The organism is Phycisphaerae bacterium (genome assembly GCA_035275405.1).
In the GTDB taxonomy this organism is placed as follows: domain Bacteria; phylum Planctomycetota; class Phycisphaerae; order UBA1845; family UTPLA1; genus DATEMU01.
Map to the genome: position 1 here is coordinate 57,672 of DATEMU010000001.1, position 57,671 is coordinate 115,342.

A 57,671-nucleotide genomic window follows, 5' to 3' on the forward strand; every position below is an offset into this window, starting at 1 on the left:
ACCGGGACGCTCAACTCCTGGGGCCTTTCGGTCCAGGATTGGGAAGGCGGCGACATTGGCTGTCTGGGCAACTTCGATTCCCTGGATAACAACATCGACCTGTCCGTGGAGCCGTACTCAGGAAATCAGCATCTGGATCTCAGCCTGACTATCCCCTCAGCCACACCGGGAAGCTCCGACGGGACAGGGATTCCGGCGGCGTTCGGCGGCGCGGCCAACGCCCTCGCCACGCAAAATAACCACACCTGCTTCGGCAATGCGACGACGTCATTGCCCGGCACGCTGCCCGGCTCGGAAATGGACCAACTCCGCATCACCAACACCAACTCGCGGCTGAAGGTCGCCGTCACAGGCAACCTGGAGAACAATGGCAATGCCTTTGTCTTGATGCTCGATACGGATAACACCAATACGAGCGCCGCCGCACTTCCCGTCCTATCTACGCCGCCACCGGTTTGCGGCGGCCTCGATGGCCTGAAGCTCGACGCCGGGTTTACCCCTGATTATGCCATCGTCGTCGGGCGGGACCCGACCGCCGGTGTGCCCAATGATGACTACAATGTCTTCCTGAAGAAACTGATTGCGGGCCCGGCGTCGACAACGTCCTACGCGCTCGGGCGACTTACAAGAAATCTCACCAGCGGCCCCCTCGACGACGCGATCCCCAACCAAAACGGGAGCGAGTTGGATCAGTTATTCATCCAGAACGACGCGAACCGTCTCTACATCGGCCTCACCGGCAACCTCGAAGCCAACAACAACACCTTCATTGTTTTCATTCAAACGACGCCGACGGGGTTCAATTCGAACGAACTCGACACAACACCCAATACGTCCGGTTGGCCGCCCGCCCTGATAGCGCTCGATTGCGATCGAATGGACCTCAACTTCAAGCCGGACTTCGCGTTGGTAATGAACCGTAACGGCGGGACATACGACGCCGACTTGGTGGACTTGCTCGATCGTGTGCCGGGAATCACGGTCACGAATCTCACCTTTACGGACGTGTTGGGGAACAATACGTTCATCGGTGACAACACGAATGCCGTCGGCGTGAGCAGCACGGTCGCCGACGACACCACGGCCGGCGTGAATCCTCCTCTGACGGTCCAGGAAGAAAACGCCATGACGGCGACGCGCGGCGTGCAATTCGCCATTGATCGCAGCTTTTTGGGCCATCCGATCGACGACACCGGCGGCGCCGGGACATCCCTGCCGCCCGCCGATGGCGCGACCATCAAAGTCAGCGCCGTCCTCGTCTCCTCGACCGGTTATTGGAGCAACCAGATTTTGCCGGGCCTTGGTGGCGGCAAAAACAACCTCGCCGGCACTAGCGCGTGTGCGACCGTTATCAATCTAGATGCCGAAGCGACGGCCCCCGGGTTGCAGTACCTCGACTACGTCCTTCGCGATGGCAACGTGGGCACCGAATACACGTCGCCATCAACGTTTACGGGTGCGGACATTCCGACGGCGATGGGCCCCGCCCTTGCCACCCAGGACAACTACACACAGTTTGGAAATGCCGCACTCGTCAACCCTGGTAATCCGAACTGCACGCAAATCGCCATCAACAACAACAACATCGGCGGCGTGACCGTTTCGAGCGCGGATCCCAACGCGGATCCCGAGTGCGATAGCGAGGAAATCGCCGATTCCGCCTGTCCCAGCACCGGCATGGAATTCGACATCGACTTCGCCGATATCGGCCTGGCCGACTTGACCGACCCCGGCGGTCCGTTCCCGACAATTCGGGTGATGGCGGTCCTCACGGGTTCCAGCGGCTATTTCTCCAATCAGTTCCTGCCGCCCTTAGGCGTGGGTAACGCCGGCAACAAGGGCGACATTCCTGCTAACTGGGACGGCGACCTGACCAACGTGACCAACGCCCCCGGGAATCAGTTCCTGTCCTACACCCTCAGTTATCAATGCGGACTCGAGCCCGCGGATATCAACGGCGACAACAACGTGACGTCCGCAGACATCGATGCGCTGGTCGGCGTGCTGCTGGGACTGAATACCAATCCGTGCGATGTGGCCAATGCCGACGTGGACAACAGCGGCAGCGCCAACGGCCGCGACGTCTCGGCGTTCGTCCCGGCCTACTTGAACCCGTAGGGAATGCACGGGCCAGTGAAAACGGCCGTTGAGCCGGTCTGTGCGGAGCAGTCAATGAGGGACGCGATCAGGACCAGTGTACTCGCGGTACTTGTGGTGGCGTTCGGTGTGACCCCGCGCCCCGCTTCCGCACAGACTCGTCCCTATACGATGCTCCAGTACTTCGAGGCGTCGTGGAGCACCATGCGCTATCGCATGCCCGACGTCTTCATGGCCGGCTACGACAGTACCTGGCTTCCACCTCCCCAGCGGGGCGGCGGCCCCACCAATACTACGGATGTCGGATACGCGGTGTTTGATCGGTTCGACCTCGGCAATCCCACCACGCCGACGCGCTATGGCACCGAATCTGAATTCCGTCAGATGATCGACGCCTATCATCGGGCCAACTGCTACGTCTTCGTCGACTGGATCATGAACCACAATGGCACGAGCGACAACGACACGCCCAATTTCGAGGCGCAGGGGGGCTATCCCGGTTTCGTCCTTTCCTACGGCGGCGATCCGTACGGCGACTTCCATACCAAGGGCACGCAATCGGAAAATCCGGGCGGCCCGAATTACAACCTTTATGACGGACGCCTCCTCGGCCTGATCGATATCGCCCAGGAAAAAGTCCACAGCATGATTCGGCATCCCGTCGCCGCCGGAAACCCCGACAATATCCCCGCCGGCACGTTGCGCAATCTGCCCAATGCCAACAACGTCAAGTTCTACCCCGATCTTGCACTGACGCCGGAATCCGACAACAACCCCGGCACGAGCCGAAACCCCGGCCCGCCGCAATACACCTTTTATCCGTTCAATCCCGCCAACCCGATGGCCGGTGACGCCGTCGAGGAAAGCGCGGCGTTCCTGCTGCTCCGCACGACGCAGTACTATCTCGAAGTGCTCAAGGTGGACGGCTTCCGCCTCGACGCCGCCAAGCACATCCCCACATGGTTCTGGGACAATTTGTGGGACGCCTCCGTGTACCAGCGCTGGGTCGATTTCGACGGTCTGGTCAAGACGCCCTACTCCTTCGTCGAGGCCGTCGAAAGTAATTCCAACATCGCCAACTGGGTTCGCAAGCCCGGCGAGCCCGGCAGCGGCTGGCCCGCATCCGGCTACGATTACGGCAATCGCGACGCCCTTGAGATCAACGAATCCGGCGCCCTGCGCGACCTGGTCAACAACGATGGCACGAGTTCGTGGGACACGGTCATGGGCGCCTCCGTCGATAATGTGGATGGCTTCAACAACGGCACAATCGGCGTCCATCACGTCAACAGCCACGACAACGCCATTGCCACCGGCGAAGCGGATGCCGTCGCCCAGGCCTACGTTCTCATGCGCACCGGCCCCGCCATTGTGTACCACCATGCCGGACAGAACGGCGCGACCGGTTTCCCCCAGATGAACGGCCGTGCCGACGCACTGGGCCTCGGATCGTCACAAATCACGACCTTGCTCAAGATTCGCAATCAATACGCACGCGGATGGTTCATCCCACTTTCCACCGGCAATACCGACGTTCTCGTCTTCAGCCGCCGAACGCCCAGCAGCGTCGACAACGTCCTGATCGGCCTGAACGACTCAGAAAACAACGGCTCCGATGCGCGCACGGTGACGACGACCTTCCCCCAGGGCACCCGCCTCCACGAACTGACCGGCAACGCCGCCGATCCGATCGTCGATCCGAATTCCGCGTACCCGGAACTCCTCACGGTCGGCGCGGGCGGAAGCGTCACCTTCAGTATTCCACGGAACAAAAACGCGAATGGTGTCTTCCACGGCAAGGGGTATGTGATTTATGGCCCCGCCGTCCCGACGGGGACGCTCAGCATCGTGAACGCCTCGACGGTCATCGCCGGGCCGGACGTCCCGGGAACGCCGGATTACCGCGAGCGGGTCAACTCCGTCGTGATGGTGAACTCTGCGACCTTCGACATTCAGCTACAAACGATCCACACCGACCCGACCGATCCGGACAGCGACGATCACGCCGTATTCCGAATCGACCAGGGATTCAAGGACTACAACAACAACGGCTCAACCTACAACGCGCTTCCGAATTCCGATCTGAATCCCGGAAATACGCCATCCACCAGCCCCAGCTACGGTTTTGAGAACTTCCTGACAGAATACTCGCCGCGGTACACGGGCGGCACGGGCACTTATCGCCAGACCATCGACGCAGCCGCGCTCGGCGAGGGTTATCACTACATCACCGTCCGCGCCTATCGCCATCGCACCGTTGGGGATCCGCTCTTCGGCGAGTTTCGGCTGGTCATCTACGTGGACATCGAAAATCCGGACTTCGAGCTGATCCAACCGACCAACACCTGCAACAACGACGTGCCTTCAGTCCCCTACGATTTCGTCGTGAAGGGCGTGGATAACACCGTGGACAAGGTCTACATGTTCTTCGACCTCAAGGAGAGCACCGATTTCATTGGCCTCTCCACCGGCACCAGCAACCTCGCCAGCCAGTACATGGACACCTTCACGCGGAACCGCGCCACGTATGTCAGCGGCAACCACCGCCTCGACGTCGTGGCCTTTGAAACCCTGCCCACCGGCCTCACCAAGGTCCGGCACAAGACTTTTGTGGGAATCCAGTCCCAGACCGGCGCCGGTCTCGGGGCCGGCGATGTCAACGCCGACGGCACCCGCAACGCCCGCGATATCCAATCCTTCGTATGGTTCCTGACCGGCTTCAACCCCAACTACGGGCCGGCCGCCGACATGAATTGCGACGGCCTGAACGACGAGGACGACATCCCCGTCCTGGTCGATCAACTGCTTCAATAGTGGGTTTGGCGGTCGGTTTCTCAAGATTATTCCAAACGTCGCCATCCATCGCGGTTCGTTCGGACCGGACGCGCGCGATTGGTTTCATGAAGATTTTGTAAAAACTCTTGTAATCAGAAAACGATGTGTTTAGGATGCGGAGCCGGTTTTGAGGGTTGCAGTTCTTGTCCACCAACCCGCGGATTCAGACCGGAGGTCCCAGCATGTCGAGTGCCGTTTTTCATGATTCGGATGTTGTTCGTACGCGCCCCGCGAGCCTATGCACTAAGCTGCTTGTCCTGACGCTCGGGGTCGTCCTCGGCGCAAACCGCAGCGTGGCTCAGCCACCGCCCGGTTACTACGATTCGGTCGACGCGACGAACGCAGCAACGCTGCGGGCGACGCTGCATCCGGTTATCGACGATCATACGCGCTTCCCTTACACGTCGACAGCGACCGATACGTGGAACATCCTCGAACAGGCTGACGAAGACCCCAACAACGCCTCCAATATTCTCGACATCTACAAGAACGCCAGCTACGTCAAAGTGGGAGCGGGAAACAGCTTCTACGAGCGCGAACACACCTGGCCGAACTCCTACGGGTTCCCTAACGACAATTCCTCCAACTACCCCTATACCGATTGCCATGCGCTAATGCTCTGCGATGGGAGCTACAACTCTTCGCGCAGCAACAAACCCTATCGTTTCTGCGATGCCGCCTGCACCGAAAAAGTCACCGACGCCAACAACGGACAGGGCGGCGGCAGCGGCGTTTATCCTGGAAATTCCAACTGGACCAGCGGGTCCTTTACCGCGGGCACCTGGGAGACGTGGAACGGTCGCCGCGGCGATGTCGCCCGGGCGATCCTCTACATGGACCTTCGCTATGAGGGCGGGACCCACGGCATCACCGGTATCCCGGAGCCCGACCTGATCGTCACGGATAATGAGGCCCTGATCGACGCCTCCAATACCGGGGCCAACGAATCCGTCGCCTACATGGGAATGCTGGCCGCCTTGCTGGTTTGGCACACGCAGGATCCCGTCGATGCCGTAGAGCAGGCCCGCAACGACGTCGTTTTCAGCTACCAGGGCAATCGCAACCCGTTCATCGATCATCCCGAATGGGTCGACTGTATTTGGAATGCCAACTGCGGGGGAGACACGACGCCTCCGGCTGCGCCGACCGGTCTCATCGCCACGGCCGGAAACGGTGTCGTCGATCTGGACTGGGCCGACAACGGCGAACCGGATCTCACCGGATACAACGTCTATCGGGGCACGGCGAGCGGCGGACCCTATTCACAGATCAATGGGGCCCTCGTAACCAACAGCGTCTACAGCGACGCGACGGTCAGCAATGGCACGACGTATTACTACGTCGTCCGGGCAGTTGATACCTCCAGCAATGAGTCCGGCAACAGCAACGAGGCCGGCGCCACGCCTTCAGGGCCGGCGACTCCCTGGATCAACGAGTTTCACTACGACAACAACGGCACCGACACCGGCGAATTCGTGGAAGTGGCCGGCCCGGCGGGGACGAGCCTGAGCGGTTGGAGGTTGATTGGCTACAACGGCAGCGGCGGGGCGACGTACGCCACGGTTAGTCTCTCGGGAACGATTCCTGACCAACAGGATTGCCTCGGAACACTGGGTTTCGCCTTCACCGGCCTCCAAAATGGATCACCGGATGGAATCGCGTTGGTCGATGCGGCCAACGCCGTCGTTCAGTTCCTCAGTTACGAAGGTTCATTTACAGCGACCGATGGTCCGGCCTCCGGAATGCTCTCGGTGGACGTGGGTGTCAGTGAAAGCAGCACGTCGACGGTAGGGCATTCGCTCCAGCTCGCCGGTACCGGAAAGCAGTATGCGGACTTCACCTGGCAGCCGTCGCAGGCAAACACTCAGGGTCAACCCAATACCGGGCAGACCTTCAGCGATCCTGCCTGCGTGGACACGACGCCTCCGGCCTCGCCGACCGGCCTGACGGCCACCGGCGGCAACGCCGTCGTCAACCTCAATTGGAATGACAATTCGGAGCCCGATCTGGCGGGATACAATGTCTATCGATCCACCACCAGCGGCGGGCCCTATTCTCCAGTCAACGGCGCCCTTGTCACGGCCAGCGCCTTTTCGGATTTCACGGTGAGCAACGGCGTCACCTATTATTACGTTGTTCGAGCGATGGATGGCTCGAACAACGAGAGCGGCAACAGCAGCCAGGCGTCAGCAACCCCCCAGGCCGGGCCGACCACTATGCATGTCAGTTCCATCGTCCTCTCCACTGTCAACGCGGGCGGGGGAAAGGTAAAGGGACGTGCGACGGTCACGATCGTCAACAACTTGGGCAACCCGGTCTCCGGGGTGAGTGTGAACGGGACATTTACGGGTTCGTATTCTCAGACGCTCAGCGCGACCACAAACTCCAACGGCGTTGCAACCCTTACTACAAGCTCCAAGATCACACCACCGGTCACGTTCACGTTTTGCGTGAACAACGTTACGGGTGGCAGCCTGACGTATGCTCCGGGTGAGAACCTGGAAACCTGCGATTCATATTAGCCGGGAAGTGTCGACTTACCGTTCCAAGAAAGGTATATTATCCACTATACCCAAGATACCCAATTTTACCAGATGGTATATATGGAATACTTGTGGGCTTATGGGGGGTTATGCCCTTCGCCAAGTGCCAGGACACGATTGTGTATGCAGGGTCTTGAAATGCGATCCCAAATCTGGTAAATTGTTTTTCCAGAGTCAGCTAGGGGGAGAATTGCGGGAAAGCGCTACCCCTGAAGCGTAATATAGTAATCATGACGCGCGGGCTTTCCGTGCTGTCAGAGGAAAAAGAAGCAACTCGCCAGCTAGAACAGGAGTGATGGAAATGAAGAAGTTGTTAGCAGCATTAGTCATCGGCCTCTGCGTTCAGAGCGCCCAAGCCACCCTGTACAACGACAACACCGGAGACACCTTCACCGGTGCCGGCGGTGGTATTCTTGACATCGTTTCCCTCGAAGTCACAGACGACGGGACCGACATTTCCTTCAAGTTCACGCTCGTGGGTGACACCGAGGCGACGGACTGGGGCAAATACATGGTCATCATCGACAGCGTCGCCGGCGGTGACACGGGCGGCAACGGTTGGGCCCGCCCGATCAGCATGCCCAGCGGCGCGGATTACTGGATCGGCTCCTGGGTCGATTCGGGCGACGGTGCCGAGCTGTACAACTACGGCGGTTCCTGGACCTTGACCCAGGCGACCTACAATCCCCCGCCCCTCGACATCACGATTTCTAATTCCACGACGATGGTCACCATCACGACGCAGCTTGCCGCGATGGGCCTCGGCCCGAATCAGACGATTCTATTGGACGCCTTCACCAGCGGTGGCGGTGGCGGAGACGGCGCGGTCGACTCGCTCGGCAACCCGGGCCAACAAATCGGTGACTGGGGCAATGCTTCGGAGGCCCATCCCGTTGAATACACAACGACCCCTGAACCCACGACGCTCGGACTCCTCGCCCTCGGCGGTTTGATGCTCGTCCGACGCCGACGCTGATTTTCGACTCCTGTTCTTTAGATGACGAAGCGGTCGGTCTCCCAGTGGGACCGGCCGCTTTTTTTGCGCCGACTTGTCCCTCGATTAGACTGCCGCTATTACGATGCCCAGACGCCAGCCCAATGCCGAGACGCAGGTTGCCGACACGAATGTTCCGCCTCCCGGCCGATCCGTGCTCTCGCGCCGCAAACGGCGTATCTACGTCGCCCTCGCGCTGTTGATCCCGGTTGTTTTCCTGGGAATACTCGAAGCCGGCCTTCGGTTCGCAAAGTACGGCGGCTACCCACCCACCATCCTCCGCGTCGGCCCGATGTCCGGCGGAACGTTGTGTATCACGGATAATCCCGGCCCGGCATCCTATTTTTTCGCCAACAAGAGCCGCCCTGGCACGCTTGACACGTATTCTTTTTTGGCCCCCAAACCGAAAGGCACCATTCGCGTCGTCATCGGCGGCGAGTCCGCAGCCAAAGGGTTTCCCCAGCCGATGTGCTTTGCGCCTTCCGCCTTTCTCGAGGCCATGCTTCACGACCTGTGGCTCGATCGAAAGGTCGAGGTCATCAACCTCGGTACGACCGCCGTCGCGAGCTTTCCCGTGCTGGGAATGTTGACGGAGGCGCTCGACTACGAGCCGGACCTGGTCATCGTCCACTGCGGCAACAACGAGTTCTTTGGCGCCTACGGCGTCGCCTCGCTGCATCGCGCCGGCAACACGCCCACGGCAATGGCCCTGCACCGTACGCTGCGCAGTCTGGCGTTGGTTCAGTTCATTGATTCGTTCGCCCGTCCCGCAGAGCCCGCCGGCCATCAACGCACACTGATGGAGACCATGGTCGGTCAATCGTTTACCGCGCCGGACGATCCCCTGCGAGGCGCCGCTGCGTACAACCTCAAGACACATGTGGGGAAGATCATCGAACGCTGCAAGGCCCGCGGTGTACCGGTCATCGTCTGCACGATGGCTGCCAACGAGCGCGATCTCGCGCCTCTCGGAGATTCCGACGCGTCGGTCCTTTCGCCGGAGGACCAGGCAAAGCTGCACGCCGCACTGGAAGCCGCTGAAAAGCTCATGGATCGCGAATCGGGATCGGCGATCGTCCAACTGAAATCGGCGACAGCGCTCTTGCCGACTCATGCCCGCGCGCAATATCTCCTGGGCCGGGCACAATATGCCCAGAAAGACTATTCCAGCGCGATCGCTTCGTTCCAAAAGGCAATCGATCTGGATCCGATGCCCTGGCGATGTCCGGGGCCGAGCAATCAGGCGATTCGCGAAGCCGCCGCGCAATCCGGCGCCGTCCTTTGCGATCTGCAAAAGGCCTTCCGAGACGCCAGCGAGGGCGGCTGTGTCGGATGGGAGCTGATGGATGACCACGTCCATCCCAGCCTGCTCGGCCAGGCGCTGACCGCGCGGGCTATCGTCTCGGCGATGACGGCCCTGACGGGCGAAATGACGGTCCGTCCCGAAGCCCTCGCAAACTTGCCGGGCGATGGGGAATATCTCCGGCGACTGGGCGACAATCCGTACGACCGCTATGGGGTTGCGCATACCGTCCGCGTGCTTTGCGATGTCCCTTTCATTCGACGGACGAACCCACAAGCCTATGAGCGATTTGACGCGATCTGCAGGGACATTGAGCGAGATGTGCCTCCCGAAGTGGTGACCGTCGCGCGCAAATGGCAGGACCCCATGACGCATCCGGGCGCAAAACGGCCGATCACCGGAATGGTGGGGCGGGTCATGATCCGGATGGGAAACTATGACGAGGCCGAACGCCTCTACGAGGTCGCCCGGCGCAGCGTCGCGCACTATTCCTCGTGGAACCTTGAATACAACTACTTTCGATTGGTGTGCCGCGAACGCCTCCACAAGAAGCTGAGCGATGAGGATCGCGCGCTCGCGCTGGAGTGCATCGAGCGCGGAAATTTCCTTCTTTCCCACGGCCGCAGTGAATCGGGCATGGCCGAACGCTACTGCGGACGCCTCCATCAACTGCGCGGCGAATGGAACGAGGCGATTCCGTTCCTCCTGGCAGCGCGCCCCAAGGTCAGCGGTTCGGACTTGGTTGCCGTGGATCAGGCACTCGTCGTGTCGTACATGTCGGTGGGACGGCGCGTCGATGCGCTCCGTTTGATTGACGACGGGATTGACAATAGCGGCGAGTTTGCCTCGCTGTACCGCCAGATGCGGAAGGGCTTGGCGAGCGTTCCGAGTGGAGATGCTTCCACTCAACCCACCAGCGACGAGTCCGCAGGTCGGCCCATGTAACACACTAACTGTATATTTCACAATTAGTTACAAAATATCAGTAGGATGACTTGCTTTCCATTAACCACTGTGGTATTGTGTTAGTTGAATGTTCAACTAATAACGGATGGACGTTGAGTGGTAGCGACGGAGCCAACCCGAGAACGCATCGTGATGACCGCCAGACGCCTGTTTCATGAGCAGGGTTACGCCGCAACGGGTATGGCGGAGATTCTGAAGGCCGCGAAGGCGAACAGCGGCAGTCTGTATTACTACTTTAAGTCGAAAGAAGAACTGTTGCTGGCCGTCCTCGACTGGTATCTCGAAAACCTCATGCCCGAGGTCATGGATCCGGCTCTGGGCGCGACGTCGGACCCGATCGAGCGGATCTTCGCGGTTCTCGCCGGTTATCACGAAATGCTGGAGCAGACGGCCTGCACGTTGGGCTGTCCGATCGGGAATCTCGCGCTGGAGCTGGGCGATTCCCGGCCGCTCGTTCGCGAGAAGATCGCCCTCAACTTCAGCAACTGGTGTGCAGTGATACGCCGCTGTCTGGATGACGCCGCCGATCGGCTTCCGCCGGGCGTGGATCGAGAACGCCTGTCTCGTTTTGTTTTAACCGTCCTGGAGGGCGGGATCATGCAGGCCCGGGGCCACCGGGACGTGAGACCCTACGACGAAGCCGTGGCCCAGCTTCGGGATTATTTTGACCGATTGCTCGCGGAGGGAACGCGGGCGGCTGACCGGAACAAGGGTTCCGGCGAGATGAATTGAACATGGCGCTGAAGAGGAAGAGGTGAGTTCGATGAGAGCAAATCAGATCATTCAGGCAACGATGGTGGCGGGCTTCTGCGCTGCTGCGGCGCTCGCCGAACCGGCGCCGTCCAGAAAACTGAAGTCCGATGCGACCGAGCGAATCCTGCGTAAGGAAGTCATCGTGTCGGCCACTCTGGACGACGTGTGGAAATGTTGGACGACCGAGGAGGGCATCGCCACGTTTTTTTCTCCCGAGTCAAAGATCGAACTCAAGCTCGGCGGGGCGTTTGATATTTATTTCAAAGGACCTGCGGATGAGACGGGGAAGCGAGGAGCGGAAGGCGCGAAGATCCTCAGCTATATACCGAATGAATTCCTGGCCTTCGATTGGGGGTTTCCCCCCAAGGTCCCCGGCCTTCGTCGAACCGGGGCCAAGACCCAGGTCATGATTCGGTTCGAAGACGTTGGCGACGGAAAGGTGAAGGTCAAGTTCGCCCAACTGGGATGGAAAAAGGGCAGGGAATGGGACGAGGGTTTCGCCTATTTCGACCAGGCCTGGAGCTATGTTCTTAACAACCTTAAGGAGCATTTTGAAAAAACACCTTCGAAGCGAGCCACCGAGGAACCCGAGACGGGTTTAAAGACCCGGACGTGGATGGACAAACACGTGAAAGTGACGGCCGTCGATGTTCCGCTTAAGCGCCAGGATTTCGAGATGGAGATACCGGTCTCCATCAATCGCGTTTGGAGCATTTTGGCGACCACCGACGGGTTCAAGCGTCTGGGCGCGAAGGAGCCGTTGGTCGAATTGAAGCCCGGTGGCTCGTATTGCTTTTGGCCGGGCGCGCCGACGCGCGTCCTGGCATTTGTGCCGCAGGAGATTCTGTCGGTAACGGGAAGCGCTCCGCCTGAGTACCCCAATGTTCGGGCGGGGGGGTTGTGGGGCGCCTATTACTTTACGAAGCTCGATCCAGCAAAGACGAAGTTGCGCCTCTCCGTAATAGGCTGGCGTCCCGGCGACAAGGAATGGGACGCCGCGTACGACTACTTTTTGAAAAACAATCCGATCTTCCTCAACAACGTTTACAACGCGCTCGTGAAAGACAATGCCAGCGCGTCGACGGGCGACGTACTAAAGCACGAGGCGGTCGTCGACGCGCCCGTCGCCGACGTCTGGGAAGCCTTTACTACCAGGAAAGGAGTGGAGTCCTGGATGGTCGCGCACGGCGAAGTGGACCTGCGCATAGGCGGGAAGATGCGCACCCATTACGACCCCAAGGGCGTTCTGGGCGACGAGAACACGATCGAAAACACGATTCTCAGCTTTGAACCGATGCGGATGCTCTCCATCAAGGCGACCAAGTGCCCGGCGAATTTCCCGTTCAAGGCCGCGATCGACAACATGTGGACGGTGCTCTATCTGGAGTCCCTCGGACCGGAAAAGACTCGGGTGACCTGCGTCGGGATGGGTTATGGCGACGACGAGGAATCGCAGAAGCTCCGGCAGCACTTCGATCGAGGCAACGCCTATACGCTGAAGAAGCTCCAGGAACACTTCGCCACGACGACGGCAAACGAGCCCAGTCCGGCGGCCGAAAAAAAAACGACAGAAAAACCGGCCGAAAGCAACGCCACCAATAGCGAACCGGGGCACGCCAGTGAGTTCGAGTCCTATCTCGCCCATATCGCAGCCGCCAGCGCCTCCCTGGCATTGAACGAGACCGACGAGGCGCGGCGCTGGCTTGATCGCGCTCCCGAATCCCATCGGAACTGGGAATGGAAGTACTTTTCCGCCAACCTGGACCAGAGCGTTCGCTCGTGGTCGGATCAAGGCGAAGTGGTGATGTCCGTGGCCTATAGCCCCGATGGCCGGCTCATGGGTCAAGCCCTGGCCAACGGTGAGGCGATTTTGCGCGACGCCGAATCCGGCGACGTCCTGCGCACCCTTAAGGAGAACGACAAGGCACTGTGGCACCTGGCGTTCAGCGCGGATGGAAAGAAACTGGCCACATCGAGTTCAGACGGCGCGGCGAGAGTCTGGGATGCCGAATCCGGCAGGCTCCTGCTGACATTGAAACACGAAAAGACCCAGGTGTACTCCTCATCGTTCAGCCCGGATGGAAAGTACATCGCCACGTCCATGCTGAGCTACGTCAAACTGTGGGATGCTCAAACCGGCGAGGAACTCAGAACCTTCAAAGGCCACGTGGAAAAGCCGCCGGTTACGCGAGTGACGTTTAGCCCGGATGGCAAGTGGCTGGCGTCCGCTTCTTGGGACAACCATGTGATCGTGTGGGACGTTGAGAAAGGCAAACAGGTCCACAAGCTCGGTCCCGGCTACGGCGGCGAAGAATACAGCCCGTTCAACGCGGTCGTCTTCAGCCCGGATGGAATGCGCCTGGCCGCCAGCACTGGCACGAATGCGATCTGGCTTTGGAACGCCGACTCGGGCGACCTGATTCGCAAATGGGCGGCGCATGACAAGACCGCCTACGGCCTGGCCTTCAGCCCGGACGGGAAGCGCCTGGCGAGCACTTCCGTGGATCAAAGCGTCCGCATTTGGGATGCGAACAAGGGTGAACTTATCGAAAAACTCAATGGTCATAGCGGGACCGTATGGTCGGTTGCTTTTTCGCCCGACGGCGCGCGCTTGGCGACCGGCGGAGAGGACCAATGCGTGAAGCTCTGGCAGGTCGGCGATGCGGCCACGCCGCTTGTCCTGAGGTGCGAAAAGGGCGTATGGGCCGCGCCATTCAGTCCGGATGGAAAACGGCTGGCGACGGCATCTTCGGATCGAAGCGTGAAGATTTGGGATTCCCAGAGCGGAAAACTCCTGGCTGCATTCGCCGACCTTCCGGAGCAAGCAGCATGTGTGGCGTTTAGTCCGGACAGTTCTCGAGTGGCCGCCGGGACCAATGACCCGGTGGTACATGTCTGGGATGTGACCAATCAGCGCCTGCTTCACCAACTGAAGGGACACAAGGGCGGCGTGCCAAGTCTGGAATTCACCCCGGACGCTAAGCGCCTCGTTACGTCCTCCTATGACCGGTCGATCAAGATTTGGGACGCCGACGCGGGAACCGAACTGAAGTCCATCGATCGCAAAGACGGCTATGCCTACTCCATCGCCATCAGGCCCGACGGCAAGTCGTTCGCCTCGGCCGACTACGATGGAAAAGTTCGGCTGTGGGATCTTGAAAGCGGGGAAGAAAGACGGGCGCTCGAAGGTCACACTTCGCGTCTGATGAAGGTCGTGTTCAGCGCGGACGGCCGCCTCGTCGCGTCAGCCGGCTATGACCGCTCAATCCGGGTGTGGGATGTACAAACCGGGAAGGCATTCCCCCCGATGACCGGTCACGATCGCGAGATCACGGGGTTGGCATTTTCACCGGACAGAACGCGCCTGGCTTCCGCATCGTCCGATCTGACCGTCAAGCTCTGGGACGTGAATGCGAGCGCCAATGTGGCGACACTCCTACGGAGCAAGGAATCGGCCTACTTTGTCGGATTCAGCCCCGACGGCGCCCGGCTTTCGGTTTCATTTTTTGACGGGACAGTGCGCATTCTTGACACGATACCCCTTGCGGAGCGGGTCGTCCGGGGCGACCGGGTGGCCGCCACCTTCCGCTAGGAAAACTCGAAGCAATCAAGGAGAAAACCATGCAAAGTGCGACTACAGCTGTGGATACCAAGAACTCGGCACAAGAATTGGCGAAATGGACGGCCATAGGGACCGTTTTCCAGGTTGCGATGGTGGTCGCCGGGCATTACAACGAATTCGTCAAGAACAATGTGTTCGCCATCGGGGGCATGACGATTTCGCTGGTCATCGGCGCGCTGTACGCGCGTGCCGCTGCCCGCTCAAAAAGCGGGGCCGCTTTAGGCGGTTTGATGGTGGGTGGGGCGTGTGCCCTGTTCGGAATCGCCGTCTCGGTCCTTTTGAGGGACGTCCCCGTGGCGGTGCTCGGTTTCGGAACCGCCGGCTCCGCGCTAGCCGGAACGATCGGTGGCTGGGTAATATACCTGCTCCAGGGGGCAAAGAAACGATAGGCTCTCCCGGTCGGTCGGGTGGAGTCAGAAGAGGCCTAACAAATCGGAGGATTATCGATGGCAGGCAAAGTCAAGCCCGTACCCGAAGGATTCCACACCGTCACTCCCCACTTGATCATTCGCGGCGCCGCCAAGGCGATTGAGTTTTACAAAAAGGCGTTCGGCGCCGAGGAGATCATGCGGATGCCGGGCCCGGACGGTCAATCCATCATGCATGCCGAGATTCGCATCGGTGATTGCCCCATCATGCTCAACGACGAGTTCCCGGATTGGGGCAAGGTCTCGCCGCAGGCCCTGAATGGTTCGCCCGTAACCATCCACTTGTACGTCAACGACGCCGACGCGACTTTCAACAAGGCTGTTCAGGCCGGCGCCAAGGCCGTCATGCCCGTGGCCGATATGTTCTGGGGCGATCGATATGGCTGTTTGCAGGACCCGTTCGGACACCACTGGTCCGTGGCGACGCACATCGCCGACTATTCGCCGGAAGAGTGCATGAAGCGCTGCCAGGAGGCAATGGGCGGGGCGTGCAAGCCAAGCTAGACTTTATTTTCGTCGCGAGATAACAGCTCCGTTCCGGTGTCGGCCGCCGATACCGGGTACGGAGTTCTTTTTTTCATTTCCCGCCGACTTTCGTGTGCGATAACAACCACGCCCCTCAAATTTTTCGCAAATTATCCGGTGGATTTCGGCCGTCAGGCGATGACGGCCGACACCCGATAATGGTATAATCACGTGCGGTCAGAATCCAAGTGGCCGAATCCGTCAATTCGGCCCGCTGGGGTCGTTGAATCCAAGGAAGCAACATGTTCACAAAGCGATTTCTACCGTGGGGAATGTGTTCCCTGTGCGTGATTCTGGCAAGCGTCCGCGTCGCGACCGCCGCGTCACCAACGCCGCTGACGACGGTGCGCGTATCGTCCGGTCTCTCCTTGCCGCTCTTTGTGACCGCCCCCCCCGGCGACACCAGCCGGATCTTCATCGTGGAGCAGCGCTCCGGTAACATCGGTCGGATCCGCATCCTGAATATTCCCGCGAACACGCTTAACGCCACCCCCTTCCTGTCGATCACGGGCGTCACCACGTCCGACGAGCAAGGCCTCCTCGGCCTGGCCTTCGATCCGGATTACGCCACGAACGGATTTTTCTACGTGAACTATACGACCACGGGTGGCGGCGCGGCGGGCCATACCGTCATTGCCCGTTACACGGTCTCCGCCAATCCTGATATTGCGGACGCGGCGAGCGCAGTGATCCTTAAGACGATCAACCAGCCGGAGTCCAATCACAACGGCGGCTGCCTTCAGTTCGGCCCCGACGGGATGCTGTACGCTAGCTCGGGCGATGGCGGCGGCGGCGGCGATGCACACGGAACGATTGGCAACGGCCAAAGCCTGACAACCCTGTTGGGCAAGATCCTGCGGCTCGACGTAGACAACCCCCCAACATACATCCCCGCCGATAATCCGAACATCGGAGGCAGCGGTGTCAACGAAAAGTGGGCCTATGGCACGCGCAATCCCTGGCGCATGAGCTTCGATCGATTGAACGGCGATTTTTACATGGCCGACGTCGGGCAAGGTTCAGTGGAAGAAGTCAACTACTCAACTTTCGCCACGGCGGCGGGTCGCAACTATGCCTGGCGGTGCATGGAGGGCAATGCCTGTTTCAACTCGCCGAGCGGACCGAACTGCACGTGCGATATCACGCCGCCGCTCGATCCGACGTTGACCTACCCGGTCCACACGTACAGTAGCGCTGCGTTCCAACCGTGTTCGGTCACCGGGGGGTACGTTTACCGCGGTCCGATTATTCCCGACTTGCAGGGAACCTATTTCTTTGCGGATTACTTCTGCTCGACCACAGCGCAGGCGCCGATCTGGTCGTTCATCATCTCCGGCGGCTTGGTCACCAATTTCACGACACGTACAACGGAGCTGGCGCCGGGCGGCGGCTTGGTCATCAGCAGCATCACCTCCTTCGGTGAGGACGCCGACGGCGAGCTGTACATCTGCGACAGGGGCTCGGGAGCAAATGGCGAGGTCTACAAGATTATCGTGAACTGCGCCGGCAGTTCGCTGACTTTTTCGACGCAACCGGCCAGTCAGAATGCCACGACCGGCCAGACGGTGAACTTCACGGTTGCCATGACGGCCGTCCGCGGTCTGACGACCTACACGTGGCGCAAGAACGGCAACATCGTCGGCACGAACAGCCCCACGCTGACGCTGACAAACGTCACCTGTCACGACAACGGCACCTACAACTGCACGGTCCAGGACCAGTGCAACACCGCGGTCAGCGACGATGCCACGCTCGAGGTGACGCCGGTCCCCCTGGGCGATATCGAAGGCGACTGCGATTGTGACATGGTGGACCTGGATACGCTGGTCAACGTCCTGTTGGAAATCGACCTTGATCCCGGCCACATCGATCGTGCCGATGTCAACGGCGACAACGTCGAGGACGGCTTGGATATCCAGGCGTTTATCGATACGATCCCGCAGTGGCCGTGCTAAGCGCCAGCGTCGTCCCTTCGGAAAAAAACTCAGCCACGTCGCGCCGTGATCTCGGGCAAGTTTTCACGCCCGCACCCGTCGCCGAGTGGATGGTCCGTTGGGCTTTGAGTGATCAACCCCGGCGTATTCTCGATCCCGCAGTCGGCCCCGGCGTCTTTATCGAGGCGATCCAAAAGCAATTCTTTCGGCAAGGAAAACCAAAAATACCGCAGATCGACGCCTATGACATCGATGGGCGGATGATCCGCGTGGTGGGAGGGCGGGGCGGCGCGGTCGCCGTGCGACTTCACCAGCGAGATTTTGTCACGAGCACGATTCGCGAATCCTACGATGCCGTCGTCGCCAATCCGCCCTATGTCCGTCATCACGGTTTCGAGTATCCGGAAACCCTCTGGCGGCGCTATGATCGACTCTGCGGCCGGCGCCTGAGTCGGCTCACCAATCTGTATGGGCTTTTTCTGCTCAGAATCTGGGCGTCGCTGAGCCCCCGCGGCCGTGCGGCGGTCATCCTGCCCGCCGAGTGGCTCAACGCGGACTTCGGCGTCCCCGTCAAGGCCCACCTGTTGGAAGAAAATGCGCTCGACACGATCGTCCATTTTGATCCCGCCGCAGGAATCTTCGATGGCGCCCTCACGACGTCTGCGATTGTCCTCTTGCGATCGGGGCGTCCGAAGTACGAACCGGTTCGCTTGTGTCAGGTCGCGAACGTCAGCGCACTGTCGCGGTTGGACTTGAGCCGCGGAGAGAAGTGGCGGCGAGCCGATCTCGATCCCGCCGCGAAATGGTCGCGACTCTTTGCGAGTCACCGGCGGCCATCGCATCCGGCGGCGAGATTAGGAGAGGTCGCGTCCTGCGTGCGGGGGATTGCCACGGGAGCAAACCAATTTTTTACCGTGTCAGAATCCGTTCGACGGCTTCGCCGAATCGACCGGCGGGATGTCGTCCCCTGCGTAACGAAAGCGCGGCAACTTCAGGCGGCGGTCGCGACGCCGGGAGTCCTTCGGCGACTCGTGAAGGCTGACGACCGCGTTTTTCTCTTGTCCCCGCGACAGCCCTTGTCCCGCGAGGTGCGCGCGTACCTGCGCGAGGGGAGGCGGCTAGGCGTTCACCACCGTTATTTGTGCGCGCATCGCCCGACTTGGTACCTTCCCGAGCGGCGGCGGCCTGCGCCGATCCTCGTGTCGGTCTTCGCCCGCGAGCGGTTTCGGTTTGTTCTGAACCGCGCCGGTGTGCTCAACCTGACGGCGTTTCACGGCATCTTCCCCCGGACGAATGGTCCGCGTGCCGTCCGCTTGTTGTTTGATTACCTGGCAAGTGACGCGGGCCAGGAGGAATTGCGGCGCCACTGCCGGGTTTATGGAGACGGCCTGCTGAAGGTCGAGCCTCGCGACGTGGAAGCCATGGCGATTCCGGCGGCGCTGGCCGCGATATTTCAGGGCAGCGTTCAACGTTCAAAGCGAACGGAAAGGAAATCATGATCGACCCCGCCCCATCGGCTGACGCCCGCTTGGGTTGGCGCTTCCCCGCCACTTTCTGGTTCGCCAACGTCGCCGAACTCTTCGAGCGCGCCGCGTTCTACGGCATGTTCATCACGCTTCGAGACTACCTGGGCCAGAACATCGGTTTTGGCGATGTGTACGCGGGCGTCGTCGCCGGTGGCTTCTCGTTGTTGCTGTATACCTTGCCCGCTTTCCTCGGGCCGCTCGCCGACAAGCTCGGCTTTCGCGCCGCCCTCATGCTCGCCTTTGCTCTGCTCACCGCGGGCTACGCGCTATTGGGCGCCTTCACATTGAAGTCGACGGCGATCATGTCGCTCCTACTGATCGTAGGCGGTGGGGCGATCGTAAAACCCGTGATTTCCGGCACGGCGTCCAAATGCTCCGATGCCGTGAATCGCGCCCGCGCGTTCTCCATCTTCTATTTGATGGTGAACATCGGGGCCTTCTCCGGAAAGACATTTGCGCCGTTCATCCGCCAGGGACTCGGAATGCGCTACATCAACTTCTACGCGGCGGCGCTGGCGTTCGCGGGGCTGCTTCTCGTCGCCCTCGCCTATCGCAACCCGGACTCCCAGGGCATGGGTAAGTCCTTCGGCGATGTCGCTCGGGCATTCGGCAAAGTCATCTGCAACTGGCGCTTCATGGCGCTGATTGTGATCGTGTCCGGATTCTGGACGATTCAAGGGCAGCTTTATGCCGCCATGCCGGCCTACATATTTCGTCTGCGCGGCGCAGACGCGAGGCCCGAATGGCTGGCGAACATCAACCCGCTCATCGTGATGACTTGCGTCGTATGGGTAACGCACCTTGTGCGCAATTTTCGGCCCGAAAACTCGATCGCGATCGCGCTCTTCATCATCCCCTTTTCCGCGCTCGCCCCCACCTTCGCGCCGGCCCTGGAGCGGGCCTACGGACAATCAATTTCGATTCTTGGGCTATTCAGCCTGCATCCCATTACCCTGATGGTCATCGTCGGCATCGCCTTTCAGGGCTTTGGAGAGTGCTTTTTGTCACCGAAGTTCATGGAGTATGCCTCCAAGCAGGCGCCGCCGGGTGAGGAGGGCCTCTACATGGGCTTCCAGCACCTCCATTCCAGCATCGCCTGGCTAGTCGCCTTTGTTCTTTCCGGTCACCTTCTCGATCGTTACTGTCCCGACCCTCTCAAGCTTCAGAAGTCCGCGCCGGAGGTGTACCGGCAGTGGGAGGCCGCCATCGCCGGGACCGCGCCGTTCCCGGACGCTTACGCCAGCGCCCATTATCTTTGGTACGTGTACGCGGCCATCGGCGTCGGCGCGTTTTTCGCACTCCTCGTCTTCAAATACATCACGATGCGAATCGACCGGCGATCCGCCCGCCTCGCGGCGGCGATTCCAGGAAGCCCGGTGGGCTGATTCCTTTGGGGCGGCCCATTATCGTATACTTGTGCGGGCTGTTACCTATCCTTGTACGGCGGGCCCTTTCGCCGATAAGATAGGAACCGGCGTTGGAGGGAATTGGCCATGTGCCTCCAAAGTCACCTGCCAGCAAGACTCGCCTCCCTCCTCGCGGAAGGAACATCTCCCATGTTGCGAATACAAAAGTCTCATCGCGTTTCCTATCGTGCCGTTCGCTTTCAGTTTTGGCTCTTCAGTATGGCGTGCGCAGCGAGCGCGCTTGTGGGATCGGGTTGCGGCGAGACCGCGCCATCCACCAACACCCCGGCGCCTTCCGGCGATTTTGCGGCCGCGCCCGAAGCGCAGACCGACGCGGTCGGTCAGGCCTTTCGGGAGATCGAAGAGGCCGACATCATCAAAGTCGTCGGCAACAAGGTCTATGTCCTGAATCGCTTCAAGGGCCTGATCATCATCGACGTCACCAATCCCAATGCCCCGGGCATCACGGGCGAACTCGATCTGCTCGGCCGCGGCGTGGAGATGTATGTCGTGGGAAGTCAGGTCTTCGCGATCCTCAGCGCCGATTACTACGTGGCCTACGCCGAACCGGGTGGCGTGATTGCGGACGTGGGTCCCGCCCCGCCGCCGCCGGATTTCAACGGCAGCCAGCTTGCCATCATCGACGTCTCCGATCCGGCCCACCCGCAGGTGGAAGGCAAAATCAACCTCGTGGGCTACGCCAACGCCAGCCGCCGCGTGGGCAACGTCATTTACGTCGTCGGCGAGGAGTTCATCTCCTATGGCGCGGACCAGCCCGTCTCGAGCAGCGATCCGCAGACCGGCTTTGTCGCGTCGGTCAACGTGGCCGACCCGGCAAATATCGTTCCGGTGCAGCGGGAGACGTTTACCGGCCGTTCCCTGGCGATCCATGTTTCGCAGACGACGATCTTCGCGGCGAGTCGGGAATTCGACTCTGACAACGGCGGCAGCTTCACTCGCGTACAGGCCATCGATATCTCCGATCCGGCCGGGGCGATCGACATTCGCGGAAGCGTGGACGTGCCGGGCTTCATTCGCAATCGCTTTTTCATGGACGATTTCGAAGGCGTCCTGCGAATGGCCACCGAGTCCGACGGTTTTGGGTTCCGGCAGGTGCGAGTCTATACCTACGATCTGACCGATCTGGACGCGATGGCTGCTTTGGGCCAGGTGGACGTAATCGAGGGCGAGTCGCTGGAGGCGGCGCGGTTCGACGGGCCGCGCGGCTATGTGGTGACCTTTCTGAGGGTCGATCCGTTATTCGTGATCGATCTTCGCGAACCGGCCAACCCCGCCGTATCTGGAAATCTCGTGGTGCCGGGCTTCTCCACTCATTTAGAGCCGCGCGATACACGATTGATCGCGGTCGGCGTGGATGACACGAACGGCCAGCGGCCGGCGGTGGCTTACTACAACGTCGCCGATCCCGCCGCGCCCAGCGAGTTGGGGCGAGTGGTGCTGGGTCCGCCGGGTTCATTCACCGATTCGGACGCCATCTATGACGAAAAGGCCTTCAAAATCGTGGACGAACTGGGCTTGATCGCGATCCCGTTCCACCACTTTGAGGGCGGCGGCGGCACGCCGGTCCCCGTGCCATTGGGCGGCGGTGAGCCGACGGCCGCGGAGAGTCCCGACGTGCCCAAGTGCACCAACGGCGTGCAGCTTGTGGATTTCAGCGACACCGCCCTGACGCGGCGCGGTTTCTTCGAGCACCGCGGGCGCGTGGAACGCGTCGGCGTCGTCGGCGGTCGGGTCTTCGCCCTGTCCCAGGCCGCTTTCCAAACCGTGCATATCGACGATCGCGACAGCCCCGCCAAGGCAGGCCAGGCCGACTTTTTCACCGGGGACGACATGTCGTACTACGCCGACGACTGCGGCGGTTATTGGGGACCGATCGACCTCGTGGTCAACGAGGACCCGTGGGGCGATTTCCTCTCCGCATTTTTCGGCGGAGGCCTTTGCGGTGCGCTCGGTGGCGCCCCTCTGCTGATGATCCCGGCGGGGCTGTTGGCCGGACGGCGGGTGACGCGCCATCGGCGTCGGGGCGCAGCCTCGCGCCGGCGGCCTTGAGCGCTGCTATGATTCTTACGGTTGGGCTCCACTCGCCGGCCTGCCAGTCAGGAGGCGCTATGCCGTGTCACTACGAGCCTTCCACATTCTTTTCATCGCGATCGTGATTGCCGGGGCCGATTTAATCGGCGCCTGGGCGCTCCTTGAGTACCGAACCTCGGGCGAGGCCGAGATGCTCCTCGCGGGCATCGTCACGCTCGTCGGCGGCCTAGGCCTGATCGCCTACGGCATCTGGTTCATGCGCAAGCTGGATCGCGCCAATATCCACTAAGGACCTCGCGCAACCCCGGTTCCAGCGACCGGGGCTGCGCGAGTGTGTCGGGGGCGAAAGCGGCCAGGGAGGCCGCGCTACGCGCTACTTGCGCGTGTACACGATGTCCAGGCACTTGAATTCCTTCCCCTCGGGCGTCTTGTCGTACATTTCGAAGGTGTGCTTGCTGTCGCTGATGAACTTCGAGATGCTTCGATAAGTCTTGGTCTTGTTCGTCGCGGGGTCTTCGTAAGTTCCGATGTAAGTAATGATCTTTCCGGTGGCATCGGAGGTTCCCTCGGAGATCATGGCCCCGGTTCCCATCGTATCCATCCAGATGTTGACGTACTTCTTCTTGACGTTGTCGTATCCGGTGATTCCCAACCCGCCGAACGGGCCACCCATCATCTGACCCTCGAACTCCTCCATGATCCATCGATCGCCCAGGATGGCCTTGGCCTTCGTCACGCCCGTGCTCGGGGAGGGCGGCGCATCCGGTTTCATCCAGAACGTGGTCGCCACATCCCACGTGCCGGCGATGGAGACAAGCTGCTTGTGCTGAGGCCCCGGAATCGCGGCCTTCATGCACGCTTCAAACGTCTTCTGTTCTTCGGGGGTCATCTTCGGCTGGCCTTGCGGGGGGTCCTCCGAAAAGACCTGCGTCGTGACAAAGGCCGTCGCGACGACGAGGGCCAGCGCGCCGGCGAGCCATCGATAAGGGGATGTGCGGGAACTCATGGAAACACCTCTTGATTACATTGGCCGAGCATGATCACGCCTTCGTCGCCGACCGACGCGGCCGGCGGCGTCAATACGAAGAAGCAGTCAGGCAGGCCGTTCCTCTTGGTACCGGGTTGGGCCCCGGTCACTGCGACCCTAACAGTATCCGAACAAAATCCGGGTGTCAAGGGCTCTTGCCCTGATTTTCGCGGAATTCGAGCTAGGGAAAACCCCTATAAGTAAAGGGGTGTCGGGGCAAATTCCTCCGAGAAATGTCGCTGACGACGAAGTAACTCGTCCCAATCAACTACCTGTGTCGAGGCACACGATCCAAGGGTCCACATTCTGGACAGGTTGCCGAGACGTTTCCCGTCACTAGCCGCCCTTCGCATCTTCCAGTTTGAGTTCCACTCATCCCCGAAAGCCGTGTGCTACGAGCCGATTAAAGCGCTCAATCAAGTTCGACGCGTCCAACGAAGCAATCTGGCCTTCACACACCACGGTCCGGCCATTCACCAAAACGCGATCGGCACGGGCGACATGACAGAGCATCAGCGCGCCAAGTGGATCCTGTTCGACCGCCCCGGCCAGGGCGATGTCGTTGCGGCGATACATGGCCAGGTCAGCGGCGAAACCGACGGCAATATTGCCCAGTTCCGGTCGGTTGAGGACCGCGGCACTGCCGAGCGTGCCGAGCGTGAACGCCTCTGCGACGGAAAGCGCTTTGGCCCCGCCGGCGACACGCTGCAGGAGCACGGCCTGGCGCGCTTCCGCGAGCAGGTGCGAGCCGTCATTGCTGGAGCTGCCGTCCACGCCCAGGCCGATTCGCGCCCCGGCGTCGAGCAAACGGCGAACCGGCGCGATGCCGCTACCCAGCCGCATGTTCGACGAGGGACAGTGGGCGATGCCGGTATGGCTTTGGGCCAACCGGCGAATATCGGCGTCGGCCAGATGAACGCAGTGCGCGAGATAAACGTCTGTCCCCAGCCAGCCGAGTTCGTCGAGCCATTCGATGGGACGCTTGCCGAACGTCTCGAGGCAGTATTTCTCTTCATCTTTGGTCTCGGCGGCGTGCGTGTGCAGCAGCGCCCCATGCGCGCGGGCCAATGAGGCCGTCTCGCGCGACAGGTCGGCGCTCACGGAAAACGGCGAGCAGGGGGCCAGATCGATCCGCCGCATGGAGAGCGTTCTCGGATCGTGAAAGCTCTGCAACGCCCGCTCGCAGTCGGCGAGGATCGTCTTTTCTTCCTGAACGCAGCCATCCGGCGGCAGACCGCCGCGCGATCGTCCGACGCTCATACTCCCGCGGCAGGCATGGATGCGGATGCCGAGTGACTCGGCCGCTTCGAGGACGGCCTCGATTCGCACGTCACTGTTCTGGGGAAACAGGTAGAAATGATCGCTCGTCGTCGTACAGCCGGACAACAGAAGCTCGGCGATGCTGATCTGGCTGGCCAGCCGAACGGCTTCGTACGTCAGCTTGCTCCACTTGGGATAGAGGGCCGTCAGCCAGTCGAAAAGCTCGGCGTCCTGCACGCCCTTCATGCAGCGCGTCAGGGATTGATACAGGTGATGGTGCGTATTGATGAGGCCGGGGATGACGATGTGGTTGGAAGCGTCGATGATCTCCGACCCTGAGCCCGGCGCATTCTGACCGGTTGAGCTGACATCCTTGATGACGCCGCCGTCGATGAGGATCGAATGATCGCCCAGCACCACGGGCTTTCCGTGGCGATGGGCGATCAGCGTGGCGTGGTCGATGCGAATTGAATTCATGACAGTCGTTGAAAGATCGCTGGAATGTCGCGGGCGCCGTGGAATACGCGCAGCAGTTCAATTCCGTCATCGAGAGGCAGGTAGAAAACGAGATAGTCGCCTACAGCGAAGCTTCTGATGTTTTCGCCGAGATCGGGCCGGGCTCGTCCCATCATCGACTGAGTGGCCAGGATCGAGGATTTCTCATCGATCGATTCGACAAGGCGATCGGCCGCGTCCACGCTGTCCTGTGCGATGTAAAGCCAGATTTCCAACAAATCCGAATTGGCAAGGGGCGTCCGTCGAACTACCGGCATTGATTCTATCCGAGTCGCCGCCGCCCCTCGGCCTTGATTTCATCAATATCGAGGGGCTCGCTTTCGCCCCTTTTACTCTCGGCGATCGCGGCCTGAATGTCCTGACGGAGGGCGTCATGCCGCTTTCGCAATTCCCGCAGTACGCGGACCGCATCGGCGATCACGTCGCGCTCGTTGGCGTATGCCCCGGTAGCGACTTGGTCTTCAACGTATTGTTGGAGGTCCAAAGGAACTTCAACCGTCATATTCGACCCTTCGAATGTCAGCGTCCGCAATTAACCACAGCATAGTCATTCGTGGTCCTGCGGTCAAAGTGAAGTTGTCCGATCCGCGTTTCTCCAATCTCAACGGGGGTGGAGCGTGGATTATCATCTGGCCAGATGTGCGTGCTCAGGCGCAAGATTCATCCTCGCCTGAAACGGAACCTGCGCCTCCTCCGGGTTTAGCAGTTCCCACACCCGCTGCGGATTGCAGGGCAGGGTGTGCGGCATGACGCCGATCGCGTTGCCGATCGCGGATAAAACGGCCGGAACAGCAGCAATGAGCGGCGGTTCGCCGATGCCACGGGCTCCGAACGGTCCGCCGGGATCGTCCGTTTCGAGGATCACGCACTCGATGGAAGGCACGTCGCGAAACGTGGGAAGGATGTAATCCGTTAAATTCGGGTTTTTCATCACGCCGCCTTCATTGACGACCTCCTCCATGAGCGCCATGCCGATCCCCTGCGTCGCTCCGCCCACCATCTGACCCGCGACGGATTGCGGGTTAATCGCCTTGCCCACGTCGTGGCAGGCGACAAACCGCTCGACGCGAACTTCCCCGGTCTCGACATCAACGAGCACCTGGGCGACGTGCGAACCGAATAAATACGTAATAAACGAGCGCGGCGACTGCCCGGTCTCAAAATCCTCGCAGACGGTCCGGGGCTTGAAGATCCCCGACGCCTCGAGCGAATAGCCGCGCTCGCGGCCTGCGGCGAGGATGTCGGAGATCTTCAGCTCCAATTTTTTGTCGAACCGGCCGACCGCCTTGCCGCCATGCAACTCCAGTTCATGCGGATGGACCTTGAGCACTTTGGCGGCGATATCGAGCACCTGTTCGTGGAGTTCGCTGGCGGCGATCTTGACGGCCCCCCCGGTGAAATAGGTCTGCCGCGTCGCCGAGGACGATCCCGACTCCTGCGTCCGCTCCGTGTCCGCCCAAACGACATCCACGAGCGACGTCGGAACGCCGAGTTCCTCGGCGGCGATCTGCGCAACCATGTTGAGCAGCCCCTGCCCATACTCAACGCCGCCGGTGTAGACTTCTAGGCGGCCGCTCTCGGCGAACTTGACCGTCGCGCGGCTGGCGTCCGGAAATCCATCGCCATAGCCGAGACCAAAGCAGATGACGGACATCCCCCAGCCGCGGCGCTGGTGGGACGCGAGCGGCGCGTCGCGCCCCGCCTTGGATTTGTACTGCGCCAGCGCGGCATCCATGCACTCCGTCGCCGTAGAGATCGGAATACGCTGCCCCGTCGTCACGTCGTCGCCACTATGAATCAGGTTCTTGCGCCACAGCTCCACGCGGTCCATCCCGAGCCGCTCCGCCAGCCGGTCCATCATCCCGTTGTAAGCGATCGCCATCTGGCACGCGCCGAAGCCGCGCATCGCCCCGGTCGGGTTGTTGTTCGTGAAGACGCCATAAACGTCGACATACACGTTGGGAATGCGCAGTGGACCCGTCGAATGGCTCGCCGCCTTGCGCAGCACCGCCGGGCCGGTCGATGCATAGGCCCCCTCGTCGGAATAGACGGTAATTTTTGCGGCGGTCAGCGTTCCATCCTTCTTCGCTCCGAGCGTGTAATGAATGCGAATAGCATGACGCTTGTGCCGTGCCCGCATCGACTCCTCGCGGCTGTAGCGCATCGCAATCGTCTTGCCGGGGTGCTTCAGCGCGACGAGGCCCAGGTAAATCTGAATGCTGATATCCTCTCGCCCGCCAAAGGCCCCGCCCGTCGCCGGACAGACGATGCGCACGGCCTCCATCGGCAACCCCAGCGCGAGCGCCGTTAGCCGACGCTCTTCGTGTGCCCATTGCCCCGACACTTGAATGGTCAGCAACTTTCCATCCCATTGCGCAATGCCGGCTTCCAGATCGAGAAACGCATGATCCACGGTCTGCGTCTGAAAAGTCTCGCTGACCACGACATCGCTCTCGGCCAGGGCCGCATCGGCGTCGCCCTTGCGAATGCGCTTGCCGCCCATGATGTTGCCGTCCGGTCGAAGCTTCGGCGCATTGGCGGCGAGGGCGTCGTCGATGTCCGCAACGACCGGCAACTCATCGTATTCGACCTTGACCGCGTCGCGACCACGCTGCGCGGCCTGCTCGGTCTGACCGACGACGACAGCGATCGCATCGCCGCGAAAAAGTACTTTATCTTCCGCCAGCACCGGATGATCGCGATGGATGAGCCCCTGCCGGTTCGTCCCCGGCATGTCCTTGGCAGTGTAGACCGTGATCACGCCCGGCACGAGTAGAGCAGGGGCGACATCGATCTTCACAATCCGCGCGTGCGGCTTCTCTGAGCGAGCGACCTGCGCGAAAAAATCGGCGCGATCAAAAAACAGGTCCGCGCCATATAGCGCTGTCCCGGTCACCTTCTCGACGCCGTCGATGCGTCGCTCGCTTCGGCCGACGGGACCGGCTGGCCGCTCCTTGTAGGGCGTCTGCGACGGGCGAACGAGCGGCTCGGTCGTGACAGGCGCAATCGATGCCGCTTCCCGCATTTCGCTATTCGCTATTCGCCCTTCGCTTTTCATTCCCGCCATTCCCTCGCGGCCGACTTGATCGCCTCGCAAATCGACGCGTATCCCGTGCAGCGGCAGATATTCCCCTCCATCCCCTCGAAAAACTCCTGCTCGGTCGGTTGGGGATTCGCATCGAGCAGCGCTTTCGCGGACATGATCAGCCCCGGCGTGCAGTAGCCGCACTGCGCCGCTCCGCTGGCCAGAAACTTGTCCTGCAAAACGTGCAGTTTGTCGCCGTGCGCCAGCCCCTCAATCGTCTCAATCGTCCGGCCCTGCATCTGCGCGGCCAGCATCAGGCAACTGTTCATTGGTTCGCCGTCGACGATGACCGTGCAGGAGCCGCACTCACCCTCCAGACACGAGCCCTTCGTGCCGGTCAGGCCCAGTCGCTCGCGCAAGAACCACAAAAGCGTTTCATCCTGATCCACCTCGGCCTCGATCGGCCGGTCATTGACCATGCAGACCAGTCGCCACTTGCCGTCTGTTCGCTCGCTCATGGCTGCACCCCCGCCGCCTGTTCGTCGCGGAGTTGCCGCAGGATACGCCGCGTCAGCACGCCGCACATCGCTCGCCGATACGACGCCGACGCGCGATGATCCGTGATCGGCGATACGTCCTTCATCGCGGCCAGCGCCGCCGCCTCAATCGCCCCGTCGCTTATCCCATCTCTGGCAATGATCGCCTCCGCCGACTTGGCTCGAATGACCGTCGGCGCGACGCACCCAAAGGCAATCCGCACGTCGCCTGCTGGCGAAAGCCCGATCGCGGCGCACACGAGGCTGATGTTGATCGAGCCGCGCTTGCCGATCTTGTACCATCCCGTCCGCCAGTCGGCGGGCAGCCGCACGGCCGTGATCAACTCGTCCGCCAGCAGGGCCGTCTTTCGAAACCCCGTGAAATACTCGGCGATCGGGATCATCCGCCGGCCCCGCGTCGCGTGCGTTAGTTCGACTTCGGCATCGACCGCCAGTAATGCGACACATCCATCTCCCGCGGGCGAGGCCGTGCCAAGGTTGCCAGCGATCGTCCCGCAGTTGCGAATCGCGGGTCCGCCGACGGTCATGGCCGCCTCCGCCAGCGCCCGCACCGGCAGCAGCCCCATCTTCGTAAACGTCGTCCCCCCGGAAAGCTCCCACGATCCGTTATCGCGACGGACCTCTGAAAAGCCTTCGACATGAGAAAGGTCGAGATAGTGCTTGGGCCCATGACCGTTGCGATTGAGCGCGACGATGATGTCCGTGCCGCCGCAAATCGGCGTGAGGTCTGAGCCCATTTGAGCGCGGAGTCGCAGCGCTTCGTCAAGTTGTCGCGGCTGATAAAACACGATCGTCCGCCAACAGGATGGGCGAGAAATGCGCCGCACGGCGCGTGCTTTCAAACCCGGTCGATTTTACGATCCGCGGCGGCTCTTCACAACCCTGGAGAGCCGCCTCCCTCGGCTGCTGTTCAGGGCGGCGGCCCTCCGTCGCAATTGAAGAAAACGCCCGCCGCCGCTAAACTCCTCTCGTCATGAGCGAAACCATCACCGGAAAGCTCGATGCGGGCGGACTGCGCTTCGCCATCGTCGTCAGCCGCTTCAACGAATTTATCTGTTCGCGCCTTCTCGCCGGAGCGCGAGACGCCCTGCTGCGACACAATGCGACCGAGGCGAATATCACTGAGGTCTGGGTGCCGGGGGCGTGGGAACTGCCGTTGGCTGCGAAATCCCTGGCCAAGTCCGGCCGCTTCGACGCAATTGTCGCCCTGGGCTGCGTGATCCGCGGCCAGACCACGCACCACCTGCACGTCGGCGGCGAGGCGGCCAAGGGGCTGGCCCAGGTCGGCCTCGAAACGGGCATGCCCATCGGCTTCGGCGTGCTGACGACGGACACGATCGACCAAGCCGTCGAGCGGGCGGGGGCCAAGGGCGGCAACAAGGGGGCCGACGCCGCGCTGGCCGCGCTGGAGATGGCCGCCCTCCTGCGACAGATCAACACCAAACGATGACCGACCGCCATTCAGCCCGCGTCCTTGCCATGCAGGCGCTTTGCCAGCTTGAAACGCTGGGCGATGATTGGATGGCGCAGCTCAACGATTTCGTGGCCGACGAGGGCGCACCGTTGAATGTGCAACTGTACGCGCGACAACTCGCCCGCGACGCGTGGACGAATCTCGCGCGGATTGATGAAGCACTCCAGGCCGTCGCCGAGAACTGGGAACTCAAACGGATGATGATGGTGGATCGCAATCTCCTCCGCGTCGCCGCGTGCGAACTCCTGTTGCGCTCGGACATCCCGCCGAAAGTCGCGATCAATGAGGCCGTCGAGATCGCCAAGTCCTTCGGCGCCGCCGAATCCCCCGGCTTCATCAACGGCGTCCTCGATGCCATGATGAAGAGGCAGGAACCGAATCCCGCCGCCGAAACCGAACCACTGACCACAAACCACTGACCACTAGCCACTACCCATGGGCTTATTCGATCGATTCAAAAAAGCACTCGGCAAGACCCGCGACAAGGTCGTCACCAGCTTCCGCTCTGTCCTGCCCTTCGGCCGCAAGATCGACGAGGCCCTGCTCGACGAAGTCCGGGACACGATGCTCCAGGACGACTTCGGCCCGGCCACGGCCGAGCGGCTCATCGAGGCCGTCCGCGGGGCATGGAAGAAGGGCGAGATCCACGAGTCGCAGGACATCATCGCCTACCTCAAGCGCCACATCGTCGCCAAGTGGCCCGAGGATGTGCGGGCCTTGGCCCAGGCCGAGAGCGGCCCGACGGTCATCCTCATCGCCGGAATCAACGGCTCGGGCAAGACGACGAGCGTCGCCAAGCTGGCCAACTACCTCAAGAAACAGAACAAAAAGGTCATCCTCGCCGCCTGCGACACCTTCCGCGCCGCGGCCGTGCTCCAGCTTTCCCAATGGGCCGAGCGCTGCGGCGTCGATCTGATCAAGCACGGTCAGGACGCCGACCCCGGCGCAGTCGCCTACGACGCCTGCGAGGCGGCGCTGGCCCTCAAGGCCGACATTTTGCTGGTCGACACGGCCGGCCGCCTGCACACGCAGGACAATCTGATGCGCGAACTCGGCAAGATTCAGAAGGTCGTGGAGAAAAAGATTCCCGGCGCGCCGCACGAGGTCCTCCTCGTCCTCGACGCCACCATCGGCCAGAACGCCGTCAACCAGGCACGCTCCTTCAGCGAACACGTCAAGGTGACCGGCATCATCCTCGCCAAGCTCGACGGCTCGGCCAAGGGCGGCATCGTCGTCGGCATCCGCGACCAGCTCAACGTCCCGGTCAAGTTCGTCGGCCTCGGCGAGACGATCGAGGACATCGAGCCGTTCGATCCGGAGACCTTTGTCGAGGCCCTTTTCGCGGAATAATCGGCGGGGCAAATGGCGCACAAACGGTTGACCAAAACACGAGCGTCGAGGGCGATCCGGAATAGACCGCCCTTACGCATCTCCGCAATACTCCGCTGGGCGGCGGCTCATCATGAAAAGACCGGGCGATGGCCGAGCGTCAATTCCGGACCGGTGAAGGGCGTACCGGGCGAGCACTGGAACGCCATCAATACGGCGCTTTTCATGGGCTATCGTGGACTTCCGGCTCGGAGTTCACTGGCGAAACTCCTGGACCGGCGGATGAACGGCCGGTGTCGGAAACGACCCGCGTCATCCCCACGACATGTCCTGAAGCGCCCGGGTAGGCATGATCCTGGGAGAGGGATGCCGCCCAGAATAGCAAGTGTCCGCATCCTGGGTTCTCACGGTGACGTTTGGCGAACCTACCGGACAGCGGCACTTCTCGATCGAAGGAGATCCGCACCTCTGACGACAAAGCAGATTCTGAAATGGGCACGTGTTTATCGCGCTCGAACCGGAAAATGGCCCACCGTCGAATCGGGTCGAATTGCCGGAACTTCGGAAACGTGGAGGGCCGTCAATCAAGCCCTGTACCTGGGCCGGCGGGGTCTTCCCCGCAGCCCAGGTTCCCTCAGCAAGTTGCTACGCCCACGATGGCGGCGACGGGGCGCCAAGGGAACGTTTTTTTCTTCACCCGACTTGCCTTTCTGAAAATCCATGCTATATTAGGTAGTTGTTAGGTCAGCGAACCTGCCGCGCACCGCCCGCGCGCCCGCTGGCCAGGGAGGTTCCGCGCCATGATTTGTTTCGACGTTCCGGCTTTTCGGCGTTTCGACGTTTTGGGCTCGTCTGCTCTCCGTGCCTCCGTGCCTCCGTGCCTTCGTGCCTTCGTGCCTCGCTTGTGCCCTCCGTTTTCGCTCGGAGTCACTTCCGCCGAGATCCGCATTCACCTCAACCCCCATTATCCTGCGAATCCGGCCCCCATTTTCGCTCGCTCTCGCTCGTTTTCACCAAAAAAATATTCTGCGCCCTCACCTCCTCACCAGTCACCTGCTCGCCTGCTCTTCAGCCCGTTCCCCTCCCATTCCGTTCCATTATTTCCCATTATTTTCCGTCAAGAAAAGACGGAGTCTGGTTGCTGGGGCCAGCTCTGCGTGCGCTCTCCTTCCGCAGTCCCCAATCCCACATCCGCCATCCCACATCCACCCTCCGACATCGTTTGTGCCTCCTTGCGGCTCCTTGGGCCTCTTTGTGGGGGGGAGGGGGGGCACCCCGCGGAGTTCCCAGCCCGGAGGTCATCCAAATCATGTAAATCTTGTAAATCCTGTCCATTCCCCGTTGAGGGAGGCGCCTACGCCGAAAACTGGATGCCGATGTCGTGGATAGCCCCTTCGACGTGGCGGCAGAAGGCGACGACGCCCGCGAGAGCGCGCGGGGGTTTGCCGGGCGAGCAGATCGTGACCTCGACGGCGTCACCGCGGGCCATCGATCGAGAGGCGAGCACGCCGACGCCGGTGGGGGAGAAGTTCCGCACGTAGGCCGGCTCCTCAATCGTGATCCCCGCAGCCGTGGCGGCATTCGATCCCGCGAGAAGTCGGATGAAACAGGGCGTGAGCATGACCGACCGCGATTGCTTGCGATGGTCTCCGTGGATCGCGGGGGCGGCGCGATGGAGCTGCTCGGCGATGCGGCGATAGCTGTCGAGGTGGGGGGCGGCGGCGGAATTCACCACAGAGGACACAGTCGGCACGGTGGAATGAATAGCTTCTTTTTTCTTCGTGTTTTCCGTGGTGAAATTCTTGTACACCGCGCGGTCCTTGCCGCTTTTCTTGGCAATGTACATCTGTTCGTCCGCGGCGGCGAAGAGGGCGTCGGCGCTTTCGAACTGCAGGGAGTTTCCCCAGACGGCGCCGACGCTGCACGTGATTCGGGCCTTGAGTCCCAGCGGGACGTAATCGATGCCCCGGACGATTTCCACCAGTTGGCGCGCCTTGGCCTCGGATTCGTCGGGCCTCAGGCCGGTGATGATCGCGACGAATTCCTCGCCGCCGTAGCGACCGATCGAACCGGTGTTGATGATCGCCGCGGGCAGCGCGGCGGCGACGGCCTGGAGAATATGATCGCCAGTCTGATGGTTATGCTCGTCGTTCACCCTCTTGAAGTCGTCGAGATCGAGGAAAAAGCAGGACACCGGCATACCGCGTCCGCGCGCGTCGGCCAGGTGTTGCGCGGCGACATCCGCGAGGGCCCCGCGGTTGAGCAGGCCGGTCAGAGGATCCCGGGCGGCGCGCTCGCGATACTCGCCGAGTGCCGACTTGATCTGATCGCGCTGGCTCTCAACATCGTGGACTCTCTCTTCGGCCTCGCCGGCGGCGGCCGTCAATTGCCGGTTGGCCTCGCCCAGTAGTTCGGTCACATCGAGGTCGTCGGGAAGGGCGTCGCCCAATAATTCGGAGGCCTGTTTGTAGCTCTCGCCAGCGGCCAGCAGACATTTCTGGAGATCGTCGGGGCTGAGACCGAACTGCTCCAGCGCGTAGGCGGCCAAGCGGTCGGCGGATGGATTGGGGCTGAGGTCTTCGGTGAAGCATAGGGAACCGACAAGATAGGCCAATGCGCAGAGACGATCGGCAGGGCCGGCGCCGGCACCGAGCCTCGTGGGAAAATGGTGCTGCGCGAGGGGTTTTTGGATCGCTTCGGGCAGGTTCCATTCCGCGGCCATTGCCGAAATCGCGTCGGCATGGTCATAAGGAAAGCGTCCCTTTTCGGCGGCGTAAAACGCGGCCGGGGAGAGACCGCCGGTTTCATAGAGGGCCGCGTATTCCGGACCGAGGAGTTGGACGAGCAGGAGGATGCCGCCGTCGCAGAGCAGTCCGATGAGAAACGCCTCCTCGGCCAGCCCCGGTGCGACCACGCGGGCGATCTCGCGACCGACGCAACCGCGAAGGACGGACTGTTTCCAGTAAGCCTTGATGTCAAATCTCTTGCCACCGAGCTTGTTCAGGTGGCCAACGAGTTGAAAGCCCAGCGCCGCCGTGCGGACGCGGCCCAGCCCCAGGACCATGACGGCCCGTTGGATCGTGGTCGCCGGCGTGACCAGCGCCATGCAGGCCGAGTTGGCCATTTTCAGCAGTCGCGCGGCGAGCGCGCCATCCATCTGGATGACCTTGGCAAATTGATCGATCGTGGCGTCGGGGTCAGCCGCCAGACTCAGAATGCGGCTGGCCAATACGGGGCTGCTGGGCAGCTTGGCCTTGACGAACAGTTTGCGCAACTGATCCAGGATGGCTTGTCGCCCCTTGTCTTGAGGCGCAGAGGACGATAACTCTCTTGCACCGGCTTGAGCGGCTGCGACCATTGTTGATATTTCCCCAAAAAATGCCCACTGGGAGCATCTCCCCGGTCGGACCTGGGTTTTCCTCAGCAGCGAGGTTTTTTACCAGGTATCCGGACGCTGCTTCGCGCGGGGATTCTCGATCGCTCGCAACGAGGCGCTCCGGATGTCTTGAATCCGCAACACCTTATCGGCTTAGTCGGGGGCCAACTCTATTGGTACTTTCCCTTGCTGGAATTGCGGGCAGAACGATCACGGCGCTACCGGACAAGAAGTGAGATAACAGGACGAGTCCGGGAACCGCCAATAGGGCTCAATGAGATGCGCCCGGCCGCCCAGAATCCAGGCGGCCATTCCCCGAAACTCGGACCAAGTGGGCGTTTAAGGCAAAGCCGCCGGGTTTCGGGCTTGCATTAGGGCGATGATCGGCGTAAATTCTATTAGGATTACGGCGTAGGATAGCCCGGGTGAGCGCGCCAAGGCGCTCTCGCATGCCCCCCAAAAAGACCCCGGGCGAACGTAATTGTGGCTGTGCCCGCCAGATTGTCCCACGGCTCGGCAAGCAACAAAGGTCCGGCACTCGGATCGTACACAGGCCATTCTCGGAGGGAGGAGAATGGATAGAGCGAGGAGATTCCCAATGACACGTACCCGCACCTTCGGAGTCGCGGCGGCGCTGATGCTGGCGATCGGAATCTCGTCCGTTCGCGGCGACGAGCCGACGCCTTCGGACAAGCTGCTGGAAGCGATCAAGCTTTTTGACGCCGGCCAGTACGCGGAGTCCGATGCCATCCTCAAAAGCCTTAAGGAAGAGGACTTTGAAAAAGAGGCCGACCAGATTCAATGGCAGCGCTATTCGTCGCTCGCGCCAAAGGCCGCGGCGGAGGTCGTCGAGGCGAACAAGGCGTACTCGGACGGCGACGAGGCGCTGCGCGCCGACAAGCTGGAAGAGGCGAAGGGCCACTTTCAACGAGTTGAAACGTACAAGTATGCGCCCTCCGACCTCAAACATCGGGCTGCAAAACAGGTAGAGGACATCCAGGCGAAGCTGGCCTCTGAAACTCCTGCTCAAAGCCCTCCGCCGGCGCAACCGGAAGTGGTTGTCGTGGAGACTTCGCCGCCACCAGCACAACGCGAAGTCGTAATCGTGCAGACTCCGCCGCCGAGCGGCCGATCGTCCATCGTTGAAGAACTGGCGCTGGAGCATGAGCTGCTTTGGCAGCAGGCCGAAAAGGCCTATCGCGATGCGGAGTCGCGGCTGCGCAAGGCGGTCCTGGCCGAGGATTTCGAGGAAGCCCGTCGCCTATTAGCCCTCGCCAAGCAGACGATCGAATTGAACCGCCGGTACGCGTCCCCGGCCAGCAAATACGAGGACTATCGCCATCAAGCCGAGGAGCTGGAGCGCTTCGTCGAGGATGAGGAGCGGGCCTACGACGAGCGGCTGATTCGCGAGAAGCAGCTTGAAGTGCAGAGCCGCGAGGAAGAGCGCATCGAGCGGGTTCGCTTGACAAAGCTCCGCCAGATCGACCAGTTGATGGACCAGGCCACGGAGCTGGAAAAAGAGCGCCGGTACGACGACGCCATTCAGGTTTATGACCAGGTGCTGGCCCTCGATCCCAACAACGACAATGCGGCCTGGATGAAGGAAAAACTCGGCGACTTATCCGTGAACATCCGCGACCGTGTGGCCGCCAAAGATCTGTCCAGCGAGGCGCAGGACTTGATCGTCGAAACCACCGAGGCCAGCATTCCCTGGCACAAGGACATCAACTACCCGAAAAACTGGCCGGAGATCACGGCCAAGCGGACCGGCGCTGAAGAGGCCGCCGAGCCCGAGGTCAATCGCCAGGTTCGCAAGAAACTCACAACGGTCGCCCCGGAACTGAAGTTCGACGCTCAGCCATTTGAGGAAGTGATCGAGAAGCTGCGGCAATTCACCGGTCTGAACATCGTCCCGAACTGGTCGGCGTTGGAGGCGGCGGCGATCGACAAGACCACGGAAGTCACGCTTCGTCTGCAAAACGTGACCTTCGAAAAGGCGATGAAGCTGATTCTCGACGAGCTGGGCGGCGGCGAGACGGAACTGGCCTACGAGATTGACGACGGCGTCATCCAGATTTCCACAAAGGAAGATCTGAGCCGCCGGACTCTGACGCGCGTATATAACGTGCAGGATTTGATTATTTCGGTGCCCACGTTCCGCGGACGTCAGATTAACCTCGATCAAATCGGCCAGAATTCGAACCAGCAGGGCGGTCTGGGAGGCGGTCGGTTTCTAGGGCAGGGCGGCCAGGGCGGTGGTGGCGGCGGCGGCGGCGGCGGTGGTGGCGGCGGACTCTTCGGAGGGGGCGGAGGCGGCGGCGGAGGGGACGACGACGAACTCGAAACGGAAGGCGATCCGCTTCAGCCGATCATCCAGCTCATTCAGCAGACGATCGATCCGGAAAGCTGGCGCGAGTCCGGTGGGCAGACGGGTTCCATCCAGTCGCTCAATCAGCAGATCATCGTGACGCAGACGGCGTCGGCGCACGGCGAGTTGCGTGACCTGCTCCGGCAGCTCCGCCAATCGCGAGCGCTGCAGATCGCCGTAGAGGCGCGCTACATCACGATCGCCCGCAACTGGCTCGAACAGATCGGCGTCGATTTGGACATCATCCTTAACAACGGCAATGCCGGCTTCGATCGCACGACGATTCTTGATCCGGCGACGAACAACCCCGTCCTGGTGCCGCGGCAGTTCTCGCGTCTGGGCTTTACGCCGGGTGCGCCGGGCGGGGTCGGGATTACGCTGCCCGCGCAACCGTTTGGCCAGCCCTATGGGCAGCCGGGGCTAGTTCCCGCGAACGGCAACGTCGGCTATGCGTCCGGCAGCATGACACCGATTCCCATCGTGAACAATACGCTCGACCTGGCGGGGCCGACGGCCTCCAATATCGCCGGCTCGCTGGGCGGCATCGCCAATACCACGCCGGCGTTCCAAATCTTCGGCAGCTTCCTGGACAACATCCAGGTGGACTTCTTGCTCCGCGCCACGCAGATCGACCGCCGATCCAGCGACTTGGATGCCCCGCGGCTCGTGCTCTTCAACGGCCAGCGCGCCACATTCGAGTCCTTCATCGAGCAGGACTATATCGCCGCGCTGACGCCCATCATCGGCGACAACGCCGGAGCGTTCCTGCCCAACGTCGCCACCGCCCTCACCGGCCGATCCCTCGACGTCCAGGCTACCGTGTCCGCCGATCGACGCTACGTCACGATGACCGTGCGGACGTTTACCCGCGTAACGGGCGACTTCCGAACGGTCTTCTTCGGCGGCTCGCAGACGGTCGGCTCGGGTTTCATTGAACTGGCGACGCAGACGACGCAACAGATCCGGACGACCGTTTCCGTGCCGGACGGCGGCACGCTGCTGATCGGCGGTCTGAAGCTCTCGGCCGAGCGCGATATCGAGGCGGGCGTGCCGATCCTGTCGCGCATTCCAATCCTGAAGCGGGCGTATTCCAATACGTCCAACGTCAAGGACGATCAGGTGCTGCTCATCCTGATCAAACCGACCATCATCATTCAGGAAGAGGCGGAAGCCGAGGCGTTCCCGACGCTGTCCTCCGCGGGCCGCTGAGTCCCGTCAATATTTTGACCGCTTATGGGCCGATCGCCTGCTGAGTGCAGCCGATCGGTCCTTTTTTTCAACTGCCGATATAGAGGCAGATCATGATTGCACGCCCCGGGTCTCCAGCCGTGTCCGCAAGGCCAACAGATGCAACGTTGCGCGACGGGATCGGTCTTATCGCGTGCGTCGCGGCGGGACTCGTCGTCCTTGCGCTCTCCTGGACGAAGCTGGGCAGTATCGATCTCGGCTATCACCTCGCCTACGGCCGCCACTTTCTGGCGACGGGCCAAATTGTCGAGGTCGATCCGTTTCTTTATCCCGAAAACGCCAAGCCCTTCGTCAACGCCAACTGGGGCAGCCAGGTCGTCATGGCCCTGGTCGAACGGGCGGCGGGGGCCGGGGGTCTGTTTGCACTTTGCCTGGGCCTGATCGCTGTCATCTTTGGCGCGATGGCGTGGATCGTTCTTCGGGAAACGCGCAGCCCGCTCGCCTTGGCGTTCGCCTGGTTGCTGGCAGCCATCGCCGGCTATGAACGATTCAGCCTCCGACCCGAGCTGTTCAGCTATGCCTGCATGATGCTGATTCTGCTGGTGCTCCTCCGGGGCCTTCGCTCCTGGACGGGCGTCGCCGTCCTGGGTGTCATTCAACTCTCATGGGTCAACCTGCACAGTTATTTTCTGGTGGGGGTCTTCATTACTTGCTGTTGGTTGGTGGGAGAGACAATTCGATGGCTGTGGACCAGGAATCGCCGCGCGGACGAGGCGGATCGCGGCCGCAGGAAACTGCGATGGCTTCTCCTTGGGCTGGGCGTGCAAGTCGGCGTGTGTTTCGTCAACCCCTGGCTGCACCAAGGAGCGTTTTTTCCGATCGCCACGCTGGAGTACCTTCGGCGCGGGCAGGTGATGGCCGGCGGCGAGGGATGGTCCGGCGAGAGCGCCTGGTCGATCATTTCGGAATTCAAGTCGCCGTTTTCGTTTTTGAGCGAGCCGATCAATGCGCGGACCATCCACGCCTACCTCCTGCTCCTGCCGGTCGCCATCGCCGGCGCCGTGGCGCTGGCGGCCCAGGGCCGGCTCGGTGCGGCCCTCTCCGTGCTTCTATTGGTGGCGATGTCGACGCAGATGCGCCGAAACATTGCGCAGCTTGCACTTGCGGCGTCACCGCTCGCGGCGGTAGCCATGAGCAGCGCCCTGGCCCGCCTCGGTCCCTGGCCCACCGGCCGGCGCCTCCGCGGTGTTCTCTCGTGGGTCATGATCGGTCTGTCCATCTGGTGGACCTACGGGATCGTCGAAGGGCGGTTCTACTTCAGCGAACGGCGCGTGACGCGCCAATTCGGAACCGGCTACAGCGCCCGAGTTTTTCCGATCGACGCGGTGCAATGGCTGGCCGCGCAGCCTTCGCTGCAGCCTAATCTTTACGTGAACTACTTCGCGTCGAGCAGCATCCTGCCCTGGCTACCGGAGCGGTTCAAGCTGTTTGTCGATACCAACACGTTCGCGTACGACGAGCGCGTTTTGGCGACGGCCCATCAACTCGGCATGGGGGAGATCGACCATGGCCCCGTCTTTCAGGAACATGGCGTCAACGTTGCGCTCCTGCACTGCGGGTCGGACACCCAAATGCTGATTCGCAAACTCGCGGCGGACGCACATTGGGCGTTGGTGTATTTTGACCGTCACACCGTGATCTTCGCGCGGCGAATGCCGGAACACGCCGCCCTCGTCGCGTCGTCGCAACGCACGGAGCGCGATTTGGACGCCCCGGCCTGGATCGCCTCGATCAAAGAATCCGGCCGCCAGCGGGCCCTGGAACTGGGACTGGCCGCCGGCGTGCCGCTCTCGCTCGGCTGGCACGACGCCGCCATCAAGATGTCGAACGAGGCCGTCCGGGTGGCGCCCGATTATGATGAGGGCTGGCAGTACCTCGGCGTCAGTCACGGCAATCGAGGGAATATTGCCGGCCGCGAGGGGCGATATGGTGATTCACATCGGGAATACACCGAGGCGCTGACGTGTTTCAATCGTGTGCTGGCGTTGAAGCCGAATCATCCCGAGGCGCGAACGTATCGGGCGCGGACGCTCCAGGCGCTGGAGTTCCTAAAGGGCAAGGGGCAGCCGTAACGAAGACCGCTACCTTCGACGACCGCCTGGGACTTCTGGCCGTTCTCGCCGTCGGCGCGATGGTCTTGAGCCTGTGGTGGTTCAAGGAATCCGCCCTCGATACCGGCTTTCACCTCGCCTACGGTCGTCATTTCCTGGACACGGGCGAAATCGTCACGTTCGATCCGTTCCTCGATCCTGCCATCGTCCGGCCCTTCATCAACGGGAATTGGGGCACCCAGGTCATCATGGCGGCCGTCGAGCGGTCGTGGGGAGTGACCGGCCTCATTGTGATGCGATGGGTTCTGCTCTCCATCGTTTTTGGCGTGATGGCCGTGATCGTCCGGCGAGTAGCTCGGGAATGGCATTGGCTGGCGTGGGCCTGGATGCTCGCGGCGGTGACGGCCTACGAGCGTTTTTCGCTTCGGCCGGAACTCTTTGGCTATGTCATCCTGACGCTGATGCTTGCAATCCTCTTGCGCGGCACGGTCGGTTGGCGGGGCATCGTCGCATTGGGCGTGCTCCAGGTCGCATGGACGAACATCAGCTTCTATTACCTTGTCGGGTTGCTACTTACCGCGTGCTTCCTGGCCGGCGAATGGATAATGCGACTGGCGCCCCGGCCCGGCTGCGAACCCGCTGTGCAGCCGACGTCTGCCCGGCGACTCGGCCTGGCACTTGCCGTGCAGTCGGCGGCCTGCCTCGTCAATCCCTGGCACATTCGCGGCGTACTGTTTCCTTTTCAGACACTGCGCTTTCTTCAGGATCAAAAAGTCGTGGGTTTGAATGCCGATCAAGGCGACGGCGGCTCCTGGTCGCACATCAGCGAGTTTCGCCATAGCTTTGGGTTCATGGGCGAGTTGGCCAATCGCCGTACCATTGACGCTTATTACGTCCTCCTTGCCGTTGCCATCGTCGCCCTGATCGCCTTGTTTGCCCGTCGTCGCTGGGGCGAAGCGATCGCCGTTACCCTTTTCATGGTCATGTCCGTCCAAATGCGCAGAAACATCGCGCAATTTGCGTTGGTCACCGCACCCCTGGCGGCCTGCGCCTTCGCCACGGCCGTCCCTACAGCCTGGATTCGCGTCGCCTCGGTGATTTGGCTGCGCCGCGCACTCGTGCTGGCGACGATGGTCGCCGCCGTCGCGTGGACGTGGTCCATCGTGGACGGTCGGTTCTATTTCGTCGAACGGCGAATCAACCGCGAGCCGGGAATGGGCTACAGCACGCGCGTCTTTCCGATCGACGCGGTCCGGTGGCTATCGTCCCAGCCCGCCATTGGGCCTCGACTGTATGTCGATATGTTCACGTCAAGCAACGCACTTCCCTGGCTGGATCGCCGTTTTCGGCCCATGGTCAACACCAATACGTTTGTCTATGACGACCAATGGCTACGAAAGATCATGGACGTCGCGGCCGGCCGGATGGACCATCGGCCCTTTTTTCGGCAACAGGATGTGGACGCCGTGCTTCTGCATATCGCACCGGATACCGAACCGCTGGTCCGGGCGCTGCGTGCCGACGAGGCCGATTGGGCGCTGGTGTATGCCGATCCGCATATGGTCATATTTCTGCGGCGTAAGCCTGAGCACGAAGCCCTCATCAAGGCGAACCAGCCCCGGGCGGAGGACGTCGATGTCGATGATTGGGTCAACACGACCGGCGGATTGCGTTACCATCGGGCCCTCAGTCTGGCGACAAAGGCCGCCGCGCCATGGGCGTTAGGTTGGTACGGGCCTGCCGCGCGGCTTTTTGAGGAAGCCCTGCGGTTGGCGCCCGACTCGCCGCCCACGTGGAATTACCTGGGACTCTGTTATGGAAAGCTGGCAGAAGCGGCCGTCCGCGAGGGTCGGACTGAAACTGCGCAAGGCCAACTTCGCCGGGCGATAAGCTGTTTCGAACAGGTAGTGTCGATGCAACCGGACAATGAAGTTCTCAAGAGCAATCTCGCCCGGGCCAGGGACATGTTGCAATCGCTCAACTGAATGACGGATGGATCCGGACAAGGCGCGACCCAGAATATGCCCTTTTCAAAACTGCTGACGACGATCGCGACGGTGTGGATGGTCTCGGCGTTCGGTTGCACATCGCGCCCCGGCCGGTCCGTGGTGGACGTCCCGGGCGATCGGACGGCGCCGGCCACCCAGCCGGCAGGACGGGTGGTGGACTTCGGGCCGGGCCTCCGCATCGATTATCGCGTCCCCCAGGTCGAGGTGGATTCCGAAGTCGTCCTCCGGCAAGGGGCCTTGGAACTTTTCGCCTACAGCCGCGCCCAGGTTCCAAAGGAACATGAAACGATCCTGCGAACGGAAGTTCCATGCGAGCGCATCTACCAGGCGCTCCACTTGATCGGCCTCGTGGCGGGTCGCCCTATGCGTTACGACATGGAGACGAAGACCGTCGAATTGCCGACCGGCGACCCCGTGGAGGTTCTTGTGCGTTATGACCAGGAAGGCCGGACCCGCGAGCATTCCGCGTGTGACTGGATGATGAATGCCTCGACAAAAAAGCCGATGGCGCGGACGCACTGGCTCTTTACTGGGTCGCGCCGGGAAGAAGATGGCCAATTCGCGGCCAACATCGAGGGGACGCTCGTGACCGTTGTTGACTTTCCCAGCTCCCTCCTGAGTCTGCCGGCCAGCCACAGCGAATCGGATTCGCAACTATGGCTCCTGGCCCATACCGATTCGATCCCCCCGCAGGGGACGCGCGTCATCCTCGTTCTTCGACCGGCCGCCCAATCATCTCGCGGCGCTCACAACCCCTGATCGAAATGTTCAACCGCGCTCCATCGACGCCGTCTGCCCAAACCCAAAAGGGGGGGGCGCTGGATTTATCTCTAAGCATCGCCTCTCTCGTCGTCGCCGGGATGTTGGTCGTCAGTTTGTGGTGGTTCAAACTTTCCAGCAGCGATCTCGGCTATCACCTTGCCTACGGCCGTCATTTTTTGGAAACGGGCCGAATTGTCACCCTCGATCCGTTTCTTGAACCGTCGATCGCCCGGCCGTTCATCAATGCGAATTGGGGCGCGCAAGTTCTGTTTGCGTTGGTGGAGCGGATGGGCGGGGCAGTTGGCCTCATTTTGTGTCGATGGGCGCTCCTGGCGGTCGTTTTTTCGTCGATGGCGATTGTCGTTCGGCGGGCGGGTTGCGGGTGGCACGGGGTGGCTTGGGCGTGGATGCTGGCGGCCCTGGCGGCGTACGAACGATTCACGCTTCGCCCGGAGTTATTCAGCTACGCCATCATGATGGTGATGGTCGGGGTACTCGTCGGGAGGGCGTATTCGTGGCGGAGCGTGGCAATATTGGGCGTCCTGCAAATAGTTTGGGTCAACATGCATAGTTACTTTCTCGTCGGCCCGATCCTGACAGGGTCCATGCTTGCGGGTGAACTGCTTCAGCGGCTATCGGCTACGCGCAGTTCCGAGTATCGCCCGGCACCATCGCGAAGAACGCGAATTCTCGCCTGGGCCTTCGCGGCCCAGGGGGCGGCCTGCCTGGTCAATCCGTGGCACGTCCGCGGAGCGATGTTCCCGTTGCAAACGCTTCGTTACTTGCAAGAGCAAAAGGTCATCGGCGCGGACGGCGTGCCGCAGGACGCCGGTCCCTGGTCCATTGTGTCAGAGTTCCAACAGCCGTTTCGCTTTCTCTTTTCACCCATTAACAACCACACAATTGAGGCGTACTGCATCCTGCTTCCCGTGGCCTTTCTGGGGCTCGTCGCATTGTTGGTACACCGCCGATGGGGCGAGGGCCTCGTCATCGCGTTCCTCCTGGCCATGTCCCTGCAGATGCGGCGGAATATCGCACAGTTTGCGATCGTCGCCGCTCCCCTTGCGGTCTGCGGCCTGGCGTCGGCGGTCCCGAACGGCTGGTCGAGCCGGCGCGCGGGACGCTGGGCGCGGCGAGTGTGGGTGATCGCGACGATTCTCGCGGCGTCCGTGGGCACATGGACGATCGTCGAGGGCCGATTTTACCACGCCGAGCGACGCCTCAATCGCGAACCGGGAATGGGCTACAGCGCGAGGATCAACTTGATCGACGCGGCGCGCTGGCTGTCCGCGCAGGGGGCGGTCCAGCCCGGCCTCTTCGTGGATTTCTTCTCCTCCAGCAATGTTTTGCCCTGGTTGGATCCGCGCTTCAAGCTGCTGATCGACACCAATACGTTTGGATATGACGACCAATGGCTGACGCAGATCATCGCGGTGGGGGAGGCTCGGCGCCCCCATCGCGAGTTTTTTGATCGCTATCACATCAATGCCGCCCTGCTTCACGTCGGCACGCAGACCGCCCCTCTCGTTCGGGCGCTGCACGCCGACGGTGATTGGGCGCTCGTCTATGTCGATCCCCATGCGGTCGTTTTTCTGCGCCGCATCGGCGGGCATGCGTCAATCATCGGGGCCTACCAGCCGGCATCCCACGATCTCGACATCGAGGCCTGGATGAATTCGGCGCGCGGTCCCCGGCACCATCGTGCCGCGAGCCTCGTGACGATGGCCGCAGTTCCCTTGACCCTGGGTTGGCACGAGCGCGCCGCCCGCCTTTTCGAGGAGGCCCTGCGATGCGCTCCCGATTCGGCGGACGCATGGAACAACTTGGGCCTTTGCCATTGGGAGCAGGCGAAGGGCAGGGACCCGGGCGGCCAAACCGAAACTGCTGAGTCCCATTTGCGCGAGTCGCAACGTTGCTTTAAGAAGGCCGTGACTCTGCAGCCGAATGAGCCGCTGTTCCGGAAGAACCTCTCCCTGGTCAACGAAGCCCTGCGCCCGCCATCGTGACTTGCGGTTCGAATCAGCCGCCGATGATCTTCGCGGCCTTGCGCTTTCCGACCTGCACCAGCATCCCGTCGACAGGGGTAACCTTGGCGTGCGGGTCGGCGATCTTCTGCTGGTCGATCAGAACGCCGCCGGATTCGATCAGGCGGCGGCCTTCGCTGGTCGAGGGAGCAAAATTAAGTGCCTTGAGCAGCTTGGGCACCCAGATGCTTCCGTCCTTTTCACATTGTCCGGGCGGAAGCCTGATCGACGGGATGTCGTCACGAAGAGCGTGCTCGCGAAAGACTTTGTGCCATAACTCCTCCTCGTGATCCGCGGCGGGCCGATCGTAATACGTGGAGACGATCTCTTTCGCCAGGCGAATCTTCGCGTCGCGTGGGTGGCTCTTGTTTGCATCGGTGATGACGGCGATTTCCTCGGCAGGAATCGTCGTCAGGAGCGTGTACCACTCCTTCATCATCTCGTCGGCGATCCGCATGGTCTTGCCAAACATGTCCTTGGGGCTGTCGGTCAGGCCGATGTAATTGCCCAGGCTCTTGCTCATCTTCTCGACGCCGTCGAGACCGCGGAGGATGGGCATAATCAGCACGAGCTGGCCCGGCTTTCCGTACTGCGGCATCAGGTCGCGCCCGACAAGGTTGTTGAACGTCTGGTCCGTTCCGCCCAGTTCGATGTCCGCGTCGATCATGACCGAGTCATAACCCTGCATGAGCGGATACATGAGTTCTGTCAAGACGATCGGCACTTCGGCGTCGATGCGCTTGCTATAGCTCTCTCGTTGGAGCATTTGCTGGACGGTCATGTGGCTCTGGAGCCGCAAGATATCGGCGAGGTTCAGCGGGGCGAGCCATTCGCTGTTGTAGCGGATCTCGAGTTTATCCGGGCTGGTGTCGAGAACGTGTCCCGCCTGCGTGAAATAGGTCTCGGCGTTTTTCTTGATCGTCGCCTCGTCGAGCATCGGCCGTGTTTTCGTCTTGCCGGAAGGATCGCCGATGCGTGCCGTGTAGTCGCCGATGATGAGGATGGCTTTGTGCCCGCAATCCTGAAACTGCCGCATTTTGCGAAGGACGACGGTATGGCCCAGGTGAATATCCGGCGCGGTCGGGTCCATGCCGAGCTTGACGCGCAGCGGCCTCCCCGTCGCGAGACTCTTTTCCAACCGCTCGCGCAGTTCCTTCTCGGTGTAGATCGCCTCGCAACCGCGGGCGAGGAGCCGCTCCTGGTTTTCAATCGGTGGCATGGACATGGTGATAGGTTACCTTTGCCAGGTGGCGGCCTCAATCGATCAGACGTTTCCAAACCGGCGGTTTCGCTTGCCGAACTCCTTGATGGCCTCGTCCAGGGCTGCAGAACCAAAGTCAGGCCAACAGACTTCCGTCACGACGAGTTCGGCGTAGCTGATCTGCCACAGCAGGAAATTGCTGATCCGCATCTCGCCCGCCGTGCGAATGAGGAGATCGGGGTCGGGGATCCCCGCGGTGTAGAGGGCGTCGGTAATCGTCTGCTCTTCGATCTCGTCCGGTGCAAGCCCACCGGCGGCGACGCGCCGGGCGATGTTGCGAACCGCGTCCGTCAATTCCATCCGGCCGCTATAGTTGAGCGCCAGGCAAAGCGTCATGCCGGGATTGTCCTTCGAGAGGCGCATCGTTTCGTCGAGTTCCCGGAGCACGTCGTCGGGCAGGCCGGCGCGGCGGCCGATCTGGACCAGCCGCACGCCGTTTTCCATGATCTCCACACGCTCCTTGATGAGGTACTCGACGTAGAGCCGCATCAAATGGCCGACCTCGGTCTCGGGGCGGTTCCAATTCTCCGTACTGAAGCTGTAGAGCGTGAGGTAGCCGACGCCGAGTCGCGAGCAGCGCGTGACGATCTCCTGCACCTTGTCCGCGCCGGCCTCGTGACCGCGAAGTCGAGGAAGGCCGCGGCGCTGCGCCCAGCGGCCATTGCCGTCCATAATGATGGCGATGTGGCGCGGAACGCGCTCCGGCGGTAGGCCGAGTTCGGTCATCGAATCCAATGGCAGCGCCGTGGGCATGAGTGATTCATCAATCGTTGCATGACTGAAGCTTGGGTGCGCGATGCAGCGTCGCGTCGCGCGCCGGGCCGATACTGACCAGCGTGATCGGCACGCCGATCGTCGCTTCCAGCCGATCGACGTAGCGCCGGGCGGCGTCGGGCAATTCCTCATACGCCTTCGCCACGCTGAGGTCCTCGCGCCAGCCGGACAGCGTCTCGTACGCGGGCGTCACGCTGCTCAGCGCGCGAAGGTCCGCCGGAAAGCTTCGCAAATCCCTTCCATTGTAGCGATAGCCGGTGCAGATTCGCACTTCCGGAAACGTGCTGAGCGTATCCAGATGCATGACGGCGGCCTGCGTAATGCCCCCAAGGGCCACGCTGTAGCGCACGGCGAAGGCGTCGAACCAGCCACAACGGCGCGGGCGGCCGGTCGTCGTGCCGAACTCGCGGCCACGGGTACGAATGGCGTCGCCGGTTTCGTCGGTCAGTTCGGTCGGAAAAGGGCCGCCGCCGACGCGCGTAGAATAGGCCTTTAGCACCCCGAGATAGCTTTGAATCGCCGTGGGCGGCGCGCCGGCGGCCGCGGCGGCCCCGGCGGCGGTGCAGGTGCTGCTGGTCACGAACGGAAACGTCCCGTGGTTGATATCCAGGAGGCTGCCCTGCGCTCCTTCAAAGAGGACCCGCCGACCGGCGGTGAGGGCTTCGTGCAGCACGGCCGTGGTGTCGCAAACGTGAGACGCCAATCGGTCGGAGTATGACAGCCACTGACCCGCGATGGCGTCCGCTTCCAACGACTCGGTATCGCTGTAAAGGGCGGTAAAGACGCGATTGCGATCGGAGACGACCTCCGCCAAGCGCGCGCGAAAACCTGCGGGATCAAACAGATCCCCCATTCGAAAGGCGGTGGCACGCAACATCTTGTCCGCGTAGCAGGGGCCGATGCCGCGGGCCGTCGTTCCGATCTTGCGATCCGGACTCAAACGCGCCTCCTCCAGCCGATCCTGTTTCTTGTGATAGGGCATGACCAGATGGGCCCGGTCGGAGATCAGCAGATTCTCGGCGATCCTGATATCGCGGGAGCGGAGGGCGTCGATTTCCGCGAGCAAGGCCTCCAGATCGAGCGCGACGCCCGGACCGATGAGATTGATGACTTCAGGCCGGAGGATGCCGCTTGGGATCAGGTGCAGGGCAAATATCTCGTCGCCAATCCGCACGGTGTGGCCGGCATTGGCTCCGCCGGCAAAGCGCACGACCACGTCAAAGTGCTCGGTCAGGAGATCGACGATCTTTCCTTTGCCCTCGTCGCCCCATTGCAGGCCGACGACGACCGTGTTGCCGAGCGATTGAAAGTCCATGGCGTGGGCGAATCCCTCGAAGTCCTGCCTCGCGCCCATTGCCGTGGTTCATGGGAGGTAGGTGACTTCAGCCGTAGTCTAGGACGAATCGCCTGTTTTCAATAGCCGTCTGGTATTCGGCGTGTCGCAGCGCCGGCGTCGGGAGCTTTGGCCACCCATGGCGCTACGAATTGACCAATCCAGCCCACGAGGGGCAAGTAGTCCGCGTGTTCCCCATAGTGGCCGTACTGCTCCCACGCCGGGTCGTATTCGATCTGCATCAGCCGCTCGTCCTGCATGTCGAAACCAAACGAGGCGGCCGGCGGGCCGTGAGTGCTGTCCGCGAGATTTTCCTCCACGCCACGGTCCTGGGTGAACTGGTCCCGGGGGGACCAGAAAAGCACGATCTCTTCGCGCGTCCCCGCCAGCGCCGCCGACACGTCGTAGCTGCGGTGCATGGCGGCGCTCATCAAAATCAACCGGTCCACCTGCGTCCCTTCCGGCATTCTTTCGGCAACCAGAATTGCGAACCAGGCGCCTCCGGAATACCCAAGGAGGGTGACCGGTCGATCGGGATGGGCCTGCTTGTACGCCGCGAATCGAGCCGCTTCCTGCCGAGCGCGTTCGTCGTTTCGAACTTGGGCCCCGGTCGGATCGTAATAATGATCGAGAAAGGCAGCCCACTGAACCAACTCAATGGCCTCGTCGACGCCGCCCTGACGCAGCCCCTCATAAAACCCCAGCATCTCGATGGTCGTGTTGAACGAACCCGGGTACATCACCACCAAGCCCTTGTCGAGTTCAGCCTCGGTCGGCGTGGGCGGCCGCCAGACGTCGCAACCTGAAAGAAACACAAAGATGATGCAAAGCGATTTCAAGGTCCGAGACCATTGGTCGAGCATGTCGTCCTTCCTCAATCCATTCCCGAAGAGCCGTTGCAAGCATCCTCGCTCGCTTGGACTTGGACCGTTCTACCCGCTAACGAATGATCGGGGTAGGTCTCAGGTCGGTCAGACCGAGCCCCCGAACAGGGCGAATTGTTCCGCCAGGCTTCGATTCACGATGTCATCGACGGTCGAAGCCCAGCCACACTCGGGACAGCGCACCTCGCGCAGGCCGGTGAGGTTGTAGGAGCATTGAGGGCAGGCTACGACAGCGCCGTAATTCATGGGGGATTGCATGCTGCTCAGGTCAAATGTCGGTCCACTCGATCGCCACAAATATGCCGAACCACCAAACCAGAGGGTTGCAGCGAAGAATGGAACGGAGTTTACTATCGTTTGAATGAGTTCACTTGTTTTCTGATCTCCCCAATATGTCGCATCTGTAGGAACAAAAACGATTGCGGCAGATAACAGGACAAGCGCGGCCAACAGAATGGTTTGGAGTTGCCGTCGGCGGGTCCATTCGACTTTGCATCGCCAAATAAGCCACCAGACAATGACGCCAGTTACAGAAGCAATCTCCAAAGTCAACCAAATTGTTGCCGGTAGGCTATCAACAAGGTCAAAGGCACCGATGGTACCAAACGTAAACAGCACCAATCCGGGAAGAAAAGGGACCAGGCTGGCACCCAGTGCCAGCCGCACAGCGTCACTGGACATATTGATTCTCCTTTGAGCCGTTTTTTCGCTTAAGGAATTGCCCGCCCACCAGAGCGCGCAACAAGCAGCGCACCAAATTCCCGGTATCCCTATCGCCTGCCCCCCGCTTACCTGTTCTTCAACCGCGCATTGGCCAGCCCCCCAAATCGGTTTCCAGATAAAGAGTTGTACGAACATGAGCGCCGTCAACGCGGCGGTGCATGTTGACCGTAGGCCAGTCCAACGAACGTACTTCCGCCAAATCGAAAGTACGCATAGGCTCATGATAGCCGTGGCGATAAGGTAGCCGGCCTGACTCTCCGGGAACACCGGATGGAAGTGATGTAGCAACCATCCACCGACCAACCACGAACCGACCGTCGCAAATGTGAGCCCCTGCAGCAAGACGATTCTGTATGCCCGATCCGACATGAACCTACGCTCCGCCGCCCAGCATCACGCCGTCGCTAGTTATCAGACAACGGGGTAGTGCGGATTGCCTTTCGTCGCCTTTGCCGGAATCGCTTGCCGATCTAATCAGGCCCTAACAGCATCGTTTCGAACCGGGTATAATTCCTTCGATGCTCGGTGAATTCGATATCGACGACAAGCTCCCGGCCCTCGTGGACCGCATTGTCGAGAGCTACATGGCCGATCCGCGGACGCGGCACATCGACCGCGGGTATTTGCCCACTGCGGGCGAAATCGTCCGTATCATCGAGATGTTGATGGAGGTCTCCTATCCCGGCTATTTCGGGAGACAGAACCTCAGCACGAAGAACGTCCGGTATCACGTTGGCGATCTGATCCCTCGCCTGGGGCAGGCGATGTATCTCCAACTCTTCCGCTCCTTCTGCCACCAGAACGAGATCGAGGGCAATTACGATCCGACCGGCTCGGACTTGCAGGCCATCACGCTCGACGTAAAGGCCCGCGACTACGCCCAGGCGTTTCTCCAGAAAATCCCCGACATCCGCGCGATGCTCGCGCTGGACGTCCAAGCCGCCTACGACGGCGACCCCGCCTCGGCGAATACCGATGAGGTCATCCTGGCGTATCCCGGCTTGCTCGCCATCACGGTTTATCGCTATTCCCACGAGCTGTATCTCATGGACGTGCCGCTCATACCGCGAACCATGTCGGAATGGGCCCACCAGAGCACCGGGATCGATATCCACCCCGGCGCCAAAATCGGCCGGAGTTTCTTCATCGACCATGGCACCGGCGTCGTCATCGGCGAGACCACGGAGATCGGCGAAAACGTCAAGCTGTATCAGGGAGTCACGCTCGGCGCGCTTTCCTTCCTCAAGGACGAGCGCGGTCGCATGGTCCGCGGTTACAAGCGCCATCCGACCGTGCGGGACAACGTCACGATCTACGCCAACGCGATTATTCTGGGGGGCGATACGATCCTCGGCGAAGGCTGCACCATCGGGGGCTCGACCTTCCTGACCACCAGCGTCCCGCCGGGCTGCACCGTGACGACCAGCGCGCCGGAATTGAAGGTCCGTCCGCCGAAACATGCGTCCGCAGCGCCCCACGCCCTGGATTTTTGCATTTGATCCTCCACCAGCAAGTTCGATGCGAACGGAGAGGATCCCTTGCCCGCCCGCGAGGCTCGCTGGATGATGCGAGCCGATAAAGACCTATGTTCCCGCCCCGGTACCATCCGCTGAGACTTCGTCATCTCGCCGCCTTCGCCTTGGCAATCGGCGTGGCCCTCGGCGGCTGCGCCACCCAGGAAGAGTGGGATCGCTTTTGGGACAGTTTTAAGGATAAGGGCGAACAGCCGTCGGCGAATCCACCCCTCGCTTCCAACAGCCGTGCCGTACAGGGCACCGTCGGAGAGTACGTCACGATCGACGGGCTGCGCATGAATCACGTTCGGGGCTTCGGGCTGGTGGTGGACCTGGTCGATACCGGCGGCGTCGACGGCCCGGAGCAGGTCAAGGACTACATTACCAAAGAGGTTCGCCGAACCCAGGAAATCGGCGCACCCGGAGAGACCGTCGATGAGATTCTCAGGGGGCGGGACAGCGCGATGGTCAACGTCGTCGGCCAGATTCCCGCAGGGGCCAAGAAGGGGGATCGGTTCGACCTTGTGGTCGAAAGAATGGGCTCGCAATCGCGTTCGCTCGTCGGCGGCCGGCTCGTACTGTGTGACCTGAAGTTGTTTGCCGACACTCCGTCAGGAGTGATTGAAGGAAAAACTCTTGCCACGGGCAGCGGGCCGGTCTTTGTCAGCCCCTTTGATCGGGCGGGCCTGGCGACGTCCAAGGTTGACTTGAAGGTCGGTTTTGTCTTGAGCGGGGGCATCGTGAAGGAGCCGCGGCGCATTCGCCTCGTTCTCAACGATCCGCGCTACAGCATCGCCCAGCAAATCGTCTCCCGTCTCAACGGTCGGTATGCCAAGGCCGATCCCATCGCCGACGCCAAGGGCGCGAGCACGATCGAACTTACTCTCCCGCCGGAATTCAACGACCGCAAGCGGGTGTTCCTGGAGCGGGTCATGCATACCACGCTGAACGAGCATCCCGCGATGCTCGAACGGCGGGCGAAGGAACTCAGCGACGAGATCACGCAGGAAGGGGCCGAGTTTGAGTCGATCGGCCTGGCCTGGGAGGCGATTGGCAAGGCCGCGCTGCCCATTGTTCGCCAGCATTACCACAGCCCCAAACCCGAGGTCGCATATTATTCAGGCCGCACCGGATTGCGGCTGGAAGACAACGACAGCGTCGCCGTGGTCGGCAAGCATGCGCGCGAGCCGAACAGCGCGTTTCGGCTCCAGGCGATCGACGAACTGGGATATGCGACCGCGTTGCACGGAGCCGGCGAGCAGCTGCGGAAACTCCTGGACGACGCCGATGAGGACATCCGTATTCGCGCGTATCTGGCCCTCCGCCGCCGGACCCATCCGGCGATCGAGTCAAAGGTGATGGACAGGGACAACTTCGTTCTTGACGTGGTGGACAGCAAGGGGCCGTTCTTGATTTACGTCCAGCGCCTCGTTGAGCCGCGGATCGCCCTATTCGGTAATCAGATGAAGTGCAACCCGCCCGCCATTTTTCCCGGCGAACGCAAGGATGGCCGCCGCCTTCTGACACAGATCAGCGCGCAGCGCGACGACGACCACTTGACCGTGATTTACCGCAACAAACGGACCGGGATAAATTCCCCGAAGCTGGATGCGCCGTTGATGGTACGGGAGTTCGTCAAGTTCCTCGGCGACCGGTTCGAAACGGACGACGAGGGCCGTCCGACCGGCCTGGCGGTACCCTATTCGGAGGTAGTGGACATCCTTCACGCCTTGTGCAAGAGCGGATCGATACCGGGACAATTTGTGGTGGAAGAAGCCACGGCGCGCGAAGAGGGCGCGGACAGCAAGGAGCGCGAGGAGTCGGAGTACGATTAGTCCGTCTCGACCGAGTTTCAGGGTCCACTCCAATCCGGAAGAGCCCTTCATCTCCCCGCGATAAAGCGGATAATAATTATCCTATTAATCTCGCGTTGAGTTCTCGCGCAGTTAACTCACGTCCGATAGATGTGAAACGCAAATTCTTCCCACGGTTGATAATCTTTTTTCGCCGATAATTTGCCCTCTGCTAAATTTGGTGTTATACTTGTGGGTCTTTCGACCCCTCGTTTCAGGGGGAATAGGCCCTGTAAACACAGGCACTTAGGTCCAATTTCCGGGTTGGATTCAACGGACGGGTCCTCAGGAAGTTAAAGCGGACAAGATTCTTTCAGGAGTGCTTGTGGCCGGACGGTCCACAGAACAACTTACCGAGCAGATTCGCCAGGCGTCAGAAATCGTGGACGTGGTGTCCTCGTATTTGACCCTCAAACGGGCTGGGCGGCAGTTTAGGGGCCTTTGCCCTTTCCACAACGAAAAGACCCCCTCTTTTCATGTGACTCCCGAACGGCAGGCGTTTAAGTGCTTCGGCTGCGGCGCCGGAGGCGACGTCTTCAAATTCATCCAAATGCGGGAAAACGTCAGCTTTCCCGAGGCTCGCACGATTCTGGCCCAGCGGGCGGGGATTTCAACGGAATCCGAATCCAGGACGCGATCTTCCGACGCCGGACCCGGCAAGTTGGACATCGAACGCGTCAATCGCTGGGCGGCCGCATGGTTCCAGAAGCAGTTCAATTCCGCTGAAGGTGGCGCGGCCCGCGAATACGTCGCTGGCCGCGGCATTACCGAGGACTCAATTGCGCGCTTCGCCATCGGTTTTGCTCCCCCCGGCTGGGAGGCCTTATCGACGGCAGCCAAACAGAAGGGAATTCCCGCTGACTTGCTACTGGCCTCCGGTTTGGTGCGTCCCCGTCAGGAAGGGGAGGGGCACTACGACGCCTTTAGAAACCGCCTGATGTTCCCCATCGTGGACGCCATGAATCGCGTCGTGGGGTTCGGGGGTCGCACGTTAGGCGATGACGAGGCCAAATACGTTAATACCCCTCAGACATTGCTCTTCGATAAGAGCCGCTGTTTATACGGGTTGGCGACCGCAAAGGACGCCTTCCGCGACCAGAAGACCGCCGTCGTCGTCGAGGGCTACGTCGATTGCATTATGGCCCAGCAGTCCGGGTTTACCCACGCTGTGGCGACCCTGGGCACGGCCCTTACCCCCGATCATGTCCGGCTTCTGCGGCGATACGTCGATCGCGCCATCCTGGTCTTCGATTCGGATGACGCCGGCCAGCGTGCCGCCGATCAGGCCCTGCCCCTTTTTCTGACCGAAACCATGGAAGTGCTCCTGGCCAAGGTCCCAGAAGGTAAAGACCCCGCGGATTACCTGTTATCCACGGGTCCCGCCGCTTTTTCCGAGGTTTTGACCTCGGCCATCGGAGGGCTAGAATTCAAATGGAAACAGGTTTTAACGCAGTGCCGAGGCGAGGCCACGGCCCCTGACCGGCGGAGGGCGGTCGAGGAGTTCCTGGGCCTTATCGCCCGATCCGGCGATTTCGGCGCCTGCGACCCGATTCAAAGGGGGTTGATTCTCAACCAGGTCGGTAAGCTTCTTGGTCTCTCCGGTGAGGAAGTAAGTCGACAACTCAGGATCGTTGCGCGACGGTCGGGCGGCGTCTCGAAAACGCCGGATCGGTCGGAGGGAACTCCGCCTATATCCCGGCCAGCGACGGTGCTGAATGCGACGGACCGGGCGGCGCGGGACTTCTTGGAGGTCCTGCTGAATGCACCGGAGTATTTCGGGGAAATCGCCGCGGAGTTCGATCCGCGCGAGATTACGGACTCGCACTTGCGGGAGATCGCCCTTGCGATAACGGAACTCCTGGAGCGACCGGCGGAATGGTCGCTTTCCGGCGTGATGAGCCGGTTCGAATCCGTGGAGACGTCCGCGAGGATCATGGATTTGCAATTGGCCGGACAGCGACGTGGCAATTACGGCGGCACTGTACAAGGTGCGCTGGCCCGCCTCCGGCAGATTCGAGAGCAGCGCCGGCTTCAGGAGCTGGCAGCCGCGCACCGTGCCAGACCTGCCATGACGCAGGCCCCGCACGGAACGACGGGACACGAGCTGCTCCAGGTGGCCCGGGGGGTGGGCCATTTTGCGGCGCAAAGGCATCGAGCGACCCCGGCGACCGTGGGTGCCGAGCCGAGCGCGCCGTAGTTTCGGCGGGAATTCGTCAGGCGAGGCGGATCGTGACAGATCCCCGCCCGAATTCTCGAACGGAGAAAGAAGGTCGGTCGCCGCACGGTTGCGGCCGCCGCCGCGAAAGGAATCTTGACGGCCGGGCCCGCGAGGCCCTTGGCCAATGTCGCAAACAAGTTGGAGCCGCACAACATGACGAGAGCGATGACTGAAGTGATAGCCGAACAACCCGCCGCCCCCGCCGCCAAAGAGGCAACGGTCGATCCGGTGGAATTGAGCGTGAACGAACTGATCGAAAAGGGCCGGCAGCGCGGGTTTCTCACCTGGGAGGAACTGAACGAGGCCCTGCCCGACGAAGCGATCCTCCCCGATCGTCTCGAAGCAATTCTGCAAAAGGTCGATGAACTGGGCATCGATATGGTCGACGAGGCCGAAGCGGCCAAGCTGACCTTTGGGGATGAATCGGCCGAACACCGCAAAAAGCCCTTCGCCCCCGACGAACCCATCCCCGCCGAAGATGATTTTCCGATCGAGGCGCCCAGCCGGCGCATTGACGATCCGGTGCGGATGTACCTGACGCAGATGGGAGAAATCCCGCTGCTCACGCGCACGCAGGAAATCACCCTCGCCAAGAAGATCGAACTGACCCGGACGGCGTTTCGACGTAAGGTCCTGGAGTCGGATTGCAGTCTGGGCGCCGCCATTGAGACGCTTCAAGCGGTCAACGACGGTTCGCTGCCCTTCGATCGCACAATGAAAATTTCCAGCGGCGAGAACCAGGTCAAACACGCCGTATTGCAGCGACTCCCCGGCAACCTGGTGACATGCCGGAAGCTCATGGAGTTGAATCAGGAAGATTGGGCCAAGCTTCACGAAGGCCGCCCAAGTGAATCAAACAAGCGAATCATCTGGCGGCGAATCCAGCAGCGCCGACGCAAGGCCGTCACGCTCCTGGAAGAGCTGGCCCTGCGGACCAGCCGTGTCACGCCGATGATGCGAAAGCTTTTTGCCCTTTCGGAAAAATTGGCGGATCTCGAAACCCGGCTCGCCGATCCGCGAAAATCGGCCGCCCTTTCGGATGAAGAGCGCGAGGCCATGACCGACGAAGTCGCCGGTCTTCAGGACCTGGTCCTCGAAACG

General features: G+C 61.4%; 39 protein-coding genes (2 of these 39 cut by a window edge). 26 read left to right on the forward strand and 13 right to left on the reverse strand.

Annotated elements, in window-relative coordinates:
- The 14 genes from VJZ71_00225 to VJZ71_00290 all read left to right on the forward strand — a co-directional run.
- Positions 1 to 2,118 carry the 3' portion of a proprotein convertase P-domain-containing protein gene (locus VJZ71_00225; GenBank protein ID HKQ46477.1) on the forward strand. It extends 2,097 nt beyond the left edge of the window, so the window shows 2,118 of its 4,215 coding nt (coding positions 2,098–4,215); its start codon lies off the left edge, out of view; it ends in the stop codon at positions 2,116 to 2,118.
- Positions 2,119 to 2,172: 54 nt separating this feature from the next.
- Positions 2,173 to 4,911 (forward strand): alpha-amylase family glycosyl hydrolase, encoded by a 2,739-nt coding sequence (locus VJZ71_00230; protein HKQ46478.1) that lies wholly within the window; start codon positions 2,173 to 2,175, stop codon positions 4,909 to 4,911.
- Between the two features lie 203 nt (positions 4,912 to 5,114).
- Positions 5,115 to 7,454, forward strand: coding sequence for an endonuclease (locus tag VJZ71_00235; GenBank protein ID HKQ46479.1), 2,340 nt, complete (start codon positions 5,115 to 5,117; stop codon positions 7,452 to 7,454).
- A 322-nt stretch (positions 7,455 to 7,776) separates the two neighbouring features.
- Entirely contained in the window at positions 7,777 to 8,451 is a 675-nt protein-coding gene (locus VJZ71_00240) for a PEP-CTERM sorting domain-containing protein (GenBank protein HKQ46480.1), read from the forward strand.
- Between the two features lie 103 nt (positions 8,452 to 8,554).
- On the forward strand, positions 8,555 to 10,717 hold the full coding sequence (locus VJZ71_00245) for a tetratricopeptide repeat protein (protein ID HKQ46481.1): 2,163 nt from the start codon (positions 8,555 to 8,557) through the stop codon (positions 10,715 to 10,717).
- Positions 10,718 to 10,870: 153 nt separating this feature from the next.
- Positions 10,871 to 11,470, forward strand: coding sequence for a TetR/AcrR family transcriptional regulator (locus VJZ71_00250; protein HKQ46482.1), 600 nt, complete (start codon positions 10,871 to 10,873; stop codon positions 11,468 to 11,470).
- A 31-nt stretch (positions 11,471 to 11,501) separates the two neighbouring features.
- On the forward strand, positions 11,502 to 15,083 hold the full coding sequence (locus VJZ71_00255; GenBank protein ID HKQ46483.1) for an SRPBCC domain-containing protein: 3,582 nt from the start codon (positions 11,502 to 11,504) through the stop codon (positions 15,081 to 15,083).
- Between the two features lie 29 nt (positions 15,084 to 15,112).
- Positions 15,113 to 15,502, forward strand: a complete 390-nt coding sequence (locus VJZ71_00260) for a hypothetical protein (GenBank protein HKQ46484.1) — start codon at positions 15,113 to 15,115, stop codon at positions 15,500 to 15,502.
- Between the two features lie 57 nt (positions 15,503 to 15,559).
- On the forward strand, positions 15,560 to 16,045 hold the full coding sequence (locus VJZ71_00265) for a VOC family protein (protein ID HKQ46485.1): 486 nt from the start codon (positions 15,560 to 15,562) through the stop codon (positions 16,043 to 16,045).
- Between the two features lie 263 nt (positions 16,046 to 16,308).
- Complete coding sequence (locus VJZ71_00270) at positions 16,309 to 18,021, forward strand: PQQ-dependent sugar dehydrogenase (protein HKQ46486.1); 1,713 nt, start codon at positions 16,309 to 16,311, stop codon at positions 18,019 to 18,021.
- Complete coding sequence (locus VJZ71_00275; GenBank protein HKQ46487.1) at positions 18,015 to 19,499, forward strand: N-6 DNA methylase; 1,485 nt, start codon at positions 18,015 to 18,017, stop codon at positions 19,497 to 19,499. The genes VJZ71_00270 and VJZ71_00275 overlap by 7 nt, the downstream gene beginning before the upstream one ends.
- Positions 19,496 to 20,911 (forward strand): MFS transporter, encoded by a 1,416-nt coding sequence (locus tag VJZ71_00280; protein HKQ46488.1) that lies wholly within the window; start codon positions 19,496 to 19,498, stop codon positions 20,909 to 20,911. The genes VJZ71_00275 and VJZ71_00280 overlap by 4 nt, the downstream gene beginning before the upstream one ends.
- A gap of 171 nt (positions 20,912 to 21,082) precedes the next feature.
- On the forward strand, positions 21,083 to 23,002 hold the full coding sequence (locus VJZ71_00285) for a beta-propeller domain-containing protein (protein ID HKQ46489.1): 1,920 nt from the start codon (positions 21,083 to 21,085) through the stop codon (positions 23,000 to 23,002).
- Between the two features lie 64 nt (positions 23,003 to 23,066).
- Positions 23,067 to 23,273 carry a hypothetical protein gene (locus VJZ71_00290; protein HKQ46490.1) on the forward strand — a complete coding sequence of 69 codons (207 nt, stop codon included), beginning with the start codon at positions 23,067 to 23,069 and terminating at the stop codon, positions 23,271 to 23,273.
- Between the two features lie 84 nt (positions 23,274 to 23,357).
- Here VJZ71_00290 and VJZ71_00295 read toward each other — a convergent pair whose 3' ends face one another.
- The 7 genes from VJZ71_00295 to VJZ71_00325 all read right to left on the reverse strand — a co-directional run bounded on the left by VJZ71_00295 (position 23,358) and on the right by VJZ71_00325 (position 30,157).
- Positions 23,358 to 23,990, reverse strand: coding sequence for a DUF1579 domain-containing protein (locus VJZ71_00295; GenBank protein ID HKQ46491.1), 633 nt, complete (start codon positions 23,988 to 23,990; stop codon positions 23,358 to 23,360).
- Positions 23,991 to 24,383: 393 nt separating this feature from the next.
- Complete coding sequence (locus VJZ71_00300; GenBank protein HKQ46492.1) at positions 24,384 to 25,748, reverse strand: 8-oxoguanine deaminase; 1,365 nt, start codon at positions 25,746 to 25,748, stop codon at positions 24,384 to 24,386.
- Positions 25,745 to 26,044: a type II toxin-antitoxin system RelE/ParE family toxin gene (locus VJZ71_00305; protein HKQ46493.1), complete on the reverse strand. Its 300-nt coding sequence runs from the start codon at positions 26,042 to 26,044 to the stop codon at positions 25,745 to 25,747. Before VJZ71_00305 ends, VJZ71_00300 begins: the two co-directional genes overlap by 4 nt.
- Before the next feature lie 5 nt (positions 26,045 to 26,049).
- Positions 26,050 to 26,289, reverse strand: coding sequence for a type II toxin-antitoxin system ParD family antitoxin (locus tag VJZ71_00310; protein HKQ46494.1), 240 nt, complete (start codon positions 26,287 to 26,289; stop codon positions 26,050 to 26,052).
- A gap of 123 nt (positions 26,290 to 26,412) precedes the next feature.
- Positions 26,413 to 28,845 (reverse strand): xanthine dehydrogenase family protein molybdopterin-binding subunit, encoded by a 2,433-nt coding sequence (locus VJZ71_00315; protein HKQ46495.1) that lies wholly within the window; start codon positions 28,843 to 28,845, stop codon positions 26,413 to 26,415.
- Positions 28,842 to 29,330, reverse strand: a complete 489-nt coding sequence (locus tag VJZ71_00320) for a (2Fe-2S)-binding protein (GenBank protein ID HKQ46496.1) — start codon at positions 29,328 to 29,330, stop codon at positions 28,842 to 28,844. Before VJZ71_00320 ends, VJZ71_00315 begins: the two co-directional genes overlap by 4 nt.
- Complete coding sequence (locus VJZ71_00325; GenBank protein HKQ46497.1) at positions 29,327 to 30,157, reverse strand: FAD binding domain-containing protein; 831 nt, start codon at positions 30,155 to 30,157, stop codon at positions 29,327 to 29,329. The genes VJZ71_00320 and VJZ71_00325 overlap by 4 nt, the downstream gene beginning before the upstream one ends.
- 185 nt (positions 30,158 to 30,342) lie before the next feature.
- On the opposite strand from VJZ71_00325, the gene ribE reads away from it, so the two are divergent.
- The 3 genes from ribE to ftsY are packed head-to-tail and all read left to right on the forward strand — an operon-like array spanning position 30,343 to position 32,193.
- A complete protein-coding gene (gene ribE / locus VJZ71_00330) occupies positions 30,343 to 30,819 on the forward strand; it encodes a 6,7-dimethyl-8-ribityllumazine synthase (GenBank protein ID HKQ46498.1) in 477 nt (158 codons plus the stop codon).
- Positions 30,816 to 31,262 (forward strand): transcription antitermination factor NusB, encoded by a 447-nt coding sequence (gene nusB / locus VJZ71_00335; GenBank protein ID HKQ46499.1) that lies wholly within the window; start codon positions 30,816 to 30,818, stop codon positions 31,260 to 31,262. The genes ribE and nusB overlap by 4 nt, the downstream gene beginning before the upstream one ends.
- A gap of 16 nt (positions 31,263 to 31,278) precedes the next feature.
- Positions 31,279 to 32,193, forward strand: coding sequence for a signal recognition particle-docking protein FtsY (ftsY, locus tag VJZ71_00340; GenBank protein HKQ46500.1), 915 nt, complete (start codon positions 31,279 to 31,281; stop codon positions 32,191 to 32,193).
- A 1,333-nt stretch (positions 32,194 to 33,526) separates the two neighbouring features.
- Here ftsY and VJZ71_00345 read toward each other — a convergent pair.
- Positions 33,527 to 35,530, reverse strand: a complete 2,004-nt coding sequence (locus VJZ71_00345) for a GGDEF domain-containing protein (GenBank protein ID HKQ46501.1) — start codon at positions 35,528 to 35,530, stop codon at positions 33,527 to 33,529.
- 616 nt (positions 35,531 to 36,146) lie between these two features.
- Between VJZ71_00345 and VJZ71_00350 the strand changes: the two genes are divergently transcribed.
- The 5 genes from VJZ71_00350 to VJZ71_00370 all read left to right on the forward strand — a co-directional run bounded on the left by VJZ71_00350 (position 36,147) and on the right by VJZ71_00370 (position 45,992).
- A complete protein-coding gene (locus VJZ71_00350; GenBank protein ID HKQ46502.1) occupies positions 36,147 to 39,125 on the forward strand; it encodes a hypothetical protein in 2,979 nt (992 codons plus the stop codon).
- A 92-nt stretch (positions 39,126 to 39,217) separates the two neighbouring features.
- Entirely contained in the window at positions 39,218 to 41,236 is a 2,019-nt protein-coding gene (locus VJZ71_00355) for a hypothetical protein (protein HKQ46503.1), read from the forward strand.
- Between the two features lie 65 nt (positions 41,237 to 41,301).
- A complete protein-coding gene (locus VJZ71_00360; GenBank protein HKQ46504.1) occupies positions 41,302 to 43,200 on the forward strand; it encodes a hypothetical protein in 1,899 nt (632 codons plus the stop codon).
- 36 nt (positions 43,201 to 43,236) lie between these two features.
- Positions 43,237 to 43,983 (forward strand): YdjY domain-containing protein, encoded by a 747-nt coding sequence (locus VJZ71_00365; protein ID HKQ46505.1) that lies wholly within the window; start codon positions 43,237 to 43,239, stop codon positions 43,981 to 43,983.
- Between the two features lie 5 nt (positions 43,984 to 43,988).
- Complete coding sequence (locus VJZ71_00370; protein HKQ46506.1) at positions 43,989 to 45,992, forward strand: hypothetical protein; 2,004 nt, start codon at positions 43,989 to 43,991, stop codon at positions 45,990 to 45,992.
- Between the two features lie 13 nt (positions 45,993 to 46,005).
- Here VJZ71_00370 and tyrS read toward each other — a convergent pair whose 3' ends face one another.
- The 5 genes from tyrS to VJZ71_00395 all read right to left on the reverse strand — a co-directional run bounded on the left by tyrS (position 46,006) and on the right by VJZ71_00395 (position 50,943).
- Entirely contained in the window at positions 46,006 to 47,235 is a 1,230-nt protein-coding gene (gene tyrS / locus VJZ71_00375) for a tyrosine--tRNA ligase (GenBank protein HKQ46507.1), read from the reverse strand.
- A gap of 39 nt (positions 47,236 to 47,274) precedes the next feature.
- Positions 47,275 to 48,024 carry an isoprenyl transferase gene (locus tag VJZ71_00380; protein HKQ46508.1) on the reverse strand — a complete coding sequence of 250 codons (750 nt, stop codon included), beginning with the start codon at positions 48,022 to 48,024 and terminating at the stop codon, positions 47,275 to 47,277.
- A gap of 10 nt (positions 48,025 to 48,034) precedes the next feature.
- Complete coding sequence (locus tag VJZ71_00385) at positions 48,035 to 49,399, reverse strand: adenylosuccinate synthase (GenBank protein HKQ46509.1); 1,365 nt, start codon at positions 49,397 to 49,399, stop codon at positions 48,035 to 48,037.
- A 59-nt stretch (positions 49,400 to 49,458) separates the two neighbouring features.
- Complete coding sequence (locus VJZ71_00390; protein HKQ46510.1) at positions 49,459 to 50,241, reverse strand: hypothetical protein; 783 nt, start codon at positions 50,239 to 50,241, stop codon at positions 49,459 to 49,461.
- A 108-nt stretch (positions 50,242 to 50,349) separates the two neighbouring features.
- Positions 50,350 to 50,943 (reverse strand): hypothetical protein, encoded by a 594-nt coding sequence (locus tag VJZ71_00395; GenBank protein HKQ46511.1) that lies wholly within the window; start codon positions 50,941 to 50,943, stop codon positions 50,350 to 50,352.
- A 560-nt stretch (positions 50,944 to 51,503) separates the two neighbouring features.
- Between VJZ71_00395 and VJZ71_00400 the strand changes: the two genes are divergently transcribed.
- The 4 genes from VJZ71_00400 to rpoD form a co-directional block, all read left to right on the forward strand.
- Entirely contained in the window at positions 51,504 to 52,484 is a 981-nt protein-coding gene (locus VJZ71_00400; protein HKQ46512.1) for a serine acetyltransferase, read from the forward strand.
- 86 nt (positions 52,485 to 52,570) lie between these two features.
- Positions 52,571 to 54,334, forward strand: a complete 1,764-nt coding sequence (locus VJZ71_00405) for a flagellar basal body P-ring protein FlgI (protein ID HKQ46513.1) — start codon at positions 52,571 to 52,573, stop codon at positions 54,332 to 54,334.
- Between the two features lie 343 nt (positions 54,335 to 54,677).
- On the forward strand, positions 54,678 to 56,549 hold the full coding sequence (gene dnaG, locus VJZ71_00410; GenBank protein HKQ46514.1) for a DNA primase: 1,872 nt from the start codon (positions 54,678 to 54,680) through the stop codon (positions 56,547 to 56,549).
- Between the two features lie 186 nt (positions 56,550 to 56,735).
- Positions 56,736 to 57,671: the 5' portion of an RNA polymerase sigma factor RpoD gene (gene rpoD / locus VJZ71_00415; protein ID HKQ46515.1), read on the forward strand. The gene runs 816 nt beyond the window's last position; 936 of the gene's 1,752 nt are visible here — the first part of the coding sequence; the start codon lies at positions 56,736 to 56,738; its stop codon lies beyond the right edge, outside the window.

What these genes read in the sequence shown, in the direction of transcription:
- VJZ71_00230 (HKQ46478.1), top strand. Translation starts at nt 2,173, where the DNA reads ATGAGGGACGCGATCAGGACCAGTGTACTCGCGGTACTTGTGGTGGCG.
- VJZ71_00235 (HKQ46479.1), top strand. Translation starts at nt 5,115, where the DNA reads ATGTCGAGTGCCGTTTTTCATGATTCGGATGTTGTTCGTACGCGCCCC.
- VJZ71_00240 (HKQ46480.1), top strand. Translation starts at nt 7,777, where the DNA reads ATGAAGAAGTTGTTAGCAGCATTAGTCATCGGCCTCTGCGTTCAGAGC.
- VJZ71_00245 (HKQ46481.1), top strand. Translation starts at nt 8,555, where the DNA reads ATGCCCAGACGCCAGCCCAATGCCGAGACGCAGGTTGCCGACACGAAT.
- VJZ71_00250 (HKQ46482.1), top strand. Translation starts at nt 10,871, where the DNA reads ATGACCGCCAGACGCCTGTTTCATGAGCAGGGTTACGCCGCAACGGGT.
- VJZ71_00255 (HKQ46483.1), top strand. Translation starts at nt 11,502, where the DNA reads ATGAGAGCAAATCAGATCATTCAGGCAACGATGGTGGCGGGCTTCTGC.
- VJZ71_00260 (HKQ46484.1), top strand. Translation starts at nt 15,113, where the DNA reads ATGCAAAGTGCGACTACAGCTGTGGATACCAAGAACTCGGCACAAGAA.
- VJZ71_00265 (HKQ46485.1), top strand. Translation starts at nt 15,560, where the DNA reads ATGGCAGGCAAAGTCAAGCCCGTACCCGAAGGATTCCACACCGTCACT.
- VJZ71_00270 (HKQ46486.1), top strand. Translation starts at nt 16,309, where the DNA reads ATGTTCACAAAGCGATTTCTACCGTGGGGAATGTGTTCCCTGTGCGTG.
- VJZ71_00280 (HKQ46488.1), top strand. Translation starts at nt 19,496, where the DNA reads ATGATCGACCCCGCCCCATCGGCTGACGCCCGCTTGGGTTGGCGCTTC.
- VJZ71_00285 (HKQ46489.1), top strand. Translation starts at nt 21,083, where the DNA reads ATGTTGCGAATACAAAAGTCTCATCGCGTTTCCTATCGTGCCGTTCGC.
- VJZ71_00295 (HKQ46491.1), bottom strand. Translation starts at nt 23,990, where the DNA reads ATGAGTTCCCGCACATCCCCTTATCGATGGCTCGCCGGCGCGCTGGCC.
- VJZ71_00300 (HKQ46492.1), bottom strand. Translation starts at nt 25,748, where the DNA reads ATGAATTCAATTCGCATCGACCACGCCACGCTGATCGCCCATCGCCAC.
- VJZ71_00305 (HKQ46493.1), bottom strand. Translation starts at nt 26,044, where the DNA reads ATGCCGGTAGTTCGACGGACGCCCCTTGCCAATTCGGATTTGTTGGAA.
- VJZ71_00310 (HKQ46494.1), bottom strand. Translation starts at nt 26,289, where the DNA reads ATGACGGTTGAAGTTCCTTTGGACCTCCAACAATACGTTGAAGACCAA.
- VJZ71_00315 (HKQ46495.1), bottom strand. Translation starts at nt 28,845, where the DNA reads ATGAAAAGCGAAGGGCGAATAGCGAATAGCGAAATGCGGGAAGCGGCA.
- VJZ71_00320 (HKQ46496.1), bottom strand. Translation starts at nt 29,330, where the DNA reads ATGAGCGAGCGAACAGACGGCAAGTGGCGACTGGTCTGCATGGTCAAT.
- ribE (HKQ46498.1), top strand. Translation starts at nt 30,343, where the DNA reads ATGAGCGAAACCATCACCGGAAAGCTCGATGCGGGCGGACTGCGCTTC.
- nusB (HKQ46499.1), top strand. Translation starts at nt 30,816, where the DNA reads ATGACCGACCGCCATTCAGCCCGCGTCCTTGCCATGCAGGCGCTTTGC.
- ftsY (HKQ46500.1), top strand. Translation starts at nt 31,279, where the DNA reads ATGGGCTTATTCGATCGATTCAAAAAAGCACTCGGCAAGACCCGCGAC.
- VJZ71_00345 (HKQ46501.1), bottom strand. Translation starts at nt 35,530, where the DNA reads ATGGTCGCAGCCGCTCAAGCCGGTGCAAGAGAGTTATCGTCCTCTGCG.
- VJZ71_00350 (HKQ46502.1), top strand. Translation starts at nt 36,147, where the DNA reads ATGACACGTACCCGCACCTTCGGAGTCGCGGCGGCGCTGATGCTGGCG.
- VJZ71_00355 (HKQ46503.1), top strand. Translation starts at nt 39,218, where the DNA reads ATGATTGCACGCCCCGGGTCTCCAGCCGTGTCCGCAAGGCCAACAGAT.
- VJZ71_00365 (HKQ46505.1), top strand. Translation starts at nt 43,237, where the DNA reads ATGCCCTTTTCAAAACTGCTGACGACGATCGCGACGGTGTGGATGGTC.
- VJZ71_00370 (HKQ46506.1), top strand. Translation starts at nt 43,989, where the DNA reads ATGTTCAACCGCGCTCCATCGACGCCGTCTGCCCAAACCCAAAAGGGG.
- tyrS (HKQ46507.1), bottom strand. Translation starts at nt 47,235, where the DNA reads ATGTCCATGCCACCGATTGAAAACCAGGAGCGGCTCCTCGCCCGCGGT.
- VJZ71_00380 (HKQ46508.1), bottom strand. Translation starts at nt 48,024, where the DNA reads ATGCCCACGGCGCTGCCATTGGATTCGATGACCGAACTCGGCCTACCG.
- VJZ71_00385 (HKQ46509.1), bottom strand. Translation starts at nt 49,399, where the DNA reads ATGGGCGCGAGGCAGGACTTCGAGGGATTCGCCCACGCCATGGACTTT.
- VJZ71_00390 (HKQ46510.1), bottom strand. Translation starts at nt 50,241, where the DNA reads ATGCTCGACCAATGGTCTCGGACCTTGAAATCGCTTTGCATCATCTTT.
- VJZ71_00395 (HKQ46511.1), bottom strand. Translation starts at nt 50,943, where the DNA reads ATGTCCAGTGACGCTGTGCGGCTGGCACTGGGTGCCAGCCTGGTCCCT.
- VJZ71_00400 (HKQ46512.1), top strand. Translation starts at nt 51,504, where the DNA reads ATGCTCGGTGAATTCGATATCGACGACAAGCTCCCGGCCCTCGTGGAC.
- VJZ71_00405 (HKQ46513.1), top strand. Translation starts at nt 52,571, where the DNA reads ATGTTCCCGCCCCGGTACCATCCGCTGAGACTTCGTCATCTCGCCGCC.